Genomic DNA, 57,671 nt, shown 5'->3' on the forward strand with positions numbered 1-57,671 from the left:
GGTGGTCCCACCTGACCCCATGCCGAACTCAGAAGTGAAACGCCGTAGCGCCGATGGTAGTGTGGGGTCTCCCCATGTGAGAGTAGGGAACTGCCAGGCATCAAATTTAGCGTGCTGATATGGCTCAGTTGGTAGAGCGCACCCTTGGTAAGGGTGAGGTCCCCAGTTCGACTCTGGGTATCAGCACCACTTTATACTTAGGTTAAAGTTCGGCAAGAAGTAAAAGAATTTGTCTGGCGGCTTTAGCGCGGTGGTCCCACCTGACCCCATGCCGAACTCAGAAGTGAAACGCCGTAGCGCCGATGGTAGTGTGGGGTCTCCCCATGTGAGAGTAGGGAACTGCCAGACATCAAACAAGTAGAAAGGCCATCCGAAAGGATGGCCTTTTTGCGTTATATCTCTAGCTAAACCAATTCCCTCATTCGATGTTCTCACTGGTGCCGTTAATACCCTACGGACGTAGCGCTTTACCGTACTGAAACTGTAGTTGTGAAATGCATTCTGCTGGCTCGCAGTAGTGTTAAATGAATTAAATGTTATGCCAAATGCTGTACAGGTAAGGGATATAGCGAGGAGTAAGGTAGCGTATTGAATTTAATTAATATCTGATGTTATTTGCGATGGGGAATATACGTTTCTTATATCAGGCAAAAATAAAAGCGCGGCCATCGCCGCGCTTTTAGAAGCCTTATTTAGTGAGGGCGACAATACCGAGTGTCAGGCCAGCGATTGCCGCGGCGCCACCAGCAATCGCACCTGCTGTTTCCCAGTTATCCTGGGTAGTGCCCTTCATACAGGTATTGGTGTGAACCAGTCGCCCCTGATCGTCGTATACCGGTACACATGGGGAATCGTGCGCGCAACCAGCAAGCAGCGCAGCGAGAAGTGCAACGGAAAGGAATCTTTTCATGATGTTACCTCAATATGATCGCCTATTCGCTAAAGAGCCGATGCGGCAATTAACGAATCGATGATTATTTTACCACCGCACTAATACCATGCAGCACGTGGAATAATCTCAATTTGTGTGGATTGTAAAAATTATGAAGAAAAAAGCGCGGGCAGTAATTATTAATGGAGGAAATGTGAAGAGGGGATGTGTTTTTACATTGTTTTCAGGAAATAAAAAAGGCACCAGAGGTGCCTTTATGATTTTCATTAATCCTTGTGCTTTGTAAATCGTCTCCGGACAACCACAAAGAAAACAGGAACAAAGAATATGGCCAACAGGGTGGCTGAGAGCATCCCGCCCATCACGCCCGTCCCGACCGCATTTTGTGCACCACTACCTGCACCGCTGCTGATGACCAGAGGCATAACACCAAGGATGAATGCCAGGGAAGTCATCAGGATAGGACGCAGACGCATACGCGAGGCTTCAAGCGTGGCTTCGATAATCCCTTTGCCTTCTTTATCCATGAGATCTTTGGCGAACTCAACGATCAGTATGGCGTTCTTGGCTGATAAACCAATTGTTGTAAGCAGACCAACCTGGAAGTAAACGTCATTGTTCAGCCCTCGCATTGATGCAGCCAGAAGCGCACCGATCACCCCCAGAGGCACAACCAGCATGACCGAGAATGGAATTGACCAGCTTTCATAGAGAGCCGCCAGACACAGGAACACCACAATAAGTGAAATGGCGTACAGCGCCGGAGCCTGATTCCCGGAAAGTCGTTCCTGATAAGACATCCCCGTCCAGTCGTAGCCGATGCCGGACGGCAGTTTTGACGCAAGGTTTTCCATCAGCGCCATTGCCTCACCGGTACTTTTGCCTGGTGCAGACTCACCGAGGATCTCCATTGATGGCATCCCATTGTAACGTTCCAGACGCGGTGAACCGTACACCCAGTGAGAGCTGCTAAAGGCAGAGAAAGGCACCATTTCGCCGTTAGCGCTACGCACATACAGGCCGTTAATGTCTCCGGGTAGCATACGGAAGCGAGCATCAGCCTGGACATAAACTTTTTTCACCCGTCCGTGATCGATAAAGTCGTTCACATAGGTGCCTCCCAGGGCTGTTGAAATAGTCTGATTGACGTCAGACACGCTCACACCCAGCGCCTGTGCCTTCTCCTGATCGACGTCCAGCTTGAACTGTGGCGTATCTTCCAGTCCGTTAGGACGCACGCGGACCAGTAAGTCAGGATGTTCTCTCACCATGCCCAGCAGCTGGTTACGCGCCTGCGTTAACTGCGTATGTCCCAGGTTTGCCTGGTCTATCAGTTCAAAGTCAAAGCCTGTTGCGGTACCCAGTTCAATAATGGCAGGCAGGTTAAACGGAAATACAAGGCCGTCTTTGATCTGGCTGAACGCTTTCGTCGCGCGGCTGACAATCGCCTCAACGCCGTTTTCCTTGCCCGGACGCTCTTCCCATGGCTTCAGGCTGACGAAAGCGATACCGGAGTTCTGACCCTGTCCGCTAAAACTAAACCCGTTTACGGTAAAGACCGATTCAACGTTCGCTTTCTCTTTCGTCAGGTAATAATCCTGAACCTGATCGAGTACCTGCTGGGTACGCATCTGCGTCGCCCCTGCCGGCAACTGAACCATCGTCATAAACACACCCTGATCCTCTTCCGGCAGGAAGGAGGAAGGCAGGCGCAGGAACAGAACTGCCATGCCGCCGACGATGATGACGTAAACCAGCAGATAGCGGCCGGTCTTACGTAAAATGCCGCTCACGCTGTTGCTGTAGTGCTCCACACTCTTATCAAAGAGCGCGTTAAACCAGCCGAAGAAACCACCTTTCTTTTCATGATGTTCGCTGGAAACCGGTTTGAGCAGCGTTGCACAAAGAGCAGGCTTTAATATCAACGCCACCAGTACCGACAAGGCCATCGCGGAGACAATGGTCAGCGAGAACTGGCGATAGATAGCCCCGGTTGAACCACCAAAGAATGCCATCGGAATAAATACCGCCGAAAGCACCATGGCAATGCCCACCAGAGCGCCCTGGATTTGCTCCATTGACTTCTGCGTCGCCTCTTTTGGCGGCAGCTTGTCCTCAACCATGACGCGTTCTACGTTCTCGACTACCACGATGGCGTCATCGACGAGAAGACCTATCGCCAATACCATCCCGAACATCGTCAGGGTGTTAATGGAGAACCCGAACGCAGCCAGTACCGCAAAGGTGCCCAGTAACACCACGGGAACGGCGATAGTGGGAATAAGCGTTGCCCGCAGGTTTTGCAGGAACAGGTACATCACCAGGAACACGAGAACAATCGCTTCAAACAGCGTCTTCACCACTTCATGGATGGAGATCTTCACGAAAGGTGTGGTGTCGTACGGATACACGACTTTCAGACCCTGAGGGAAGAAGGGCTGCAACTGCGCCAGTTTACTCTTGATGGCGGCAGCGGTATCCAGCGCGTTTGCGCCAGTCGCCAGCTTGATCCCCAGCCCCGTTGCTGCTTGGCCATTGATTTTGGTGACCATGTTGTAGTTTTCGCCACCCAGCTCAATGCGTGCCACATCTTTCAGGTGGACCATTGAACCGTCCTGGTTCACCTTCAGCGTCACACGACCAAACTCCTCCGGCGATTTCAAGCGTGTTTGAGCAATAATTGAGGCGTTCAGTTGCTGCCCTGGTACGGACGGCGTTCCTCCCAACTGGCCCGCAGCAATCTGGTCGTTCTGTGTTTTCAGCTGGTTAATGATATCCAGCGGCGTGAGCTGATATTTGTTCATCGCGTTGCTGTCCAGCCAGATGCGCATTGCATACTGGGCACCGAACAGTTGCACGTCACCGACGCCGGAAGTACGGCTGATCGCATCTTTTACGTTAGAAGCGACATAGTCGGAGATATCATCCTGCGTGAGATTTTTATTGTCCGACACAAAGCCTGCAACCAGCAGGAAGCTGCTGCTGGATTTCTCCACGCCAATCCCCTGCTGCTGCACTTCTTGCGGCAGCAGCGGCATGGCGAGCTGGAGTTTGTTCTGAACCTGCACCTGCGCGATATCAGGATCCGTACCCGACTCGAACGTCAGCGTAATGGTGACGTTACCGGCGGAATCACTGGTGGACGACATGTACATCAAATTATCGATACCGTTCATGTTCTGTTCGATAACCTGAGTTACGGTGTCCTGTACCGTCTGGGCATCAGCGCCAGGGTAGGTTGCTGTCACCGCCACCGCTGGCGGCGCAATGGTCGGATATTGCGCCACCGGCAGTTTTAAAATGGCCAGCCCGCCTGCAATCATCAGAATGATGGCGAGTACCCAGGCGAAAACAGGCCGTTGAATAAAGAAATTAGCCATGTCGTTATTCCTTAACTGGCTGGAGTCGCGGCGGTATCAGGAATAGCCACGACGGTAACGCCAGGGCGAACTTTTTGCAGGCCGCTGATAATGACGCGGTCGCCGTTTTTCAGGCCTTCCGTGATCAGCCAGCGATCGCCAATCGCCTGCGGTGCAACGACAGTGCGCGATTCCACCTGGTTTTTATCGTTTACCACAAGCACAGTGGCATCCCCGCGCGGTGTACGGGTTACCCCCTGCTGGGGAACAAGAATGGCATCAGGTTGTGTACCTTCGTCAATGCGTGCACGGACAAACATACCCGGTAACAGCATATGCTGAGGGTTAGGGAAGAGGGCGCGAAGGGTGATTGAGCCGGTACTTTCATCTACCGTGACATCAGAGAACTGGAGCGTTCCTTTCAGTGGATAAGGCTGGCCATTTTCCATCAGCAACTCGACGCTGCTGGTGTCTCCCTTTTGCAGGCTCGTCTGCTGCTTCAGACGCATAAAATCGCTGCTGGATTGCGTCACATCGACATAAATGGGATCGAACTGCTGAACCGTCGCCAGTGCAGTCGACTGACCATTAGTAACCAACGCCCCTTCGGTGACGCTGGATTTACCTATACGCCCGTTGATTGGGGATGTGACTTTGGTATAAGCCAGGTTGATCCGCGCGCTTTCAACGCCAGCCTTCGCGGCAACGACGCTCGCATCCGCCTGCTGGGCGGTTGCCACCGCCTGATCGTACTCCTGCTTGCTCACATATTGCGTACCGACCAGCGGAACGTAACGTTTCACCGTCAGATGAGCGATATTGGCCGCCGCCTGTGCTTTTACCAGTTCACCTTTCGCATTGTCGTAGGCTGCCTGATACGTGGCCGGATCGATCTGATAAAGGGATTCACCCGCTTTGACGTCGCTGCCTTCGGTAAAATTACGGTGCAGAATGATACCACTTACCTGGGGACGAACCTCCGCAACACGATACGCGTCAGTTCTGCCAGGCAATTCTGTCTTTACGGCCAGTGGCGCGCTTTTAACAATATGAACACTGACCTGAGGAGCTTGCGCATGCTGCTGTGGGTTTTCTTGCCCATCGCACCCGGTAAGCAGCGCGGCACAGACAATGAAACCGGATAAGGGTAAGCATCTGAAGTGATTCGTCATTACTGTTCCTTAAACTACCCCTGAACCGATATTTGTCATGAATCGGTGAAAGGGTGTGAGGCAAAAAAAGAAATGTAGCTGCGTATAATAATGAGGGTATTTAATGTTTTTTAATTTATAAGTGCTGATGGAGCTTTTAAAAAGTAAAAATCGGAATCTGACCCAGTGCATTCGACACTCTATTTCTGTCAGGATAATCAACGAAATGCTTTTTGGTGAAAGCTATACATATGTTTTATGTATTTAATATATTCAATTTATTCACGAGGTTTATAAATTAAACGAATTGACTTTTTTTGTGCAAAACTAACAAGGATTTTGGTTAATACTTTGTCTGACACGACCACGGCAATATCCTTTGATAACGTATCAATCTTGTAAGTAACGAGTAGCAGGTAATGGCGCGCAAAAAGAAAGAAGAGGCTCAAAAGACCCGCCAGCAGCTGATTGAAGCCGCTATCAGGCTATTCGCGACGCGTGGTGTGGCCAGCACCACGCTTACCGACATTGCCGATGCAGCTCAACTCACTCGCGGGGCGGTTTACTGGCATTTCTCGAGTAAAGCGGAAATATTTAACGCAATATGGGAACAGCAATTGCCGCTGCGTGAAATCATTCGTGACAGGCTAATGCTTTCCGAAAATGACGACCCTTTGTTAATGCTTCGTGAACAATTTATTGTTGCGCTGCAATATATTGCGAGCGAACCCCGACAGTATGCGCTTTTACAAATTCTGTATCATAAGTGTGAATTTCATGACGATGTGATTTCAGAATGTGAAATACGCAAGCGGATCGGTTTAAACGATGATTATCTTCGCAAGACGCTTAAGCGATGCATTGCTCATAACATTATCTCTTCGCAAACTAATATTGAACTGGCGCTGATTGTTTTCCATGCCTTTTTTAGCGGAGTCATTAAAAACTGGTTAATGGATAACACCAGTTTTAATCTGTACAAACAAGCGCCGGCGCTGGTGGATAATATTCTGGCGACACTAAATATCACCCGAGTGGCGCCAGTGGTTTACGATACAGCCTTATGACTGCGCCCGGGGTGGCGACATCTCCCCGTGCTGGCACTGTTCCATAATAGCTTGCGCGGTAATTGGTTTGCCCAGCAGATAACCCTGTAGCGTATTGCATCCCAGTTCTGTCAGGAAGATCTGCTGCGCTGCGGTTTCGACCCCTTCCGCCACGACCTTCAGATTCAGCGTTTTTGCCAGGGCGACAATCGCCGAGACAATTGTCGCATCTTCGCTCTCTCCACTTAACTCTTTCACAAAAGCGCGATCGATTTTCAACTCGCAGGCGGGAAGCCGCTTAAGATAGAGAAGGCTTGAGTAACCTGTACCAAAATCGTCTATTGAGGCTTTTACTCCCGCATCCGTCAGCGCTGTCAGGACGCGTACGCTTTCGTCCGGATTGCTCATTGCCGTGGTTTCAGTCACCTCCAGAATCAACATGCCGGGCGGCACGCTATGGCGCGTCAGACAATCGAGAACCGTTTTAACCAGCGACGGCTGTTCGAACTGCAACGTAGAAAGATTCACCGCCATTGACCAGTCCGTGTGGCCCTGAAGATGCCATTCACGCAGCTGGCGGCAGGCCTCGTCGATTACCCAGTTTCCAATCGGAATAATCAGCCCTGTTTTCTCTGCCAGCGGTAGAAACAGGTCGGGGGAGAGTAATCCCTGTTTGGGATGCTGCCAGCGTAACAGCGCTTCGAACCCGATGACCGGCCCGGCAGGGGCGTGGAATTTAGGTTGATAAAGCAGGCGTAACTCATCACGGTCGATGGCCTGCCACAGATCATTCATCAGCTGTAGATGCGTCTGCGCCAGCGTATTCATTGACGGCTGGAAGAAGTGATAGCCGTTGCGACCCATATGTTTCGTGTGGTACATCGCAGCATCAGCGTTAAACATTAGTTCACGATCGGTTTTGCCATCGTGTGGATAAAGCGCAATGCCAATGCTCAGGGTGACCATCAGTTCGTAAGGATCGAGATGGAACGGGCTATCAATGACGCGCACCAGTGAATTTGCCAGTGAGGCAGCATCATCCGGGGTGGCGGTTTCGGCCAGCAGCACGAATTCATCCCCACCGATACGCGCCAGCGTGTACTGACCTTTCAACTGCAACAGCAAACGCTGAGTCACCGCTACCAGAAGCTTGTCACCGACATCATGACCATAGGCATCGTTGACGGTTTTAAAGCCGTCAAGATCCATAAACATCAGCGCGAAAGGGCTTCCTTCGCGATCGGCCTTGCTCATGGCCTGATCGAGGCGATCCTCAAGCAGAATACGATTGGGTAATCGCGTCAGCGTATCATGCAACGCCAGCTGTGCGAGTTCACGGTTAGCTTCTGCCAGTGATGAGGCCAGCAGCGAGGTACGAGCCTGAAGGCGGGCATCGAACATCGACACCAGCAGCGTAATCCCCAGAATAGCGAGCGCGACCACGCTAACCAATATCGCCAGCCAGCTCCCGTTAATGCCATGATGGTGGACCATCGTCGACATCGGAAATTGTGCTGCTTCCATGCCAGCGTAATGCATGCCAGCGATAGCGATGCCCATGGTGATCGCCGCCCCCAGCCGCATCAACGCCATTCGTGCGGCTTCCTGACGTAAACGGAACGTCAGCCAAAGAGCGGCCAGTGAAGCGGCAAGGGCTATGACCACAGAGATAGCCACCCACGTTTTATCCCAGACAATACCCGGTGTGACCTCCAGGGCAGCCATACCGGTGTAGTGCATGGCAACAATGCCCGTTCCCATCACGACGGCGCCAGGCAGCAGCCGGCGCAAACGTAGCTGCTCGCCGCTAACGAGCCACAGGGCAAACATTGACGAGCTAATGGCGATAACCATCGAAAGCACGGTCAGGGCCGCGTTGTAACTCATGCTCATGGAAAGATCCATCGCCAGCATACCGATGAAATGCATCGCCCCCACGCCAATCCCCATCGAAACACCGCCACCTGCCAGCCAGACGCGTGCAGCGACGCCCTGGCTTCCGGCAACGCGCGCAGCCATATTCAGTGCGGTATAGGCGGCAAGAATGGCAACAACAAAGGAGATGACTACGAGGATTTGGTTGTATTGGCTAACCAGCATGGTCTGTTCACTCGTGTGAGACGTTAAGCAAGAGCGGTTGGAAAGGGGACAGACATTATCATCGTCAGGAAATGACGAAAAGTGATTTAAGCCCCTGTTTTTATTGGGTGTTAACAGGGTTTTATACAGGATGGAAGCGGTTAGTCCAGCTCTGAGCAGTTGACCAGTTTAAGCGGGTTCACGGAATTCATATTGCGACATTTATCGGTTTCAGTGCTCATCAGTTCAATCCACTGCATCAGCAGCGCATCGAAAATGAAAACAGAGACAGCAAAAACGACCAGCCACCAGTATTTACGAATCATGTGTCATTCCGCGCAAAGAGAGCCTGTAAGTTGGTGGAAATATACACGAAAAGCGGGCGTTGAAAAGTGGGGAAAGGGAAGGTTTACAAAGCGTTGACGGTTGCTCGCCCGAACGATAAAAAAGGCGCTTCCCCATGCCGAAGAGCGCCTTTTTAAACAAGCAGTTAGCTAATCGAAATTAGTTCATGCCGTATTTTTTCAGTTTCTTACGCAGGGTACCACGGTTGATGCCCATCATCAGGGCAGCGCGGGTTTGATTACCACGGGTGTATTGCATCACCATGTCCAACAGTGGCTGTTCAACTTCAGCCAGTACCAGCTCATACAGGTCATTAACATCCTGACCGTTCAGTTGAGCAAAATAGTTCTTCAGTGCCTGTTTAACCGAGTCACGCAGGGGCTTTTGAGTCACCTGATCCTGAGAGTTAACGGTAGAAACGGTCAGTACGTCAGAATTTACGCGTTGTTCGAACATAGTTCTGTCAGCTCTTTATTTCATTACGCAAGATTTTCGAAGTATGCCTCCAACGCCTCCAGCTGTTCGCTGGCATCCTCAATGGCGTTGAATGTGCGCCGAAACTGGTCATTTGGAGCGTGCTCCTGGAGATACCAGGAGACGTGTTTACGCGCAATTCGGTACCCTTTTGCCTGGCCATAGTGGTCATGCAATTCCCGAACATGCGAACAAAGCAAGCGCTTGACCTCTGCCAGAGGCAGCGGGGCAAGCAGCTCCCCAGTGTCCAGATAATGCTGGATTTCCCGAAAGATCCAGGGTCTTCCCTGAGCGGCACGTCCTATCATCAGAGCATCAGCTCCCGTATAGTCGAGCACAGCTCTGGCTTTAAGCGGGTCAGTAATGTCGCCATTCGCGATAACCGGAATGGAAACTTTCTGCTTAACTGCCCGAATGCTGTCGTATTCAGCTTCACCGTTGAACAAACAGGCGCGAGTGCGTCCATGAATGGTCAGGGCCTGAATGCCACAGTCTTCGGCCAGTTGGGCAATCTCTACGCAGTTACGGTGTTCCGGCGACCAACCCGTGCGAATCTTCAACGTAACAGGAACGTCCACTGCGCTGACAACCGCCGTCAGGATTGACTTCACCTGGTCGGGGTATTGCAGAAGGGCTGAACCTGCAAGCTTGCGATTCACCTTTTTGGCCGGGCAACCCATATTGATATCAATAATCTGGGCGCCACTTTCCACGTTAATACGCGCGGCATCTGCCATTTCTTCAGGCACGCTTCCGGCAATTTGCACGGTGCGGATACCTGGTTCATCCACGTGCACCATCCGAAGGCGGGACTTGTCGCTTTCCCAAACCTGCGGGTTAGACGACATCATCTCGGAAACGGTTAATCCTGCTCCCATCTCGTAGCACAGCGTCCTGAACGGCCGGTCGGTAATACCTGCCATTGGGGCTGCGATCAGGCGATTTCTGAGCTGGTGGTGTCCGATGCGCATGAGTTAAGAAATGACCATACTGTGACTGCAAGGCGGCGTATATTACGCATTTTTTGCACGAGATGAAAGGCCAAACTTTGAACAATCCTCTGTTGTAGATCAAGGAATCGCCAGTCATTCTTTTGGGATAAGATTATTCGCTATTTAAATCATTGTGTTATGAATAAATGAACATTTTGTGGGCGCTTACAATTTCCCGTAACTTCTCATCATTTCTGAATAAATGGATCAATTGTTCGGGATAATCTGCTGCTATAAGCAGCAGATTATGGCGCTTCTTTGCGATCTGCGTCGCATTTCAGCACAGGATATCAACGTAAAAAATCGACTTATTCAACAACCAGACGGCCATGAAGCGGCTGAACCGGGCGGCTGTTTTCGTGGTGCAGAGTGTGAGTAAATTTTTGCAGCTGTTCAGCAGAGACGGTCAGCGGATGCTTGAGGACCAGCCACGTTACCCCTTCTGAACACGGTGGGGTGGTCAGAGAGCCGCTAAAACGCCAGTAAGTTTTATCCGCGGGCAGTAATTTATTCATATCAAGGGTTGGCTTAATCGTGACGTTCTGGTCAACCTGTCCCGGCATCACGCCCCAGAGTTTATCCAGTTCAGTGTTTGCAGCGCCCTGATCGAACATAACGGCAACGACCGTCAGTTCGCCGTCAGCGTTTTTATGGACCAGATGCATTTCCATTGCGTATTTTTTACCGTGCACCGTGTTTTCGGATGGTGCATGGAAATGGAACTGCTGTAACGTCCAGCGCTGTTTATCAAGCGTGATGCTGTCGCGTGTATCGGCATTTTCACTCGCCTGGATAGTATGGCCGTTATTTGTCAGAATGACCGGGCCGTCGATATAGTGCGTTTCCAGCGGAGAGATGTGGGCTTTGACCGTGTTATCTATGTTGACCGGCGACTGATACATTCCGCTTTTACACGTCTTGTACGCCTCGTCCAGTTCGCCCTAGTGTTCCGGTGCGCCTTCTCCTTGATAGCTCCAGTGTGATGCGTAAGCCGTAGCCGAAATCATGCTCAGCGCCAGCAGCGCTGCCTTGCCTGAAATGTGTTTCATCATATTCTTCCTGTGAATTTTATTATCCAAATCAATAATTAACATTGTGATTTGTGGGGTTATTTTATCGAAGAAAGGAAGAAGGCGGGAGAAAAAACCGAAGGGAAAAGGCGTGGTCAGACGACCACGCCAAACGTTTATTTTTTACGACCGGTGATGCGACACCACTCTTCTTTCTCGACCACCGGGTCGAGCGCAAAGAGATCGGCGTAGGCTTCACAGACGCTGTCTGCCTGGCTGGCAAGGATACCGGACAGGCCCAGCAGACCGCCTTCAACCGGCAGCACGCTGATTAACGGCGCCAGCTCGCGTAATGGGCCAGCCAGGATATTCGCGACCACCACATCGGCTTTCATCGCCTCTGGCTGTGCATCGGGCAGATACAGTTCAAGGCGATCGGAAACGCCATTACGCTCGGCGTTATCACGGCTGGCCTGAATCGCCTGCGGATCGATGTCGATCCCGATGGCTTTTGCTGCGCCCAGTTTCAGTGCTGCGATAGCAAGGATCCCGGATCCGCAACCGAAGTCGATCACGGTTTTGCCTTCCAGATCCAGGCCATCCAGCCATTGCAGGCACAGGGAGGTTGTCGGGTGGGTACCGGTGCCGAACGCCAGACCCGGATCCAGCATCACGTTGACGGCGTTTTCATCGGGCACTTCACGCCAGCTTGGGCAGATCCACAGACGCTGACCAAACTGCATCGGATGGAAGTTGTCCATCCACTCGCGTTCCCAGTCTTTGTCTTCCAGCTGTTCAATTTTATGCGCGAAACCCGCGCCCAGCAGCGGATGGTTTTCCAGAATCGCCACGACCTCTTTCATATCGGTTTCTGCATCGAACAGGCCGATAACGTCCGTATCACCCCACAGGCGCGTTTCGCCTGGCAGCGGCTCAAAGACCGGCGTGTCATGCGTGTCCTGGAAGGTGATAGAGACCGAACCGGCCTCCATCAGCGCATCACTCAGCTCTTCGGCGTTCGCGCCGGTTGTATTCAGTTTTAGTTGGATCCACGGCATGGCAAAACTCTTTATTTATCAGTAGAAATCATAGCGGGCTGTGGGACGGGCTGACCGAAACGGTTCCCCACCACAAACGCCAGTAAACTTAGCAGTAACGAAGGCACAATCGGATGGAAGCCCAGGTACTGAATCTTAAACGTTGCGAGAACGGCGTACAGCACGCCGCCAACAATCATCGCGCTCAGCGCACCTGCAGCATTTGCGCGTTCCCAGTAGAGCCCTAACACCAGCGGCCACAGGAATACCGCCTCAAGCCCACCAAATGCCAGCAGGTTCAGCCAGATGATCATCTCCGGCGGGCGCCATGCGGCTAACAGCAGCAACGCGCCTAGCACCAGCGTAATCACCGCTGACATATGCTTCAGGCGACGTTCATTTTCAACCTGTTCAGGGCGCAGGTTCAGATAGAGATCTTTAATGATCGTAGCGGAACTTTGCAGTAACTGAGCGTTGATGGTCGACATAATGGCGGCCATTGGCGCGGCGAGGAAAATCCCGGCGGCAAAGGGGGGCAGTACTTTGACCATCAGCGTCGGGATAACCAGATCCGGCACGGTAAGATCGGGGATTACCGCGCGCCCTAATGCCCCCGCCAGATGCATACCAAACATCAGGACAGCGACCACAATCGTCCCGATGATGATGCCCTTGTGAACGGCTTTGCTGTCTTTATAGGAGATACAGCGCACGGCGGTATGCGGCAGACCAATTACTCCGAAGCAGACTAACACCCAGAATGAGGTCATAAAGGTCGGAGAGAGGATATCATCTGCGCCCTGCGGCGAGACCAGTTTCGGGTCAATCGCTTCCAGGGTTTCCACCGCGTGAGTGAGTCCACCCGCCGCATGGACAATCCCCACCAGCAGAACGATCGTACCGATGAGCATCACCATTCCCTGCAGCGTATCGTTCAGCACGCTGGCGCGGAATCCGCCAAACGCAGTATAGAGCGCGATGCTTACCCCGAAGATGATGAGGCCTGTCTCGTAAGGGATGCCGGCCGCCGTTTCCAGCAGACGCGCACCGCCGATAAACTGTACGGTCATCGCACCGATAAACGCCACCAGCAGGCTCAAGCTCGCCAGCCACACCAGCAAGCGGCTCTGGTAACGGGCAAAGAGCATATCGTTGAGCGTCACGGCATTGTAACGGCGCGCCAGAATGGCAAATTTTTTACCCAGTATGCCCAACGAGAGCCAGACGGCAGGCAGCTGGATCATCGCCAGCAAAACCCAGCCTAACCCGTATTTGTAGGCCGCACCGGGGCCGCCAATAAACGAGCTGGCGCTGATATAGGTCGCGGTCAGCGTCATTGCCAGCACAACGCCGCCCATCGAACGGCTGCCGAGAAAATACTCGTTCAGAAAGGCACCGGTCGTTCTTTTGCGCATGGCGTAAATGGACAATCCAAATACGACCAGCAGGTAAGCGACAAGCGGCAGAATGACTTCAAGCTGCATCATCGTCCTCCAGCGGAATATCCCGGTAGATAAATTTCACCATTGCCCAGCACAGCAGGATAAACACCAGCGGAACCAGCAGGCAGGCCAATTCGAACCAGTGCGGCAGGCCGGTGATGCCAATAGCAGAGTCTGGTAAGTAAGCGGTTACTAACCATGCAGCAAGATAGAGAAGGGTCAGCCACAGCGCCCAGCGCGCTTCTTTATGGGCCTGAACAAAACGTTTGTCCATTTTTTGTCCCTTGTGGATGAAGAAAGCGGGGATTGTACATGATGGGGCTTAGCGATCCCCAGAAATAAAAAAGGCCGGATAATCCGGCCTTTTAGCAACACTGATCTCTTACTTCTCGTTCAGACCGAGTTTTTTCTCCAGGTAGTGGATGTTAGTCCCACCATTCTGGAAGTGCTCGTCGCTCATAATGCGCATCTGGAGATCAACGTTGGTTTTGATTCCGTCGATGATCAGTTCCTGCAGGGCGTTCTTCATGCGGGCAATCGCCACGTCACGGTTTTCGCCGTAGCAGATGAGCTTACCGATCATTGAGTCATAGTACGGCGGTACGGTGTAACCGGCGTAGATATGAGACTCCCAGCGCACGCCAAAGCCACCCGGCGCGTGGAAACGCGTGATTTTACCCGGGCTTGGCAGGAAGGTGTTCGGGTCTTCGGCGTTGATACGGCATTCTACCGCATGGCCTTTCACCACAACTTCTTCCTGCTTGATGGACAGCGGCTGACCGGCTGCGATACGCAGCTGCTCTTTAATCAGGTCAACGCCGGTGATCATTTCGGTAACCGGGTGTTCAACCTGAATACGGGTGTTCATCTCAATGAAGTAGAACTCGCCGTTTTCGAACAGGAACTCAAAGGTACCCGCCCCGCGATAGCCGATATCGACACACGCTTTGGCGCAACGCTCACCGATGTAGCGACGCAGTTCCGGCGTAATGCCCGGCGCTGGCGCTTCTTCGACGACTTTCTGGTGACGACGCTGCATGGAGCAGTCACGTTCTGCCAGATAGATCGCGTTACCCTGACCGTCAGCCAGCACCTGAATTTCGATGTGGCGTGGGTTTTCCAGGTATTTTTCCATGTACACCATGTCATTGCTGAAAGCCGCTTTCGCTTCCGCTTTGGTCATGGAGATGGACTGCGCCAGTTCAGCATCGCTGCGTACAACGCGCATACCGCGACCGCCGCCGCCGCCGGACGCTTTGATGATCACCGGATAGCCAATGCGTTTAGCATGGGCGCGGTTAGCATCCATATCGTCGGTCAGCGGGCCGTCAGAGCCCGGTACGGTTGGCACGCCAGCTTTTTTCATCGCGGTGATGGCAGACACTTTGTCACCCATCAGGCGAATGGTGTCAGCTTTCGGGCCAATGAAGATAAAGCCAGAGCGTTCAACCTGCTCAGCAAAGTTGGCGTTCTCAGAGAGGAAACCATAACCCGGGTGAATCGCGACCGCGCCAGTGATTTCGGCGGCGCTGATGATCGCCGGGATGTTCAGATAGCTTTTTACGGACGGAGCCGGACCGATACAGACCGTCTCATCCGCCAGCAATACGTGTTTTAAATCGCGATCCGCGCTTGAATGCACGGCCACGGTCTTGATGCCCAGTTCTTTACAGGCACGAAGAATACGCAGTGCAATCTCGCCACGGTTGGCGATAACAATTTTATCCAGCATGTTCGCCTCGTTACTCGATGACGACCAGCGGCTCGTCAAATTCTACCGGCTGACCACTTTCGACCAGGATCGCTTTCACAGTACCTGATTTGTCTGCTTCGATCTGGTTCATCATTTTCATGGCTTCAACGATGCACAGGGTATCGCCTACGTTGACTTTCTGACCCACTTCGATGAACGCCTTCGCGTCCGGGCTCGGGGTGCGGTAGAAAGTACCAACCATTGGGGAACGTACGATGTGACCACTGATTTCTGTTGCAGCCGCAGGTGCCGCTTCTGCTGCCGCTGGCGCAACGGCTGCGGAGAGCGCAGGCTGCTGCACTGGCGCAGCATAAGCTTGCTGCATTACCGGGAAGCTAGCGGCTGGGGCTGCACGGCTGATGCGTACAGACTCTTCGCCTTCAGAAATTTCCAGTTCGGAGATGCCTGATTCTTCAACCAGCTCGATCAGTTTTTTAATCTTACGAATATCCATGAGTGGGTTCCGTACTCTTGTTTAGTGTGATTGTGACAAGCGTTTTACCGCTGTCTGTAAAGCGTATGAATAGCCGTCTGCACCCAGCCCACAAATCACGCCAGCGGCGATATCTGACAGGTAGGAGTGGTGGCGGAACGGCTCTCGGGCGTGCACGTTACTCAGGTGAATCTCGATAAACGGGATACTCACCGCGAGCAGTGCGTCGCGTATAGCAACACTGGTGTGCGTAAACGCGGCCGGATTGATCAGGATATAGTCCACAGTGTCTTTAGCCTGATGAATACGGTCGATGATTGCGTACTCCGCGTTAGACTGAAAATGGTCCAAATCCACATTCAGCGACGCTGCTTCCGTACTCAGACGGTTAACAATTTCGCTCAATGTTAGCGTGCCGTACTTCTCTGGCTCACGGGTGCCGAGCATGTTCAGGTTCGGTCCGTTTAAAACTAAAATTTGGAATTTATCAGCCATTATGCCGCTATCTCCTGCGATTTTCGGGTAAAAAACAACATATACCCTCAAAGCGCAATTGTCACCCTTTCAGAGGCCTAAAACCCCTGTAGGGAAAACCGAAGTCGCACATTATAACGATTTCGTAGCATTTGGCAGCTAAATACTGGTCTTATCAGGGAAGATTATCAACCGCTATCCGAAAAAGATTCGCGGTTGATAAATAATCTGCGGGAAAACGCACAGTTTCGTGAACTATCGCAACCACTGGCGGAACTTCTTGTAACGCCACGCTAAAAGGGCCAGGGCCAGCAGGGCGTAGATGACCGGCTGAGGGGATAAAATCTTCACCGACCACAGGTAATGAATAGGGGCGAGGATCGCGACCAGATAGACGAAGTTGTGCAGCAGTTGCCAGCGTCGACCCAGTTTTCGCTGCGCATACTGCGTGGAGGTCAGCGTCAGCGCCAGTAAAACCAGCCAGCTTACGATACCCAGCGTCAGATAGGGACGCGTCACCAGTTCGCTGCCAAGGAGTGCCAGGTTGTTAATGCCCAGTTCCAGCAGGGCGTAGCTGGTGAGATGCAGCGTTGCCCAGGCGAAACACCATAGCCCTAAAAGCCGACGGGTGCGTATCAATAATGGCTGTTTAGCGTAGCGCGCCAGCGGTGAGACGAGCAAGGTCGCCAGCAAAAATTTCAGAGCCATCCGACCCGTAAAATGCTGAATATCTTTCGCCGGATCGGCACTGAACTGTCCCTGGCTGGCTGCCCAGAAGAGCCAGATAAAGGGGAGCAATCCTGCTAAATGCAGGAGTACCTTCAGCCAGGTTATCTGCTTTGCCGTTAAACGCACTTAGAAGTTCTCCCGTAAATTCAGCCCACGGTAGAGGGATGCCACCTCATCCGCATAGCCGTTAAACAGCAGCGTTGGCTGGCGTTTAACATCCAGCGCGCCGCCGGAGCCGATAAAACGTTCCGTCGCCTGCGACCAGCGCGGATGGTCAACGTGCGGGTTAACATTGGCAAAAAAACCATACTCGTCAGGCGCTGCCAGGTTCCAGGTGGTGGGGGGGCGTTCACGGGTGAGCTTAATGCTGACGATCGATTTGATGCCCTTGAAACCGTATTTCCACGGTACGGTCAGGCGAATGGGCGCCCCGTTTTGCGGCGGCAGCGCTTTGCCATAAACCCCGACGGTGAGCAGCGTAAGCGGATGCATGGCTTCGTCGAGACGTAAACCTTCAACGTAGGGATACTCCAGCCCGCCGCCGATAAACCGATCCTTCTGGCCTGGCATCTCGTCCGGAGCATAGCGCGTCTGGAAAGAAACATACTTCGCGTTGCTGGTGGGCTCAACCAGCGCCAGCAGTTTATGCAAAGGGAAACCTACCCACGGCACCACCATCGACCAGGCTTCCACACAGCGCATACGGTAAATGCGTTCTTCAAGGGGGAAGCGGGTGGTGAGGTCATGATGATCCAGCGTCAGCGGTTTTGCCACCTCGCCATCTATCTTCAGCGTCCAGGGATCGGTTTTCATGCTCCCGGCGTTGGCGGCAGGATCGGCCTTATCAAGACCAAACTCATAGAAGTTGTTATAGCCGGTGACTTTATCTTCCGGCGTCAGCGTCAGTTTATTCTGCCACTGTGCCGGTTTGGTGAAGTCAAGCGGTGCGCCGGAGGGGGCTTTCGGGCGATCGTTGCCCTTAAACCAGTCGAGCAGATCGGCATGGGCCGCAGGGGTGAGCGTCAGGGCAGTGGCGCTGATGCCAAGCATTTTCAGGATCTGGCGGCGCTGTAGCATAAAGACAGATTCAGACGTTACGTCGGCTTCCGTCAGTTTTCGGGTTTTCATGGCATCCTCCGTCAGGCGTTTTTCTAAGCATGGCGGAGGAGGAGGGTTAGCGCGAATATGTCACGAAAATTTGAAGATTAGGCGATTTTAACCAGCGCACGACCGTGGAACTGGTTGTCCATGATTTTATTGGCGAACTCTGGCGCCTGGCTCAGGGTGATCTCAGTGGCGCTCTGCTCATAGAATGAGGCTGGCAGATCCTGCACCAGACGTTCCCAGGCCGCAGCCCGCCGCTCGGCTGGGCTCATGACCGAATCGACACCCTGAAGACGCACGTTACGCAGAATAAATGGCATCACCGTCGTCGGCAGGGCAAAACCACCCGCCAGACCACAGGCCGCCACGCAGCCGCCGTAATTCATTTGCGCCAGCACCTTCGCCAGCACTTTGTCGCCGACGGTATCTACTGCGCCAGCCCAGACCTGTTTTTCCAGCGGGCGGGTCTCGGCGAATTCGTCGCGGCTCAGAATACGGCTTGCGCCCAGCTGACGTAGATAATCATGCGTACTTTCGCGGCCAGAGACGGCGGCGACCTGATACCCCAGCTTGTGCAGCAGCGTGACGGCCGTGCTGCCCACGCCGCCGCTGGCGCCGGTGACGACAATTTCGCCCGAGTCAGGACAAATCCCGGCCTCTTCCAGCGCCATCACGCACAGCATGGCGGTGAAGCCTGCCGTGCCGATGATCATCGCCTTACGACCGTCCAGGCCTTTCGGCATCGGGACCAGCCAGTCACCTTTGACGCGCGCCTGTGCTGCCAGTCCGCCCCAGTGGTTTTCACCTACGCCCCAGCCGGTGAGCAGCACCTGCTGTCCGGCGTGAAAACGCGGATCTTCACTGGTATGCACGCGGCCTGCAAAGTCGATTCCTGGCACCATCGGGAAATTTCGGATGATTTTACCTTTTCCCGTAATCGCCAGTGCATCCTTATAGTTCAGGCTGGACCAGTCGATATCTACGGTCACGTCGCCCTCCGGCAGGCGGTTCTCCTCAATGGCTTGCACCGAGGCAACGGTTTTGCCGTCCTGCTGTTCTAAGATCAAAGCCTGCATACAGGGTCCTCACTAGGTTTGATGATGGGAAAATATGTCCTGATGACTATACTCGCTCAATGAAACGCAGTGCCGATTTAACGCAATAAATTGCCAGATACACCAGGTTTGATAGTATGTCGCATTTAAAATGCAAGTTAGTGCTCACTTGCCCCCCCTTCAACCCACGGAGTAATCTCAAGGATGCGATTAACGACGAAGTTCTCAGCTTTTATTACCTTGCTGACGGGGCTGACCATATTTGTCACGCTAATCGGCTGCTCGCTGAGCTTTTACAATGCCATCCAGGATAAGCTGGTTAACCGGGTTGAATCGGTTGCATCGGTTATCGACACTCGCCTGATAACGTCCTCCTTCCCGGCGCTTTCGCGTGAGCTGGATGAGTTAATGGTGCCTGTGGATATAGTGCAGATCGACATTAAACAGGGGAAGCAGACCGTTTTCAGCCATACCCGCCAGGGCAGCTATCGTCCTGCCGGCACGGTAGATCAGTATCGGGACGTCACGGTTAATTCACTTAAACATCCGGGTATGACAATTCATCTGATGTACCAGGATCCGATGAGCAACTATTTACGCTCGCTTATGACCACCGCGCCCTTAACCATCGCCGTTGCCTTTATCGTACTGCTGATTTTCCTCGCCGTTCGCTGGCAGCGTCGTCAACTTTCCGGCCAGGAACTGCTGGAAACACGCTCCGTGCGGATACTGAATGGCGAGCGGGGTCCGCAGGTGCGGGGATCGGTTTATGAATGGCCATCACGCACCAGTAGCGCCCTGGACGTGCTGCTCTCCGAAATCCAGTTTGCCAGCGATCAGCGTAGCCGTATGGACACGTTGATTCGCTCTTACGCCGCGCAGGATAACAAAACGGGCCTCAACAACCGTCTCTTCTTTGATAATCAGCTGGCTACGCTTCTTGATGACCCCGAAAAGGTGGGTACGCATGGCGTGGTAATGATGATTCGCCTGCCCGACTTTGATCTGCTCCGTGATACCTGGGGTCAGCGCGTGGCGGAAGAGAACCTCTTTACGCTGATTAATCTGCTGTCCACCTTTATCATGCGCTACCCCGGCGCGTTACTGGCACGCTACCACCGCAGCGACTTTGCCGTCTTGCTGCCGCATCGCACCTTAAAGGAATCCGAGAGTATCGCCAGTCAGCTGCTGAAAGCCGTCGATGCGCTGCCCCAGAGCAAAATGCTCGACAGAGACGACATGGTGCATATAGGCATCTGTGCCTGGCGCGGCGGTCAGTCGACGGAGCAGGTGATGGAACATGCGGAAGCGGCAACGCGTAACGCCGTATTGCAGGGGGCGAACGGCTGGGCGGTCTATGATGATACGCTGCCGGAGAAAGGGCGCGGCAACGTGCGCTGGCGAACCCTGATTGAACAGATGCTGAGCCGGGGCGGACCGCGCATCTATCAAAAACCGGCGGTCATGAAGAGTGGTCATGTCCATCATCGTGAGCTGATGTGCCGTATTTTTGATGGCACCGAAGAGGTTATCTCCGCGGAATATCTGCCCATGGTGTTGCAATTCGGATTGTCCGAAGAGTATGACCGTCAGCAAATCACCCGCCTCATTCCGTTTTTATCGTACTGGCCTGAAGAAAATCTGGCTTTACAGGTGACCGTCGAATCGCTGATCCGTCCGCGCTTCCAGCGCTGGTTACGTGACACGTTAATGCAATGCGAAAAATCGCAACGCAAACGCATTATTTTTGAACTTGCAGAGGCAGATGTAGGTCAACACATCAGCCGGTTGCGCCCGGTGGTGCGTTTAATCAATGCGCTTGGGGCTCGCGTGGCGGTAACCCAGGCGGGTCTGACGCTGGTGAGCACCAGCTGGATCAAAGAGCTGGATGTTGAATTATTGAAGCTGCATCCGGGTCTGGTAAGGAATATTGAAAAACGCACGGAAAACCAGCTGCTGGTACAAAGCCTGGTGGAAGCGTGCAAAGTAACGCAAACGCAAGTATTTGCCACAGGCGTACGTTCACGAAGTGAATGGCAGATGTTGACAGAGCGCGGCGTGACGGGCGGTCAGGGGGATTTTTTTGCCGTCTCTCAGCCGCTTGACACCAATGTGAAAAAATATTTGCAAAGATACTCTGTTTGACCTGCCGTTTACTTTGTTTTCACGTAGAATATCGCGCCTGTAGCTTTGAGTAAGACGAGCATAAAAGCCAGTGAACGACCTTTAATGGGTTACAAGTGAAAGTGAGGGACGCTGCTGTTTACTCAGCCCTGAGGGATTCAGGGGATGAATTTGTAACAAAGGAAACGTGCTGCACTAATTTTCACCGTAGCAGACGATTTTTGCGCCTTGTCGCTGCTGCGTGTGGTTGGTAAAGTAAGCGGATTTTGTTTTCCGCCCCAGCTTTCAGGATTATCCCTTAGTATGTTGAAAAAATTTCGTGGCATGTTTTCCAATGACCTGTCCATTGACCTGGGTACCGCGAATACCCTTATTTATGTAAAAGGACAAGGCATCGTATTGAATGAGCCTTCCGTTGTGGCCATTCGTCAGGATCGTGCCGGCTCGCCAAAAAGCGTGGCCGCAGTAGGTCATGATGCGAAGCAGATGCTGGGCCGTACGCCGGGCAACATCGCCGCGATCCGCCCAATGAAAGACGGCGTTATTGCTGACTTCTTCGTGACCGAAAAAATGCTTCAGCACTTCATCAAGCAGGTTCACAGCAACAGCTTCATGCGCCCAAGCCCGCGCGTGCTGGTGTGTGTGCCGGTTGGCGCGACCCAGGTTGAACGCCGTGCAATCCGTGAATCTGCTCAGGGTGCCGGTGCGCGTGAAGTCTTCCTGATTGAAGAACCGATGGCTGCGGCAATTGGTGCGGGTCTGCCGGTTTCTGAAGCAACCGGTTCTATGGTGGTGGATATCGGTGGCGGTACCACTGAAGTGGCCGTTATCTCCCTGAACGGCGTGGTGTACTCCTCTTCCGTGCGTATCGGCGGCGACCGTTTCGACGAAGCTATCATCAATTACGTTCGCCGTAACTACGGCTCTCTGATCGGTGAAGCGACCGCAGAGCGCATCAAGCACGAAATCGGTTCTGCCTACCCGGGTGATGAAGTGCGCGAGATCGAAGTTCGCGGTCGTAACCTGGCGGAAGGCGTGCCACGCGGATTCACCCTGAACTCCAACGAAATCCTGGAAGCGTTGCAGGAGCCACTGACCGGTATCGTGAGCGCGGTGATGGTTGCGCTGGAACAGTGCCCGCCAGAGCTAGCCTCCGATATCTCCGAGCGCGGTATGGTTCTGACCGGTGGTGGTGCGCTGCTGCGTAACCTCGACCGCCTGTTAATGGAAGAGACAGGTATTCCTGTCGTAGTTGCAGAAGATCCACTGACTTGCGTCGCCCGTGGTGGTGGCAAGGCGTTGGAAATGATCGACATGCACGGCGGCGACTTGTTTAGCGAAGAGTAGTCGGGTGTGAGAGGGTAGCAATTTGCTACCCTTTCTCTCTGACGCGAGAATACGCATAGCCTATGAAGCCAATTTTTAGCCGTGGCCCGTCGCTACAGTTTCGCCTGATCCTGGCGGTTCTGGTTGCGCTCGGGGTCATTATTGCCGATAGCCGCCTCGGTACGTTCAGCCAGATCCGAACGTACATGGATACCGCCGTCAGTCCTTTCTACTTTATTTCAAATGGTCCCCGTGAACTGCTCGACTCCGTGTCGCAAACGCTCTCATCGCGTGACCAGCTCGAACTCGAAAACCGTGCGTTACGCCAGGAACTGCTGCTGAAAAACAGCGAGCTGCTGATGCTGGGGCAATATAAGCAGGAAAACGCACGCCTGCGTGAACTGCTTGGCTCGCCGCTGCGCCAGGATGAACAGAAAATGGTCACCCAGGTGATCTCCACCGTAAACGATCCGTACAGCGATCAGGTGGTGATTGATAAAGGCAGCGTGAACGGCGTATACGAAGGTCAGCCTGTCATCAGCGATAAAGGCGTCGTGGGCCAGGTTGTGGCGGTTGCCAAACTGACCAGCCGCGTGCTGCTGATTTGCGATGCCACCCATGCACTGCCGATTCAGGTGCTGCGTAACGATATTCGCGTGATTGCCGCCGGTAACGGCTGCACGGACGATCTGCAACTGGAACATCTGCCCGCCAACACGGATATCCGCGTGGGCGACGTGCTAGTGACGTCCGGTCTGGGCGGTCGTTTCCCTGAGGGCTACCCGGTTGCGGTTGTCTCTTCCGTGAAGCTCGACACTCAGCGTGCCTACACCGTGATTCAGGCGCGTCCAACGGCCGGCTTGCAGCGTTTGCGCTACCTGCTGCTGCTGTGGGGCGCCGATCGTAACGGAGCTAACCCGATGACCCCGGAAGATGTGCATCGCGTGGCGAATGAACGCCTGATGCAGATGATGCCGCAGGTACTGCCTGCGCCGGATGCGATGGGACCACCTGCACCCGTACCGGCTCCGGCGACGGGGTTAACGCAGCCGCTGCCGGATGCGCCGCCACCGCCGCAAGTCTCGGGTGGAGGGCAGTAGTGGCCAGTTATCGTAGCCAGGGGCGCTGGGTAATCTGGCTCTCATTCCTCGTTGCACTGTTGCTGCAAATTATGCCCTGGCCGGACGACATTCTTGTTTTCCGGCCAAACTGGGTATTGCTCATTTTGCTCTACTGGATCCTTGCCCTGCCGCACCGCGTAAATGTCGGCACAGGTTTTGTGATGGGTGCCATACTGGATCTTATCAGTGGCTCTACGCTTGGCGTCCGCGCCTTATCCATGAGCATTATTGCGTATCTCGTCGCACTCAAATTCCAGCTCTTTCGTAACCTTGCGCTCTGGCAACAGGCGCTGGTGGTGATGTTGTTGTCGCTCGCTGCGGATATCGTTGTTTTCTGGGCAGAGTTTTTAGTGATCAACGTCTCTTTCCGACCGGAAGTGTTCTGGAGTAGTGTAGTAAACGGTGTGCTCTGGCCGTGGCTGTTCCTGCTGATGCGTAAAATTCGCCAGCAGTTTGCCGTGCAATAAAAGGTTTCTATGACGTCTTTGTATCTTGCCTCCGGTTCTCCGCGTCGCCAGGAACTGCTCGCGCAGTTGGGTGTCTCCTTCGAACGCATCGTTACCGGTATTGAAGAAAAACGCGCTGAGGGTGAAAGCGCTCAGCAGTATGTCTCTCGTCTGGCGCGTGAAAAAGCGCAGGCGGGCGTGGCATGCGTGCCGCGTGACTTACCGGTGCTGGGTGCGGATACCATTGTCATTCTCAATGGTGAGGTGCTTGAGAAACCCCGCGACGCAGACCATGCGGCGCGGATGCTGCGTAACATGTCCGGACAAACCCATCAGGTGATGACGGCGGTAGCGCTGGCAGACAGCCAGTACGTTCTGGATTGCCTTGTGGTAACGGAAGTGACGTTCAGAGTCCTCACCAACGAGGAGATCGCCGGCTATATCGCCAGCGGTGAACCTATGGATAAAGCAGGTGCATACGGTATTCAAGGGTTGGGTGGCTGTTTTGTCAGGAAGATAAATGGCAGCTATCACGCCGTAGTCGGCTTACCGCTGGTGGAAACGTATGAGTTGCTGAGCAATTTTAACTCACTGCGTGAGGGAAGGGATAATTATGACGGCTGAATTGTTGGTAAACGTAACGCCATCGGAAACCCGTGTGGCCTACATTGATGGTGGCATTCTTCAGGAAATTCATATTGAGCGTGAAGCGCGACGCGGAATCGTAGGCAATATCTACAAAGGTCGTGTCAGTCGTGTCCTGCCGGGTATGCAGGCGGCTTTTGTAGATATTGGGCTCGATAAGGCGGCGTTTTTACATGCCTCCGATATCATGCCGCACACCGAATGTGTGGCAGGCGAAGAGCAAAAGCAGTTTGCCGTGCGCGACATCTCTGAGCTGGTGCGTCAGGGCCAGGATCTGATGGTGCAGGTGGTAAAAGATCCGCTGGGCACTAAAGGCGCGCGTCTGACCACCGACATCACCCTGCCTTCACGCTACCTGGTGTTTATGCCGGGGGCGTCGCACGTCGGCGTGTCACAGCGTATTGAGAGCGAAAGCGAGCGTGAGCGCCTGAAAAAGGTGGTCAGCGCCTACTGCGACGAGCAGGGCGGGTTTATTATCCGTACCGCGGCGGAAGGGATCAGCGAAGAAGATCTCGCCTCGGATGCGGCCTACCTGAAGCGCGTCTGGACCAAAGTGATGGAGCGTAAAAAACGCAACCAGACCCGCTACCGGCTGTACGGTGAGCTGGCGCTCGCTCAGCGCGTATTACGTGATTTCGCCGACGCCCAGCTTGACCGCATCCGCGTGGACTCCCGTCTGACGTACGAAGCCTTACTGGAGTTCACCGCCGAGTACATCCCGGAAATGCCGGGTCTGCTGGAGCATTACACCGGACGCCAGCCGATATTTGACCTCTATGACGTTGAAAACGAAATCCAGCGTGCGCTGGAGCGTAAGGTTGAGCTGAAATCGGGTGGCTATCTGATCATCGATCAAACCGAAGCGATGACCACCGTCGATATCAACACCGGCGCGTTTGTCGGCCATCGCAACCTCGATGACACCATCTTCAACACCAACATCGAAGCGACGCAGGCCATCGCGCGTCAGCTTCGCCTGCGTAATCTGGGCGGCATTATCATCATCGACTTTATCGATATGAACAATGAAGATCACCGCCGTCGCGTGCTGCACTCTCTGGAGCAGGCGCTGAGTAAGGACCGCGTGAAAACCAGCATCAATGGCTTCTCGCAGCTCGGTCTTGTGGAAATGACCCGGAAACGGACCCGCGAAAGCGTGGAACATGTCCTGTGTAATGAGTGTCCAACCTGCCATGGACGCGGAACGGTAAAGACGGTGGAGACGGTCTGCTACGAGATCATGCGTGAAATTGTCCGTGTCCATCATGCCTACGACTCAGACCGTTTTCTGGTCTATGCTTCCCCTGCGGTGGCGGAGGCCCTGAAAGGGGAAGAGTCGCACGCGCTGGCGGAAGTGGAAATCTTTGTCGGCAAACAGGTAAAAGTGCAAATTGAGCCGCTCTATAACCAGGAGCAGTTTGACGTCGTCATGATGTAAACGCAGTTCGCTGCGAGATTTAAGGCTGACAAGGAGAGACGCGTGAGGCGATTGCCGGGGATTTTACTGCTTACAGGGGCAACGCTGGTCGTGATTGTCGCGTTGCTCGTGAGCGGGCTGCGTCTCGCCTTGCCGCATCTGGACAGCTGGCGTCCGCAGATCCTGGCAAAAATCGAATCCGCCACCGGCCTGCCGGTGGACGTGAGTCATATCGAGGCAAGCTGGCAGAACTTTGGCCCGACGCTAGATGCGCGGGATATCAGCGCCAGCCTGAAAGATGGCGGCCACCTCAAAATCAAACGCGTCACCCTGGCGCTGGATGTCTGGCAAAGCCTGCTGCATCTGCGCTGGCAGTTTCGCGATCTCACCTTCTGGCAACTTCAGCTGATGACTAACACGCCGCTGCAAAGCGGCGACAGCGATCGAGGGCTGGAAACCAGCCGTATCAGCGATCTGTTCCTGCGGCAGTTCGATCATTTCGATCTGCGCGACAGCGAAGTGAGCTTTATTACTCTTTCCGGTCAGCGCGCTGAGCTGGCGATCCCTCAGCTGACCTGGTTAAACGGGAAAGATCGCCACCGCGCCGAGGGGCAGGTGAATCTCTCCAGCCTGAACGGGCAGCACGGGGTTATGCAGGTGCGGATGGATCTGCGTGACGACAATGGCCTGCTGAACAACGGCAGGGTCTGGCTACAGGCGGACGACGTGGACGTGAAGCCGTGGCTCGGTGAGTTGCTACAGCAGAACATGCAGCTGGAGACCGCGCGCTTCAGCCTGGAAGGCTGGATGACGCTGACGAACGGGGCGTTCGCCAGCGGCGATATCTGGCTTAAGCAGGGGGGCGCGAGCTGGAAAGGGGAAAACCATCAGCATCAACTTTCCGTCGATAACCTCACCGCACACGTGACGCAGGATAAAGGCGGCTGGCAGTTCGCCATTCCGGATACGCGCATCTCCATGGATAACAAACCCTGGCCGCGCGGCGCGCTGACGCTGGCGTGGATGCCGGAACAGGACGTCGGCGGGATAAACGGTAAACGCAGCGACGAGCTGCGTATCCGCGCCAGTAACCTGGATCTGACGGCGATCGAAGGGCTGCGTTCAATGGCCGCAAAACTTTCACCGGAGCTGGGCGAAATCTGGCTGGCGACGCAGCCGAGCGGGCAGATAAACCGACTGGCGCTGGATATTCCGCTCCAGGCTACGGAAAAGACGCGTTTTCAGGCGGCATGGAAAAATCTCGCATGGAAACAGTGGAAATTGCTGCCGGGTGCCGAGCACTTCAGCGGTAAACTGGAAGGAAGCGTGGAAAACGGCAGGCTGACGGCAGAAATGCAGGACGCGAAAATGCCGTACGAAACGGTCTTCCGTGCGCCACTGGAGATCGAAAAGGGAAATGCCACTCTCAACTGGCTGAAGAATGACAAAGGTTTTCAGCTCGATGGCCGCGATATTGATGTAAAAGCCAAAGCGGTACATGCCCGCGGTAATTTCCGTTATCTACAGCCTGAAGGCGATGAGCCGTGGCTGGGTATTCTGGCGGGCATCAGCACAGATGACGGTTCGCAGGCGTGGCGCTACTTCCCGGAAAACCTGATGGGGAAAGCGCTGGTGGACTATCTCAGCGGCGCTATTCAGGGCGGCCAGGCGGATAACGCCACGCTGGTCTACGGCGGCAACCCGCACCTGTTCCCGTATAAGCACAACGAAGGCCAGTTCCAGGTTCTGGTGCCGCTACGCAACGCCACCTATGCCTTCCAGCCAGACTGGCCGGCGCTGAAGAATCTGGATATTGAACTCAACTTCCTGAATGACGGCTTGTGGATGAAGACGGACAGCGTCGCGCTGGGCGGCGTAACGGCAAGCAACCTGACGGCAAACATCCCGGATTATTCCAAAGAGAAGCTGCTGATTGATGCGGATATTAAGGGGCCGGGTAAAGCGGTTGGCCCGTACTTTGAAGATACGCCGCTGAATGACTCCCTGGCAGCCACCCTTCAGCAGTTGCAGTTAGATGGCGATGTGAATGCTCGCTTACATCTGGATATCCCGCTGGACGGTGAATTGACCACCGCCAAAGGCGACGTTCGCCTTAATAACAACAGCCTCTATATCAAGCCGCTGGACAGCACCCTGAAAAACCTCAGCGGTCAGTTCAGCTTTGTTAACGGCACGCTGAAAAGTGAGCCGCTTAAAGCGACCTGGTTCAATCAACCCGTTAATATCGATTTCTCCACCACCGAGGGCGATAAAGCCTACCAGGTGGCGGTCAATATGGACGCGAACTGGCAGCCGTCACGCATGGATGTTCTGCCGAAGCCGATTGAGAATGCGGTGGACGGTGCGGTGTCATGGAATGGCAAGGTCGCCATCGACCTGCCTTATCATGCCGGTGCGCGCTATAACGTCGACATTACGGGCGATCTAAAAAACCTCAGCAGCCAGCTTCCCGCGCCGCTGAATAAAAAAAGCGGTGAAGCATTGCCCGTCAACGTTAAGGTTGCGGGCAACCTTAACAGCTTCGATTTAACCGGAAACGCGGGCGGAACAAACCACTTCAACAGCCGCTGGCTGCTTAACCGCAAGCTGACGCTGGACAGGGCGATCTGGACGACGGACAGCCGTACCACGCCGCCGCTGCCGGAGCAGGCGGGCGTTGAACTGAATCTCCCGTCGATGGATGGCGCAGAGTGGCTGGCACTGTTCCAGAAAGGTGTCGGGCAAAACGTCGACCAAACGGCGCAGTTCCCGCAGTCCATTACTTTGCGCACGCCTGCGCTGACGCTGGGCGGACAGCAGTGGAACAACCTGAGTATTGTCTCCCGGCCGACGGTAAACGGCTCAAAGGTCGAGGCGCAGGGGCGTGAGATCAACGGTTCGTTGATCATGCGCGATCACGCGCCATGGCAGGCGGCTATCCGTTATCTCTATTACAATCCGACCTTTACGGCGTCTAAAGCAGAGTCGACAAGCACTTCTCCTGTCAGTGGCAGTGGGACGTCGCGCGTGGATTTCAGCGGCTGGCCCGATCTCCAGCTGCGCTGCGCGGAGTGCTGGCTGTGGGGACAGAAATATGGCCGTATCGACGGTGATTTTGCCATTCAGGGAAATACGCTGAGCCTCTCTGGTGGGCTGGTGGATACCGGCTTTGGCCGCATGACTGCCGCGGGCGAATGGGTGAACAAACCGGGTGAACAACGCACCTCGCTGAAAGGCGATATTAAAGGCAATAAGCTGGACGCCGCGGCTAACTTCTTCGGCATTAGCACGCCGCTTCGCGGATCGTCCTTCGATGTGAATTACGATCTGCACTGGCGCGCTGCGCCGTGGACACCCGATGAAGCTTCGCTTAACGGCATCCTGAAAACCAACTTCGGTAAGGGTGAGATTGCCGACGTGAGCACGGGGCGCGCCGGGCAGATCCTGCGCCTGCTGAGTTTTGATGCGCTGCTGCGCAAGCTGCGCTTCGATTTCAGCGACACCTTCAGCGAAGGTTTCTACTACGATTCCATTCGCAGTACGGCGTGGATCAAAGACGGCGTTCTGCATACGGACGATACGCTGGTGGATGGCCTGGAAGCGGATATCGCCATGAAAGGCTCGGTCAACCTCGTGCGTCGCGAACTGGATATGGAAGCCGTTGTGGCGCCGGAAATTTCCGCAAGCGTGGGCGTTGCGGCGGCTTTTGTGGTGAACCCGATTGTCGGTGCGGCGGTGTTTGCCGCCAGTAAAGTGCTGGGGCCGCTCTGGAGCAAGGTCTCTATTCTGCGCTATCGCATTACCGGTCCGGTCGATAAACCGCAGATTAACGAGGTGCTGCGCCAGCCGCGCAAAGAAGCACCGCAATGATTTGACGTGGGCAGGTAATTGCCTCACTCTCAATAAATACGATCTTTATACCGCCACGGGCGGCAACGAACGAGTAGCAATAGATGAGTCTGAACCTGGTAAGTGAACATTTGCTCGCAGCGAACGGCCTGAGCCATCAGGACCTGTTCTCCATTCTTGGTCAACTGACCGAACGCCGCCTCGACTACGGCGATCTCTATTTCCAGTCGAGCTATCACGAATCCTGGGTTTTAGAAGACAGCATCATTAAAGATGGCTCTTACAACATCGACCAGGGCGTCGGCGTGCGCGCCGTCAGCGGGGAGAAAACCGGTTTTGCTTATGCCGATCAGATTAGCCTCGCCGCACTTGAGCAGAGCGCGCAGGCCGCGCGCACCATTGTGCGTGATACCGGAGATGGTCGCGTGAAAACGCTGGGTGAAGTGCAGCACGCTGCGCTCTATACCAGCATCGACCCGCTGCAAAGCATGAGCCGCGAAGAGAAGCTCGACATCCTGCGTCGCGTGGACAAAGTGGCTCGCGCGGCGGATAAACGCGTGCAGGAAGTCTCTGCCAGCCTGACCGGTGTTTATGAACTGATCCTGGTGGCGGCGACGGACGGTACCCTGGCGGCGGATGTTCGCCCGCTGGTGCGTCTCTCTATCAGCGTGCAGGTTGAAGACGACGGCAAGCGCGAGCGCGGCTCAAGCGGTGGCGGCGGTCGTTTTGGCTACGACTGGTTCCTCGGCGACGTTGACGGCGAAGCGCGCGCTGATGCGTGGGCAAAAGAAGCCGTGCGCATGGCGCTGGTCAACCTGTCTGCCGTGGCGGCTCCTGCCGGTACGCTGCCGGTGGTTCTGGGCGCAGGCTGGCCTGGCGTGCTGCTGCACGAAGCGGTCGGTCACGGCCTTGAGGGTGATTTCAACCGTCGCGGGACGTCCGTATTCAGCGGTCAGATGGGGCAGCTTGTCTCCTCCGAACTGTGTACCGTGGTGGATGATGGCACCATGCTCGACCGTCGCGGCTCGATTTCTATCGACGATGAAGGCACGCCGGGCCAGTACAACGTGCTGATCGAAAACGGCGTACTGAAAGGCTACATGCAGGACAAGCTTAACGCGCGCCTGATGGGCGTAGCGCCAACGGGTAACGGCCGTCGTGAATCCTACGCGCACCTGCCGATGCCGCGCATGACCAACACCTACATGTTGCCGGGCAAATCCACGCCGCAGGAGATTATCGAATCCGTTGATTACGGGATCTTCGCGCCAAACTTTGGCGGCGGTCAGGTGGATATCACCTCCGGCAAATTTGTCTTCTCTACCTCAGAGGCGTATCTGATTGAGAAGGGCAAAGTGACCAAAGCGGTGAAAGGCGCAACCCTGATTGGCTCTGGCATTGAGGCCATGCAGCAGATTTCCATGGTCGGTAACGATCTGAAGCTGGATAACGGCGTGGGCGTTTGCGGCAAAGAGGGCCAGAGCCTGCCTGTGGGCGTCGGTCAGCCTACGCTGAAAGTAGATAATCTGACGGTGGGCGGCACGGCGTAAATTTTCCCCCGCACCCTAACCCTCTCCCCAACGGGGAGAGGGGAAAAGCCTACTCTTTCCTTCTGCCCCGCATGCCCTGAAACAGCTCCGCCACTTCCACAAAATAGTCCGTCAGATAGTTAATACAGACCTGCACCTTCAGCGGCAGCTTGTCCTTTTCCGTATAGAGCGCGTACACCGGACGCGGATCGGACTGGTAGCGCGGGAAGAGGATCTCCAGCACGCCGCTGTTGATCTCGTTGATCACCCACATCAGCGGTACGTAGGCGATCCCGGCCCCGGCCACCAGCCAGCGTGAGATGGTCATCGGATCGTTGGTGACGAAGCGGCCTTCAGGCAGCAGTTTAGTGGAAAGCCCTTCCGGCGCGATCAGTTCAAATTCGTTATCTGGCCGAACGCTGTATTCCAGCCACGAGTGGTTGCTCAGATCGGCAGGTTTCTCCGGCACGCCATACTGTGCCAGGTAGCTTTTCGAAGCGCAGACCACCATCGGCATGCTGCCCAGTCGACGCGAGAACAGGCTAGAGTCCTGCAACGCGCCAACGCGGATCACCACGTCTAACCCATCGGCAATCAGGTCCGGTGCCGGAATGCCCGTAACCAGATTAACGGTTAAACCGGGATACTCTTTCAGCATTTCCGCCGTCATGGCAGCGAGAACATTTTGTGCCATAGTTGAAGAACACCCGATACGCAGCGTGCCGATAGGCGTGTTGTTAAAGGCATAGAGTTGCTCGTGAACGTCCTGCACTTCATGCAGCATTCGACGGCAGCCCTGATAGTAAATTTTACCCGCTTCCGTCAGCCCGATGCTGCGGGTGCTGCGGTTGAGCAGCTTCACCTGAAGCTCATCTTCCAGTTTTGACACTGTCTGACTAATGGATGAGACGCTCATTTGTAGCTGACGTGCTGCGGCGGTAAAAGAGCCTTGCTCAACCACTTTCGCAAAGACGGACATGCGTTTTAGACGTTCCATTATTCACTCTGGCTTAAAAGTGATTTAGATCACATATGATAGATAACAGCATAACAGTTACGTTAATATATTATTAATTACATAACGGCTGCGCCACTCTCGCCCGGCAATTCTTGCTCTCCTGCGGCGGCGCGAGCATAAAAATCCAGTAACCTGCACTCTCTTTAATCAAGGTCAACATGAGTCTGTTTCCCGTTATCGTGGTGTTCGGTTTGTCGTTCCCACCGATATTTTTCGAGCTTCTTTTATCACTGGCGATCTTCTGGCTGGTGCGCAAGGTGCTGGTCCCTACCGGGATTTATGATTTCGTCTGGCATCCTGCATTGTTCAATACCGCGCTGTATTGCTGCCTGTTCTATTTAATATCGCGCATGTTTGTCTGAGGTTGATGTGAAAACGCTAACAAGAAAAATCTCCCGCACTGCCATCACTATGGCGCTGGTCATCCTGGCGTTCATCGCTATTTTTCGCGCCTGGGTTTATTACACCGAATCCCCGTGGACGCGCGATGCGCGTTTCAGCGCGGAGGTGGTCGCGATAGCGCCCGATGTCGCCGGTCTCATTACGGCAGTCAACGTCCACGATAACCAACTGGTGAAAAAAGATCAGGTGCTGTTCACCATCGACCAGCCGCGCTATCAAAAAGCGCTGGAAGAAGCGGAAGCCGACGTGGCGTATTACAACGCGCTGGCCTCTGAAAAACGCCGTGAAGCAGGACGCCGTAACAAGCTGGGCATCCAGGCCATGTCCCGGGAAGAGATTGACCAGTCCAATAACGTGCTGCAAACCGTGCTGCATCAGCTGGCAAAAGCGCAGGCGACGCGCGATCTGGCGAAGCTCGATCTGGAACGTACCGTTATCCGCGCCCCGTCCGATGGCTGGGTGACCAACCTCAATGTCTATGCGGGCGAGTTTATCACGCGCGGCTCTACGGCCGTGGCGCTGGTGAAACAGAACTCTTTCTACGTCCTCGCCTATATGGAAGAGACCAAGCTGGAAGGCGTGCGTCCGGGCTATCGCGCCGAAATCACGCCGCTCGGCAGCAACCGGGTCCTGAAGGGAACCGTGGACAGCGTGGCCGCGGGGGTGACCAACTCCAGCAGTACCAATGATTCAAAAGGGATGGCGACCGTCGATTCTAACCTCGAGTGGGTTCGTCTGGCGCAGCGCGTACCGGTACGCATTCGTCTGGATGAGCAGCAGAGCAACCTCTGGCCCGCAGGCACCACGGCGACGGTGGTGATCACGGGTGAAAAAGACCGTGATGCCAGCCAGGATTCGATCTTCCGTCAAATCGCCCATCGCCTGCGCGAGTTTGGTTGATCGCTATGGGCATTTTTTCCATCGCCAGCCAGCACATCCGCTTCGCCGTGAAGCTGGCATGCGCCATTGTGCTGGCGCTGTTTGTTGGCTTCCATTTCCAGCTTGAAACGCCGCGCTGGGCCGTTCTGACCGCCGCGATCGTCGCTGCCGGTCCTGCCTTCGCGGCGGGTGGCGAACCTTACTCCGGGGCAATTCGCTATCGCGGGATGCTGCGTATTATCGGCACCTTTATCGGCTGTATCGCCGCCCTGACCATTATCATCCTGATGATCCGCACGCCGCTGCTGATGCTGATTGTATGCTGTATCTGGGCGGGTTTTTGCACCTGGGTCTCTTCGCTGGTGAAGGTGGAGAACTCGTACGCCTGGGGTCTGGCGGGATATACCGCGCTGATTATTATCATCACCATTCAGAGTGAACCGCTGCTTGCTCCGCAGTTCGCCGTGGAACGGTGCAGCGAGATTGTCATTGGTATCGTCTGCGCGATTGTCGCAGACCTGCTCTTCTCTCCGCGATCCATCAAGCAGGAAGTCGATCGTGAGCTGGACGCGCTGATTGTTGCTCAGTACCAGCTCATGCAGCTGTGCATTAAGCACGGCGACAGCGAAGAGGTCGACAAGGCCTGGAGTGCGCTGGTGCGCCGCACGCAGGCGCTGGAAGGGATGCGCAGTAACCTCAATATGGAGTCTTCCCGCTGGGAGCGGGCCAACCGTCGTCTGAAAGCGATCAATACCGTCTCGTTAACGCTGATCACCCAGGCGTGTGAAACCTACCTGATTCAGAACACCCGCCCCGAAGTGGTAACGGATACTTTCCGCGAACTGTTTGATGAGCCTGTGGAGACGGTGCAGGACGTGCATCGACAGCTTAAACGCATGCGTCGTGTGATTGCGTGGACAGGAGAACGGGATACGCCAGTCACCATTTATACCTGGGTAGGCGCCGCAACGCGCTACCTGCTCCTGAAACGCGGCGTGATTAGCAACACCAAAATCAGTGCGGCGGAAGAAGAGGTGTTACAGGGCGAAGTGGTGATCAAACCGGAATCCGCCGAGCGCCATCATGCGATGGTTAACTTCTGGCGTACCACCCTGGCCTGTATACTCGGCACGCTGTTCTGGCTGTGGACCGGCTGGACGTCTGGCAGCGGCGCGATGGTGATGATTGCCGTCGTCACCGCGCTGGCGATGCGTCTGCCCAACCCGCGCATGGTCGCGATCGATTTTCTGTACGGCACCATTGCGGCGTTACCCATTGGCGCGCTCTACTTCCTGGTGATTATTCCCTCGACGCAGCAAAGCATGCTTTTGCTCTGCATCAGCCTGGCGGTGATGGCGTTCTTTATCGGGATTGAGGTACAAAAACGCCGTCTGGGATCGTTAGGCGCACTGGCGAGTACGATTAACATCATCGTGCTGGATAACCCGATGACCTTCCATTTCAGTCAGTTCCTGGATAGCGCACTAGGTCAGCTGGTGGGCTGTTTCCTGGCAATGATGGTGATCCTGCTGGTGCGGGATAACTCTCAGGCGCGGACAGGGCGCGTGCTACTGAATCAGTTTGTATCGGCCGCCGTATCGTCCTTGACCACCAACACCGCGCGGCGCAAGGAGAACCACCTGCCGGCGCTCTATCAGCAGCTGTTCCTGTTGCTGAATAAATTCCCGGGCGATGTCGCCCGCTTCCGCCTGGCGTTAACCATGATTATCGCGCACCAGCGTCTGCGGAACGCGCCAGTGCCGATCAACGACGATTTGTCCGCCTTCCACCGCCAGCTACGGCGCACGGCGGACCATGTGATATCGGCATCCAGTGATGACAAACGTCGCCGCTACTTTAAGCAACTGCTGGAGGAGCTGGATATCTACCAGGAGAAACTGCGGATCTGGGAAGCGCCGCCGCAGGTTACCGAGCCGGTAGAGCGGCTGGTGTTTATGCTGCACCGCTACCAGAATGCGCTGACAGACAGCTAACGAAGAGAAAACCGACGCCAAAAGCGTCGGTTTTTTTGTGGCTATACTTATTCTTGCAGGTTCAAACATTCAGGAAGGGAGGACACATGACAACCCAGGCTCTTCAGGACAGTATTCTTTTTCAGACCGGGTATCTGGTCAACGGTATCTGGAAAACACTCGACACCACGTTTGATGTGCTAAACCCGGCCACGGGCGAGGTCATTGCGAAAGTGGCGAAAGCAGGAAAAGCCGAAACCGAAGAGGCCATTGTGGCCGCGACGAAGGCCTTTCCCGCATGGCGCGCAAAAACGGCAAAAGAGCGTTCCGCGATCCTCTATCGCTGGTATGAACTGATTATCGAGAACAAAAGCTGGCTCGGGCGGCTGATGACTACCGAGCAGGGCAAGCCGCTGAAAGAGGCTGAAGGTGAGGTGGACTACGCTGCCAGCTTCATTCAGTGGTTTGCCGAGCAGGCCAAGCGCGCCAACGGTGAAATCATTCCTCCGGTTAAACCTGGCTCCCGTATTCTGGCCACTCGTGAACCTGTCGGGGTGGTTGCTGCTATCACGCCATGGAATTTCCCGATGGCTATGCTCACCCGTAAGCTCGGCCCGGCGCTGGCAGCAGGATGTACCGGCGTGATCAAACCTGCAAACAACACGCCGCTGAGCGCCTTTGCGCTGCTGACGCTGGCGAAGCAGGCCGGTGTGCCGGATGGTGTGCTGAATGCGGTCGCGGGGAGCACCTCAGAAATTAGCGACGCCATTATGGCCAGCCATGACGTGCGCAAAATCTCGTTTACGGGTTCAACCGCCGTCGGGAAAACGCTGGTTCGCAATTCCGCAGAGACCATGAAAAAGGTATCGATGGAGCTGGGCGGTAATGCGCCGTATATCGTTTTCGAGGACGCGGATATTGATGCCGCCGTCAAAGGCGCGATCGCCAATAAGTTCCGTAACGCCGGGCAGGTCTGCGTCAGCGTAAACCGTTTCTATATTCAGGAGACGGTCTATGACAAGTTCGTCAATCAACTTGCCGATGCGGTGAAGGCGCTGAAGGTGGGTAACGGTCTGGACGAGGGCGTCGTTGTCGGCCCGCTGATTGAGCCTTCGGCTGTCGAGAAAGTGCGTGAGCACGTCGAAGATGCGGTAGCGAAGGGCGCCACGGTGCTGGCTGGGGGTAAACCGCACGAACTTGGCGGCAACTTCTGGATGCCAACCGTACTCGGTGACTGCCATGAAGGCATGAAGCTGGCAGAAGAGGAGACCTTTGGTCCCGTTGCCGCCTGCTTCCGCTTCACGTCGGAAGACGAAGTGGTTATGCGCGCTAACAATACGCCTTACGGGCTGGCGGCCTACTTTTATACCCAGAATCTTTCGCGCGTGTTCCGCGTCTCACAGGCCATTGAGAGCGGCATGATCGGAATTAATGAATGTGCGGTCTCGACCGAACTGGGTCCGTTTGGGGGCGTAAAAGAGTCCGGGCTGGGCCGCGAGGGGTCCGTGCTGGGGCTGGAGGAGTTTCTGGAAGTTAAAACCCTGCATATCGGGGGATTATAATAGACAGGGCGGCATTTGCCGCCCGCCTGTACCGGGTGGCTGGCAATGAAAATTTATACCTTTGATTTTGACGAAATTGAGAGTCAGGAAGACTTCTATCGCGAGTTTATTCGGGCGTTCGACCTGGAGCGGGGCAGCGTAAGCAATCTTGATATGCTGTGGGATGTGGTTACCGGCGACAGGCTGCCGTTACCGCTGGAAATCGAATTTACCCATCTGCCTGAAAAACTGCGCAGACGCTTTGGCGCATTGATTTTATTGTTTGATGAAGCGGAGGAGGAGCTGGAAGGGCAACTGCGTTTCAACGTGCGCCAGTGATAAAAAAGCCCCTGACCGGGAGGTCAGGGGCAAGTCGTATGATGAGATACGACGAGGGTTTATTTGTACAGTTCTGCGGTAGCGTGCCAGTGGTCGCCACTGCGCGCTTCGATGATGCGATAAGATGACGCACCCTGTTCTTCCGCTTTTTTGTTCAGCATTTCGTGCATGTCCATCGGAGACGTACCGATGGCACCAACAGAAACAGTCCCGATAGCCTGACGGGATTGTGCCTGTTCGACATTAATGGTGTCGGCTGCAAACGCACCGAATGACAGGACTGACAGTACGCTCAGGGTAGCTACAGTGGTTTTAATTTTCATGATTATTTACCTCGTCAATTATTTTACTGGGGTCTTTGTTCTGTGACCCTCATCACAAAATCAAGTATACACTAATCACGCTAAAAATTAATACCAGGCTAATGGTTTCCCATGTTATTACGTGTTAAAAAAATCATTTTTTATAACGCGAATGCATAAAAAAGGGCGCCACAATGCAATGTTTATGGTTTTTTCTTGTCTAAATCAAAGGGATAGATCAATTTGATTTTTTGTGCGATTTTGCGGCAGATCATTCACTGAATGAATGTTAACAGGCGGTAAAAAGCACTATTTGCAAAAACAGCAGGCAGAGAAAAGCAGGGTAAAACGCGGAAGCAGCAGAATGATCCCCGCAGTCAGGCGCTACGGGGCAGACAATTACAGCTCCTGTTCGAACAGGACCAGAATCGCTTCGTAGAGGTCTTTCACCGAGAAACCATTTGCCGGGGTGGTAAAAATGGTGTCATCACCGGCGATGGTTCCGAGTATCCCCTCTGCTTTACCCAGCGAGTCCAGCAGGCGGGCAATCAGCTGGGCTGCGCCCGGGCTGGTGTGGATCACGACCACGGCATCGTTATAGTCGATGTCCAGAACCAGGTTTTTCAGCGGGCTGGAGGTCGTTGGCACGCCAAGTTCAGCAGGCAGGCAATAAACCATTTCCATTTTGGCGTTGCGCGTACGCACCGCTCCAAACTTGGTTAACATGCGAGAGACCTTCGACTGGTTGATGTTGTCGAAGCCTTGTTCCTGCAACGCCTGAACAATTTCTCCCTGAGAACTGAATTTCTCTTCTTTGAGTAGCGCTTTAAACGCCTTCACTAATTCTTCTTGCTTAGACGAGCTTCGCATAAGTCACCCGGAATATGACGATAGAAACAACATTATTATGCATGTGGATGAATTTTTATGCAAATTATCTACCTGACGCCAGGCTGAAATAATGTTATGAAAGGGAGAGATTTTATCAGATTTCGTTATCGGAAAACATGCCTGGGTCACGCCGCGCAAATAACCTTAAAAGTAAATTAAATGTTATCAAAATGATGTTGTTTTGGTGGCGTGGCAGGGTGTATTGTAACCCCCTCTTAATTCGTTGTTGCCTACAGCCCGATAGTATTCATGTGAAGGTGAAAGACGTGCGACCTCAAATTCTTTAGCGATGAAAATTGTAATTAATGACGTGCTGAATTATGGTCGCCGCAACGGAGTTACAGATACTTAAGTTAACCATAATAAGGAGTTTAGGATGAAAGTCGCAGTCCTCGGCGCTGCTGGTGGTATCGGCCAGGCGCTTGCCCTACTACTGAAAACCCAACTGCCTTCAGGCTCAGAACTCTCCCTGTACGATATTGCTCCGGTAACCCCAGGTGTGGCGGTTGACCTGAGCCACATCCCGACAGCTGTGAAAATCAAAGGCTTCTCCGGTGAAGATGCGCGTCCTGCGTTGCAGGGTGCCGACGTGGTGCTGATCTCCGCGGGTGTTGCACGTAAACCGGGTATGGATCGTTCAGACCTGTTCAACGTCAACGCGGGCATCGTGAAAAACCTGGTTCAGCAGATCGCTGAAACCTGCCCGAAAGCGTGCATCGGTATCATCACCAACCCGGTGAACACCACCGTTGCCATCGCAGCAGAAGTACTGAAGAAAGCAGGCGTTTACGACAAGAACAAACTGTTCGGCGTAACTACGCTGGATATCATCCGCTCCAACACCTTCGTGGCTGAGCTGAAAGGCAAGCAGCCAACGGAAGTGGAAGTGCCGGTTATCGGCGGTCACTCTGGCGTGACCATCCTGCCTCTGCTGTCGCAGATCCCGGGCGTGAGCTTCACCGAGCAGGAAGTGGCTGACCTGACTAAACGCATTCAGAACGCAGGCACCGAAGTGGTGGAAGCGAAGGCGGGTGGCGGTTCTGCAACCCTGTCTATGGGTCAGGCGGCGGCACGTTTCGGCCTGTCTCTGGTTCGCGCGTTGCAGGGCGAAAAAGGCGTTGTTGAATGCGCCTATGTTGAAGGCGACGGTGAACACGCGCGCTTCTTCTCTCAGCCGCTGCTGCTGGGTAAAAACGGTGTTGAAGAGCGTAAGTCTATCGGCACGCTGAGCGCGTTTGAGCAAAACGCGATGGAAGGCATGCTGGATACGCTGAAGAAAGACATCACGCTGGGCGAAGAGTTCGTTAACAAGTGATCTTGTCCCGGTAAAAAAAACGGAGCGCTAAGCTCCGTTTTTTTATGCCCGTCAGTTAGTGGCCGGGTATTCCTGGATGGTGACCTGGATCGTCAGCTTCTTGTCATTACGCATGACTTCAACAGGGATGATGGAGCCCGGGCGAATCTCAGCCACCTGGTCCATGGTTTCCAGCGCAGAGACCGCTGGCGTACCGTTGACGGAAAGGATAACGTCGTTCACCTGGATACCTGCATTGGCCGCCGGGCCGCCAGGCGCCACTTCGTTGACCACAATCCCCTGGATCTGATCGATACCACCGCCCTGCGTATGCATCGGTGCGATTTCACGCCCACCAATACCGATGTAGCCACGGATCACGCGGCCATCGCGGATCAGCTTGTCCATGATCTTGGTCGCCAGCTGGAATGGAATGGCAAAGCCAATCCCTTCCGGTGTTTCGCCGTCGTTGCTCTTGTCGAAGGAGAGGGTGTTAATGCCCATCAGTTCGCCCAGAGAGTTCACCAGCGCACCGCCGGAGTTACCGTGGTTGATAGAGGCATCGGTTTGCAGGAAGTTCTGCCGCCCTGACGGGTTCAGGCCGATTCGACCGGTCGCGCTGATGATCCCCTGAGTGATGGTTTGGCCCAGGTTGTACGGGTTACCGATCGCCAGTACCACATCGCCGATATGCGGCGTTCGTTTGCGATTAATCGGGATAGTCGGCAGACCGCCGGTGGCGTTGATCTTCAGCACCGCCAGATCGGTCAGGCTGTCCGACCCCACCAGCAGGGCTTCAAACACGCGGCCATCCTGCAAGGCGACGATAATCTGGTCGGCATCGTTAATGACGTGTTTATTGGTGATGATGTAGCCCCGGTCATCCATGATCACACCGGAACCGAGCGTGCGGATCTCCAGCTGGTTATGAGCAGAACTGTTAAGCCCGCGGTTATAGACGTTAACCACGGCGGGGGCGGCACGGCGTACCGCCTGATTGTACGTCGCAGGCGTTTCATCCGTGCTGTCGAACTGAGGAGCCGACAGTTTGTTGAACTGGCGTAAAGATGGCATAGCCACCAGCAGCAGACCGGCAACGATCAAACCAATGACAATTGAACGAAAGAGCTTTAAAAGCATGATGCGTGTGTCGTTAAAAAAGGAACGGTTTGCAGCATAACATGAGTTATCCGGACATCACACGCAGCGGCGATGCCCGGAGTCGCAAATGGTTAACGCAGTAAAATGTAGAGGGTATCGTTGCCACGGATAATTTGCAGGGCAATGACCGCCGGTTTACTCTCCAGCACCTTACGCATTTCGGCAATAGACTGCACGCGAGTACGGTTCACGCCCACGATCACGTCGTCCTGATGCAAACCTGCCTGCGCGGCCGGGCTGCTCTTCTCAACGGTAGTGACAGAAATGCCTTTCGTGCCGTTTTTAAGCTGACCATCGCTCAGCGTAGCGCCCTGTAGAGCCGGGGAGATCTGTTCTGCGCTGGCGGAAGAGGAGGTGCTCTTGTCCAGCGTCACTTCCACGGTCAGCGGTTTGCCCTCGCGGATCAGGCCCAGCTTCACTTTAGCGCCAGGCTCCGTGGTGGCAATACGCGAACGTAATTCAGCGAAGCTGCTCAGCGGTTTATCGTTCAGGCTGACAATAACGTCACCGGATTTCACGCCCGCTTTCGCAGAGCCTGAGTTGGGCAACACTTCGCTGACAAACGCCCCGCGCTGGACGTTGAGCTTAAAAGCTTTGGCGATATCGGCGCTCATCTCCATGCCTTTGATGCCCAGCAGACCGCGCTTAACCTCGCCAAACTGAATCAGCTGTTGAGACAGAGTTTTCGCCATGTTGCTCGGAATGGCAAAACCAATCCCGATGCTGCCGCCGCCTGGCGCGAGGATAGCGGTGTTGATGCCGATCAGCTCACCGTTCAGATTAAGCAGCGCACCGCCGGAGTTGCCCCGGTTGATGGAGGCATCGGTCTGGATGAAATTTTCCAGCCCTTCGAGATTCAGGCCGCTGCGCCCCAGAGCGGAGACAATTCCGGAGGTGGCGGTCTGGCCTAAGCCGAACGGGTTACCGACCGCGACAGCAAAATCACCGACGCGCAGCTTATCGGAATCAGCAATGGCGATCTGGGTCAGGTTGCTGGGGTTTTGTACCTGTAGCAGGGCGATATCACTCTGATCGTCACCGCCGATCAGTTTGGCGTCAAACTCCCGGCCATCGTTCAGCTGAACGCTGATTTTATCGGCCTGGCTGATCACGTGGTTATTGGTCAGGATATAGCCCTTAGCCGCGTCGATAATCACCCCTGAGCCCAGACCTTCAAACGGCTGAGCCTGCTGATCCGGCGCGTCTTCGCCAAAATATTTCTTCAGCTCTTCGGGAATACGCTGGCTTTGGCGTGCCGTCCCTTCCACCTGAACGCTGACTACCGCAGGCAGGACTTTTTCAAGCATCGGCGCAAGGCTGGGAATGGCTTCTTGTCCAGGCACCTGCGAAGGCAGTGCCGCACTGACGGGGAAGGACGCCGAGAGAGATAACCCGACACTTAACGCTAAGGCGCTCAACAGCTGGTTTTTTTTCTTCATCGATGCTGACTCTCGTATCCTGGAATGAAAAAGAACGGCCCCAAAAACATCTTGATGTTATTGAATTTTCAACCGCTGAACAATGAGGTGTTTGACTAAATAATAGCTGGGGACGGGAAGAAAGGACGGGCGCATAAGGTGCGCCCGTAAAATTTATTCAGGTTGTGCGATTAATCGCGTTTTACGCCACCGCGCAGCAGGCCGGACGCGCCGTCTGAATAGTCGCGTGGCATCTGAACCGGTGCCTGATCGTTACCGGCTTCAGAATCAGCCAGACGATTGCGGAAGGGGTTGGTCTCCGCGGTCATTTCCGGCAGCAGGCTGCTGGAGCTTTTCGCCATGTGCTGGTAGAGCTGGCGATAATCTGTCGCCATGTTGTCCAGCAGCTCAGCGCTACGGGCAAAGTGGCTGACCAGCTCTTCGCGATATTCTTCCAGTTCGGCTTTGTTCTTTTCCAGTTCGTATTGCAGTGACTGCTGCTGACGCAATTTGCGGTTACCGAAACGCATGGCCACAGCACCAATGATGATGCCGACGACTAAACCGATTAGCGCATATTCCCAGGTCATGAACTTCTCCCGTTGTCTTGTTGTTCCGTAGGGTGTTGGCTCGGCTCCTGCCTGTGCCTGATTATGCCACTATAACCGCTATTTCCGCAGAAGTGGAATCCTGACGTATCATCGCGTAGTGTAGAACGGCCTTTTTTTCATCAGCCACGCGCGCTGGTGAGGTTTAACTAAAGGAATAACAACAACATCATGCAAAACCTGTCCCCTTCATCGCGTTACCAACTGGCCCTGAGCGAGGGCACACACCAGCCGGATGATGTCCAGCGTGAAGCGGTTAACCGCCTGGACACGATTTATCAGGAAATTCTGGCGAAACCCGCCGATGCGGTGCAGAGCAGTGGGCTGAAGGCGGCATTCGGCCGTTTACTGGGCAAAAAAGAGCCCACGGTAAACGCACCGGTTCGTGGATTATATATGTGGGGTGGCGTTGGGCGGGGTAAGACCTGGCTGATGGACATGTTCTACCAGAGCCTGCCCGGCACGCGTAAGCAGCGTCTGCACTTTCACCGTTTTATGCTGCGGGTCCATGAAGAGCTGACGGCGCTCCAGGGCGAAACCGACCCGCTGGAGATTGTGGCCGATCGCTTCAAGGCGGAAACGGACGTGCTCTGCTTCGACGAGTTCTTTGTTTCCGATATTACGGATGCCATGCTGCTGGGGGGCCTCATGAAAGCGCTGTTTGCGCGTGGGATCACCCTGGTGGCGACCTCAAATATCCCGCCGGATGAGCTTTATCGCAATGGTCTTCAGCGGGCGCGTTTCCTGCCAGCCATAGATGCCATTAAACAGCACTGCGACATCATGAATGTCGATGCCGGCGTCGATTATCGTCTGCGCACATTAACGCAGGCGCACCTGTGGCTTTCACCGCTGAACGCCGACACAGCCAGCGAGATGGATAAACTGTGGCTGGCGCTGGCAGGGGCACCGCGGGATAACGCGCCAGCGCTGGAGATTAATCATCGCCCGTTGTCGACGCTTGGCGTAGAGAACCAGACGCTGGCCGTCTCGTTTGCAACGCTCTGCGTGGACGCCCGCAGCCAGCATGACTACATTGCGCTTTCACGTCTGTTCCATACCGTTATGTTGTGGGATGTGCCCGTTATGACCCCACTCATGGAGAGCGAAGCGCGCCGCTTCATCGCGCTGGTAGAAGAGTTTTACGAGCGCCACGTTAAGCTGGTGGTCAGCGCCGAGGTGCCTTTATATGAGATCTATCAGGGCGAGCGCCTGAAGTTTGAGTTCCAGCGCTGCCTGTCGCGCCTGCAAGAGATGCAGAGCGAAGAGTACCTCAAGCGTGAGCATATGCCGTAAGAAATGCTCCCCTCTCCCCGTGGGAGAGGGGTTGGGGGGAGGGCACCAGACCTTAACAAATGCTCCCCTCTCCCTGTGGGAGAGGGGCTGGGGGTGAGGGCACCAGACCGCACAGTACGCAACCCCGAAAAACCCATTCCAAATCACATTTAAGGGTCGATCTTTGACCTCAACTTCTCTATAATCTTGCGACCCCACGTTACGAGAAGGTTTTTTTCCCGAAACTTTCTATGTGTCGGCATGTGCTATTCGAAGGGGTAGGTTTGCCGGACTTTGTCGTGTGAACCTCAACTGACTAAACGTTTGGGTGTTCACCAACGTGTAACTTATTATTTGGGTAAGCTTTTAATGAAAACTTTTACAGCTAAACCAGAAACCGTACAGCGCGACTGGTATGTTGTTGACGCGACCGGTAAAACTCTGGGCCGTCTGGCTACTGAACTGGCTCGTCGCCTGCGCGGTAAGCATAAAGCGGAATACACTCCGCACGTTGATACCGGTGATTACATCATCGTTCTGAACGCTGACAAAGTTGCTGTTACCGGCAACAAGCGTACTGACAAAATGTACTACCACCACACCGGCCACATCGGTGGTATCAAAGAAGCGACCTTTGAAGAGATGATTGCCCGCCGTCCTGAGCGTGTGATTGAAATCGCGGTTAAAGGCATGCTGCCAAAAGGCCCGCTGGGTCGTGCTATGTTCCGTAAACTGAAAGTTTACGCAGGCAACGAGCACAACCACGCGGCACAGCAACCGCAAGTTCTTGACATCTAATCGGGATTATAGGCAATGGCTGAAAATCAATACTACGGCACTGGTCGCCGCAAAAGTTCCGCAGCTCGCGTTTTCATCAAACCGGGCAGTGGTAAAATCGTAATCAACCAGCGTTCTCTGGAACAATACTTCGGTCGCGAAACTGCCCGCATGGTAGTTCGCCAGCCGCTGGAACTGGTTGATATGGTAGAAAAACTGGATCTGTACATCACCGTTAAAGGTGGTGGTATCTCCGGTCAGGCAGGTGCGATCCGTCACGGTATCACCCGCGCTCTGATGGAGTACGACGAATCCCTGCGTTCTGAACTGCGTAAAGCTGGCTTCGTTACTCGTGACGCGCGTCAGGTTGAACGTAAGAAAGTGGGTCTGCGTAAAGCACGTCGTCGTCCACAGTTCTCCAAACGTTAATCCATTCTGCTTACGCAGAACGATTGGCGAAAAACCCGCTTCGGCGGGTTTTTTTATGGATAATACGCAGGTTATCCACAGTAACATTTCATATATCTTCTCTTTTTCCACATTTCCGGAATCCCCTCACCACAAAGCCATCAAAATCTGGTAAACTATCATCCAATTTTCTGCCCAAATATCGGTGAATACTCGATTTTTGTTCGATTCTTGAACAATGTGTCTTCTCTGGGATGGGCGATACATCATCTGGCTGGCCCCGTTGGGCTGGTAGCAGTAAAAATTCTGAATATACCTGGAGGTTTTCATGGCTGTCGCTGCCAACAAACGTTCGGTAATGACGCTGTTTTCTGGTCCTACTGACATTTATAGCCATCAGGTTCGTATCGTGCTGGCCGAGAAGGGTGTCAGTTTTGAGATCGAGCATGTGGAAAAGGATAACCCGCCTCAGGATCTGATCGATCTCAACCCGAGCCAAAGCGTACCGACGCTGGTGGATCGCGAGCTGACCCTGTGGGAATCCCGTATCATTATGGAATACCTGGATGAGCGTTTCCCGCATCCGCCGCTGATGCCTGTTTATCCTGTTGCGCGTGGTGAAAGCCGCCTGTACATGCAGCGTATCGAGAAAGACTGGTACTCGCTGATGAACGTTATTGTCAACGGTTCCTCTTCTGAAGCGGATGCTGCACGTAAACAGCTGCGTGAAGAGCTGCTGGCGATTGCGCCGGTATTTGGTCAAAAGCCTTTCTTCCTGAGCGACGAGTTCAGCCTGGTAGATTGCTACCTGGCTCCGCTGCTGTGGCGTCTGCCAACCCTGGGCGTAGAGTTCAGCGGTCCTGGCGCGAAAGAGCTGAAAGGCTACATGACTCGCGTCTTTGAACGCGACTCTTTCCTGGCATCCTTAACTGAACCGGAACGTGAAATGCGTCTCGGCCGAGGCTAATGACTGTGGAAATGTCACAACTTTCACCACGCCGTCCGTATCTGCTGCGCGCCTTCTATGAATGGCTGCTGGATAACCAGCTCACGCCGCACCTGGTTGTGGATGTGACGTTGCCGGGCGTGCTGGTTCCAATGGAATACGCGCGCGACGGACAGATTGTACTGAATATTGCGCCACGCGCAGTGGGTAACCTGGAGCTGGCGAACGACGAAGTGCGCTTTAATGCGCGCTTCGGCGGCGTGCCGCGTCAGGTTTCCGTGCCGCTGGCAGCTGTGCTGGCTATCTACGCCCGTGAAAACGGTGCGGGCACCATGTTTGAGCCGGAAGCGGCTTATGATGAAGAGGTTGCCAGCCTGAATGATGATGAGGCATCCGATGAACGCGAAAGCGACACGGTAATGTCTGTCATCGATGGCGATAAACCCGATCATAATGACGACACCGATCCGGATGACGAGCCACCACCACGCGGTGGTCGTCCCGCACTGCGCGTTGTGAAATAAACAAACAGGCCCGACGGGCCTGTTTTGCTTTCCGTCCCTTTTCGCCCCCTCTAATTTCCTGTGTTATGATGAACTGTTTTCCTTCAATGGCACCGGACTGCAATGAAACCGACTGATCTTAAAGCTGAAAACTCTGATGAAACCATTGGCCGCAGCCTGCGCCGTCGGCCGCTGGCGCGCAAAAAACTGTCTGATATGGTGGAAGAAGAGCTGGAGCAGATGATCCGTCGGAAGGAATTTGCCCAGGGAGAGCAGTTACCCTCCGAGCGCGAACTGATGGAGTTCTTCAACGTGGGTCGCCCCTCGGTGCGCGAAGCGCTGGCGGCGCTAAAGCGTAAAGGGCTGGTGCAGATTAACAACGGTGAACGTGCCCGCGTAACCATGCCGTCTGCCGATACCATCATCAGTGAATTGTCGGGAATGGCGAAAGACTTTCTGACCCAGCCCAGCGGTATTGCCCATTTCGAGCAGCTTCGCCTGTTCTTTGAATCCAGCCTTGTTCGTTATGCCGCAGAATATGCCACTGACGATCAGATTGCGCAGCTCACAAAAGCCCTGGAGATCAACAGCCAGTCCCTGGATGACAACACGCTATTTATTCGTTCCGATGTCGATTTTCACCGCGTGCTGGCGGAGATCCCCGGCAATCCGATCTTCAATGCGATCCACGTTGCGCTGCTTGACTGGTTAATTGCGGCGCGTCCTAAAGTGCCGGACGCAGAGCTTTATCAGCATAATGAAGTCAGCTATCGCCAGCATATCGCAATTGTGGATGCGATCCGCCGCCGCGATCCCGATGAAGCGGATCGGGCGTTGCAAACTCACCTTAACAGCGTCTCCGCCACCTGGCACGCTTTCGGCCAGCATTCAAAAGCCAAAAAATAACGATCCTTTAGTGAAGCAGATCGCAATATAAGCGTTCTGTATTCCACTGCTGCTTAATTGATCTGGTATAACAGGTATAAAGGTATGTCGTTATAAAAAACACACTATCGATTGAGGTAACTATGGCAACGCAATTACGCGGCGTAATGGCCGCACTCCTGACCCCGTTTAACTCTGAGCAGATGCTGGATAAAGAAAGCCTGCGCCGTCTGGTGCAGTTCAATATTGAACAAGGTATCGATGGGCTGTACGTCGGCGGTTCAACGGGAGAGGCCTTTGTACAGAGCCTTTCGGAACGAGAGCAGGTGATGGAGATTGTGGCGGAAGAGGCGAAAGGGAAAATCACGCTCATCGCCCATGTTGGCTGCGTCAGCACGGCGGAAAGCCAGCAGTTAGCCATGGCCGCCGCCCGCGTCGGTTTTGACGCTGTATCCGCCGTCACACCGTTTTACTATCCCTTTAGCTTTGAAGAACATTGTGACCACTACCGTGCAATTATTGACTCCGCTGACGGTTTACCGATGGTGGTTTACAACATCCCGGCGCTGAGCGGCGTTAAGTTAACGCTGGATCAGATCAACACGCTGGTGACGCTGCCTGGCGTCGGCGCGCTGAAGCAAACCTCCGGCGATCTCTTCCAGATGGAGCAGATCCGTCGCGCGCACCCGGATCTGGTGCTCTACAACGGTTATGACGAGATCTTCGCCTCCGGCCTGCTGGCCGGCGCGGACGGGGGGATCGGCAGCACCTACAACATTATGGGCTGGCGTTACCAGGCGATCGCTAAAGCGGTTCGTGAAGGGGATAACGCCACCGCACAGCGCCTGCAAAGCGAATGCAACAAGGTGATCGATCTGCTTATTAAAGCCGGGGTGTTCCGTGGTCTGAAAACGGTTCTGCACTATATGGACGTGGTATCCGTGCCGCTGTGCCGTAAGCCGTTTGCCCCTGTGGATGAAAAATTCGTGCCTGAGCTGAAAGCGCTGGCGGAGCAGCTAATGGCGGAAAAACGCTAACGCATAGCCGGGGGCGCTTCGCCTTATCCGGCCTACAAAAACATGCTACGTAGGCCGGATAAGGCGCAGCCGCCATCCGGCAAAACGACAGAGAAATCGTCGGGAGAGTGAAATGAGTAAGTCTACCCAAAGCATCCCGTGGTACCGCCATCTTACCCGTCCTCAGTGGCGCGCCTTCTCCGCCGCCTGGCTGGGATATCTGCTTGATGGCTTCGATTTTGTATTGATAGCCTTAGTCCTGACAGAAATAAAAAGCGAGTTTGCCCTGACAACAGTGGAAGCGGCGAGCCTGATTTCGGCGGCCTTTATATCGCGCTGGTTCGGCGGCCTGCTGCTGGGCGCCATGGGCGACCGCTATGGCCGCAAGCTGGCGATGATCACCAGCATCGTGCTCTTTTCCTGCGGTACGCTGGCCTGCGGTTTTGCGCCGGGTTACGTCACCCTGTTTATCGCCCGCATGGTGATAGGCATGGGGATGGCGGGGGAATATGGCTCCAGCGCAACCTATGTGATTGAAAGCTGGCCAAAGCACCTGCGCAACAAGGCGAGTGGTTTTCTGATTTCCGGTTTCTCCGTCGGCGCCGTGGTTGCGGCCCAGGTCTACAGCCTTGTCGTGCCCGTCTGGGGCTGGCGGGCGCTGTTCTTTATCGGCATTCTGCCCATCGTCTTTGCCCTGTGGCTGCGGAAAAATATTCCGGAAGCTGAGGACTGGAAAGCGAAGCACGAAGGCAAAGCCCCGGTGCGCACCATGGTTGATATTCTGTATCGCGGCAAATACCGCGTCATCAATATGGCGATGACGCTGTTTGCCGGTACGGCGCTGTGGTTCTGTTTTGCAGGCGAACTCAACAACGCGGGGCTGGTCGTTATTCTCGGCCTGCTGTGCGCCATCGTCTTTATCAGCTTTATGGTGCAAAGCAGCGGCAAACGCTGGCCGACGGGCGTCACGTTGATGGTTGTCGTGCTCTTCGCCTTTCTCTACTCCTGGCCGATTCAGGCGCTATTACCCACTTATCTGAAAACCGACCTGGCCTATGATCCGTCAACGGTGGCGAAGGTGCTGTTCTTTAGCGGCTTCGGCGCGGCGGTAGGCTGCTGCGTGGGTGGTTTTCTCGGTGACTGGCTTGGCACCCGCAAGGCCTATGTCTGTAGCCTGTTGGCCTCACAGCTCCTGATTGTTCCCGTCTTTGCGATTGGCGGCGCCAATGTCTGGGTGTTGGGCTTGTTACTCTTTTTCCAGCAGATGCTGGGGCAGGGGATCTCCGGGATCTTACCCAAACTCATCGGCGGCTATTTCGATACCGACCAGCGTGCGGCGGGTCTGGGTTTTACCTACAACGTTGGCGCGTTGGGCGGCGCGATTGCCCCGGTGATTGGCGCGCTGCTGTCGCAGGATATGGCGCTGGGCACGGCCCTGGGGTCGCTCTCCTTTGGCCTGACGTTTGTGGTGATCTTGCTTATTGGTCTGGATATGCCCTCCCGCGTTCAGCGCTGGATCAGGCCAGAAGCCCTGCGTACGCATGATGCTATTGACGGTAAACCGCTGAGTGGCGCACTCCCTTTTGGTGCCAGTAAAAGCGGTCTGATCAAACACAAAGGATAAGCTGATGTCATTGCTAAACCAGAAGACAGCAGCGCGAGGCGGTGAAATGACAACCCTGGCTATTGATATTGGCGGCACCAAACTCGCGGCTGCGTGCGTGGAGGGGCAGACCATTACTGCCCGTCGCGAGTGTCAGACGCCTGCCAGCCAGACGCCGGAGGCGTTGCAGGCTGCGCTACAAACGCTGATTGCACCCTTTACGGCGCAGGCAACGCGGGTCGCGGTGGCATCAACCGGGATCATTCACAACGGTATTTTGACCTCCATTAATCCGTCTAATCTGGGCGGGCTGGCGGAATTTCCACTGGTGGAATTTCTCTCGGGAATAACCGATCTGCCGGTGATGGCGATCAACGACGCGCAGGCCGCCGCCTGGGCTGAGTTCTGCGCCTTGCCGGATGATGACGATATGGTCTTTCTGACCGTCTCAACCGGTGTCGGTGGTGGCGTGGTCCTCAATCGAACACTGCAAACGGGCAGCGGCGGTCTGGCTGGACATCTGGGTCACACGCTGGCCGATCCCGCCGGTCCGCGTTGTGGCTGCGGGCGAAGAGGGTGCGTTGAGGCTATCGCCTCGGGGCGCGGCATCGCTGCTCAGGCAGAAGGCGTATTGTCCGGGCTGGATTCGAAAGCGATATTCAGCCTTGCAGCGCAAGGTAATCCAAAGGCACAGGCGCTGATTGCGCGTTCAGCGCAGACGCTGGCGCGTCTTATTGCCGATGTCAAAGCCGTGACTGATTGCCAGATTGTAGTTATTGGAGGCAGCGTGGGGCTGGCAGAGGGGTATCTGGGGCTCGTGGAGGCGTATCTGTCGCGGGAGCCCGCCGTCTATCAGGCCGCACTTCGGCCTGCACACTATCGCCACGATGCCGGGCTGTTAGGTGCGGCGTTGTTAGCACATGGAGACGCGTTATGATGCTGGGAGAGTTGCAGTCGCTGGCGACATCTGGCCTGACCGGGGTTCTGATCAATGCCCTCACGCTGGCCGTGGCGGCACGGCCAGAAGAGAAACGCCCTGGTCATTATGAACTCCAGGGCACGGATATCTTTATGAACGTGATGCAGTTTGCCACGCAAGAGCCGAAGCAGAAAAAGGCGGAACTGCACACACAGTATATTGATATTCAGCTTCTGCTCGCTGGAGAAGAAAGCATCTTTTTTGGGGTTATGGGGTCCGCGCGGGCGTGTGAAGAAATGCATAGCGCAGAAGATTATCAGCTTTGCCGCCACATCAATGATGAACAATCCATTGTATTAAAGCCTGGTATGTTCGTGGTCTTTATGCCGGGTGAGCCGCATAAGCCGGGATGTCTTGTTGAATCGGAGGGGGAAATTAAAAAAGCCGTGGTAAAAGTCCGGGCCAGCCTGTTAACCGCATAAAAAAGCCGGATGGGATGTCCATCCGGCTTGTCTCTTACACTTCCAGGAAGTTCATGATCCCGTCAGCCGCTTTACGGCCTTCGGCAATCGCCGTGACCACCAGGTCAGAGCCGCGAACGATGTCGCCACCGGCGAAGATTTTCGGGTTGCTGGTCTGGAACGCGTTATCGCTGCCTTCTGGCGCAATTATGCGACCCTGAGAGTCCAGCTCTACGCTGTGCTTCGCCAGCCACTCCATGCTGTGAGGACGGAAACCAAACGCCATCACCACGGCGTCAGCCGGGATCACGTGTTCAGAACCGGCCACGATCTCCGCGCGACGACGGCCTTTCGCATCTGGCGCACCCATCTCCGTGCGCGCCATCTTCACGCCGCTCACTTTACCGTTGGCATTCACTTCAATACCCAGAGGCTGGATGTTGAACTGGAACTCGACGCCCTCTTCACGCGCGTTTTTCACTTCGCGTTTAGAACCCGGCATGTTCTCTTCGTCACGACGGTAGGCACAGATGACATGCGCCGCATTCTGACGAATGGAGGTACGCACGCAGTCCATCGCGGTATCACCGCCGCCCAGCACCACCACGCGTTTGCCTTCCATACTGACGAACGGCTCATCGGCGATCTCGCCGTAGCCCATTAGCTGTTTGGTATTCGCAATCAGGAACGGCAGCGCGTCGTACACGCCTGGCGCATCTTCGTTCTCCAGACCACCGCGCATGGACTGATAGGTTCCCACGCCCAGGAACACGGCGTCGTAATCCTTCAGCAGGTCGTCGAGCTGAACGTCGCGGCCCACTTCGGTGTTGAGTTTGAACTCAATGCCCATGCCGGTGAAGATTTCGCGGCGGCGGGTCATGACCTCTTTCTCCAGCTTGAAGGCCGGGATACCGAAGGTCAGCAGGCCGCCAATCTCTGGGTGGCGATCGAAGACCACCGCCTTCACGCCGTTACGGGTCAGCACGTCCGCACAGGCCAGGCCTGCCGGGCCCGCACCGATAATCGCCACGCGCTTGTCGGTTTGACGCACACCGGTCATATCCGGACGCCAGCCCATCTCGAACGCTTTATCGTTGATATAGCGTTCGATGTTGCCGATGGTCACTGCGCCAAACTCGTCATTCAGCGTACAGGAGCCTTCACACAGACGATCCTGAGGGCACACGCGGCCGCACACTTCCGGCAGGGTGTTGGTCTGATGAGACAGCTCGGCGGCTTCAAAAATACGCCCTTCGTTGGCCAGCTTCAGCCAGTTCGGGATGTAGTTATGGACCGGACACTTCCATTCGCAGTAAGGGTTACCGCAGGACAGGCAGCGGTCTGCCTGTGCTTTGGCCTGGCCTTCTGAAAACGGCTCATAGATTTCAACAAATTCAATTTTACGGATCTTCAGCGGTTTCTTTGGCGGATCAACACGCTGAAGATCGATAAACTGGTAAACGTTCTGGCTCATCTGAATTCCTTACTGCGCCTGCACGCGCAGCTCTGCTGCGCTACGACTACGGTGACCCAACAGGGCTTTAACATCGCTGGACTTCGGCTTCACCAGCGCGAATTTCGCAGAGAACGCCGGCCAGTTGGCCAGGATCTCTTCGCCGCGCGAAGAACCGGTATGCTGCACGTGTTCGGTAATTAAGCCGCGCAGGTGTTCTTCGTGGATGGCCAGAGTATCAACGTCCAGCACTTCCACCAGCTCAGGGTTCACGCGTTTGCGGAACTCACCGTCTTCATCCAGGACGTAGGCAAAACCGCCCGTCATGCCCGCGCCAAAGTTCACGCCGGTTTTACCCAGGACGCACACAATTCCGCCCGTCATGTATTCACAGCCGTTATCGCCGATGCCTTCCACCACGGTGATGGCGCCGGAGTTACGCACCGCAAAACGCTCGCCCGCACGGCCCGCGGCAAACAGACGACCGCCGGTTGCACCGTACAGACAGGTATTGCCGATGATGCTTGCTTCATGGCTGCGGAAGGCTGAACCAACCGGAGGACGCACCGCCAGCAGACCGCCCGCCATGCCCTTTCCGACGTAGTCGTTGGCATCACCGGTCAGGTATAACTCAACGCCACCCGCGTTCCACACGCCGAAGCTCTGACCCGCGGTACCGCTGAAATGCGCGGTAATCGGATCCGACGCCAGACCCTGATCTCCGTGCGTTTGCGCGATGTAACCGGAGAGAGACGCACCCACGGAACGGTCGGTGTTGCGGATATCAAACCAGAACGTTTTGCTCTGCTTCTCGTCCACATACGGCTTCGCCTGTTGCAGCAGCTGTGCGTTCAGCACGCCGTTGTCGAACGGCGGGTTGTTCTCGGTACAGTAAACCGCTTTGCCAGGATGCGGCTGAGCGGTTTCCAGCAGCTTGGACAGCTCCAGCTTCTGCTGCTTGGCCGTGAAGCCCTCAAGCTCTTTCAGCAGGTCGGTACGGCCAATCAGATCCACCAGACGCTTCACGCCCAGCTGCGCCATCAGCTCGCGGGTTTCACGGGCGATGAAGTCAAAGTAATTGGTCACTTTGAACGGCAGGCCGTGATAGTGGTTCTTACGCAGCTTTTCGTCCTGGGTAGCAACGCCCGTTGCACAGTTGTTCAGGTGGCAAATACGCAGGTATTTACAGCCGAGCGCAACCATTGGGCCGGTACCAAAGCCGAAGCTTTCCGCTCCCAGAATCGCCGCTTTGATGATGTCGAGGCCGGTTTTCAGCCCACCGTCCACCTGCAAACGGATCTTGTGACGCAGGCCGTTAGCGACCAGCGCCTGCTGGGTTTCCACCAGGCCGAGCTCCCACGGACAGCCCGCATATTTCACGGAGGAGAGCGGGCTTGCGCCGGTGCCGCCGTCGTAACCGGCGATGGTGATCAGATCCGCATAGGCTTTCGCCACGCCGGTGGCAATGGTGCCAACGCCCGGTTCGGAAACCAGCTTCACGGAGATCATCGCTTTCGGGTTGACCTGTTTCAGGTCGAAAATCAGCTGCGCCAGATCCTCGATAGAGTAAATATCGTGGTGCGGCGGCGGGGAGATCAGCGTCACGCCTGGCACCGAGTAGCGAAGCTTAGCGATGTACGGGGTGACTTTATCACCCGGCAGTTGACCGCCTTCACCCGGTTTTGCCCCCTGAGCGACCTTAATCTGGATCACGTCGGCGTTAACCAGGTACGCAGGCGTTACGCCAAAGCGACCGGACGCCACCTGCTTGATACGGGACACTTTGTTGGTGCCGTAGCGGGCCGGATCTTCACCGCCTTCGCCGGAGTTGGAGTTGCCGCCGATGCTGTTCATGGCTTCCGCCAGCGCTTCGTGGGCTTCCGGGCTCAGCGCGCCGATGGACATCGCCGCGGTATCGAAGCGTTTGAACAGCTCAGACGCGGGTTCAACCTCGTCAATGCTGACCGCTTCCTCACCCGGATTGAGGGCAATGAGATCGCGCAGCGTCGCCGCGGGACGGTTGTTCACCAGCTCAGCATACTGCTGATAATCGCTGTACTCGCCGCTCTGCACCGCCTGTTGCAGCGTGCGCACTACGTCCGGGTTATAAGCGTGATACTCACCCCCGTGGACATATTTCAGCAGGCCGCCCTGTTCCAGCGGCTTACGTGCCAGCCAGGCGCGTTTCGACAGGTTAACCAGATCCTGCTGGAAGTCAGCAAAACCAGCGCCACCGATACGGCTGACCACGCCCTGGAAGCAGAGGTTGGCGACCTCGTTATGCAGGCCGACCGCTTCAAACAGCTTCGAGCAGCGGTAAGAGGCGATGGTCGAGATGCCCATTTTGGACATGATCTTGTACAGACCTTTGTTGATGCCGTTACGGTAGTTCAGCATCACAGCACGGTAGTCTTTGTCGATCGCGCGGGTATCTACCAGGCGTGCCAGCGTTTCGTAGGCCAGGTACGGATAAATCGCCGTGGCGCCAAAGCCTAACAGCACCGCAAAGTGGTGCGGGTCGCGCGCGCTCGCGGTTTCAACGATGATGTTGGCATCGCAGCGCAGGCTCTTGTCCACCAGACGCGTCTGGATAGCCCCCACCGCCATGGGGGCAGGCACCGGCAGACGGTTTTTCGCGATGTTGCGGTCAGACAGCACCAGCAGAACGGTGCCGTTACGTACCATCTGCTCGGCTTTGTCGCACAGCGCGTTCACCGTCTCTTCGAGGCTCGTTTCGGTCACGTCGAAGGTGATATCGAGCGTGTCGGCGCGATAGTGCTCCTCGGTCATGGTGGTGAGCTGTTTGAAATCGGAGTACAACAGGATCGGTGATTTAAAGGTCAGACGGTGCGCCTGGCCTTCGGCTTCACAGAATACGTTCATCTCACGGCCGATGCTGGTGGCCAGCGACATGACGTGGGCTTCGCGCAGCGGGTCTATTGGCGGGTTAGTGACCTGCGCAAACTGCTGACGGAAATAGTCGTAAATAATGCGTGGCTGGCTGGAAAGCACGGCAAACGGGGTATCGTCACCCATTGAGCCGACCGCTTCCTGGCCGTTTTCGCCGAGCACGCGAATAACCGAGTCCAGTTCTTCCGCGCTGTAGTTAAACTGCTTCTGGAAGCTCGCGAGGGTGTCATCGTCCAGCTCGCGGCTGCCCACTTCTTCGTCCGACAGATCTTCAAACGGCACCAGACGACGCACGTTTTTCTCCATCCACTCTTTGTACGGATGGCGGCTCTTCAGATCGTTGTCGGTTTCGGCGGAATGCAGAATACGCCCACCGCGGGTGTCGATCACCATCAGCTCGCCCGGACCGACGCGGCCTTTTTCGACCACTTCGTCAGGCTGGTAATCCCAGATCCCGACTTCAGAGGCGCAGGTGATGAGCTTGTCTTTAGTAATAACGTAGCGCGCCGGACGCAGACCGTTACGGTCCAGGTTACAGGCGGCAAAACGACCGTCGGACATCACGATGCCCGCCGGGCCGTCCCACGGCTCCATGTGCATGGAGTTAAAGTCGAAGAACGCGCGCAGCTCAGGGTCCATATCCGGGTTGTTCTGCCAGGCCGGTGGCACGAGCAGACGCATGGCGCGCACGATATCCATCCCGCCCGCCAGCAGCAGCTCCAGCATGTTATCCATGGAGCTGGAGTCCGAGCCGGTTTCGTTGACGAACGGTGCGGCATCGTGCAGGTCCGGGATCAGCGGGGTCTGGAACTTATAGGTACGGGCGCGGGCCCACTGGCGGTTGCCGGTAATGGTGT

49 protein-coding genes, 1 tRNA gene, 2 rRNA genes and 1 pseudogene (1 of these 53 running past the window's edge) are annotated in these 57,671 nt (G+C 55.0%); 28 read left to right on the forward strand and 25 right to left on the reverse strand.

The genetic code is table 11. The annotated features are described in order from the left end of the window. The 3 genes from rrf (ACOTX1_RS15225) to rrf (ACOTX1_RS15235) all read left to right on the forward strand — a co-directional run. Nucleotides 1-99 (forward strand): 5S ribosomal RNA (rrf, locus tag ACOTX1_RS15225); the annotation flags it as partial. 14 nt (nucleotides 100-113) lie between these two features. Continuing rightward, nucleotides 114-189, forward strand: a tRNA-Thr gene (locus tag ACOTX1_RS15230). Between the two features lie 43 nt (nucleotides 190-232). Beyond that, nucleotides 233-348 (forward strand): 5S ribosomal RNA (rrf, locus tag ACOTX1_RS15235). Between the two features lie 340 nt (nucleotides 349-688). Here rrf (ACOTX1_RS15235) and ACOTX1_RS15240 read toward each other — a convergent pair. The 3 genes from ACOTX1_RS15240 to ACOTX1_RS15250 form a co-directional block, all read right to left on the reverse strand. Then, nucleotides 689-910, reverse strand: coding sequence for a lipoprotein (locus ACOTX1_RS15240; RefSeq protein WP_003860364.1), 222 nt, complete (start codon nucleotides 908-910; stop codon nucleotides 689-691). A gap of 248 nt (nucleotides 911-1,158) precedes the next feature. After that, nucleotides 1,159-4,272 (reverse strand): efflux RND transporter permease subunit, encoded by a 3,114-nt coding sequence (locus tag ACOTX1_RS15245; RefSeq protein WP_263522395.1) that lies wholly within the window; start codon nucleotides 4,270-4,272, stop codon nucleotides 1,159-1,161. Between the two features lie 11 nt (nucleotides 4,273-4,283). Next, nucleotides 4,284-5,423 (reverse strand): efflux RND transporter periplasmic adaptor subunit, encoded by a 1,140-nt coding sequence (locus ACOTX1_RS15250; RefSeq protein ID WP_023314925.1) that lies wholly within the window; start codon nucleotides 5,421-5,423, stop codon nucleotides 4,284-4,286. A gap of 398 nt (nucleotides 5,424-5,821) precedes the next feature. On the opposite strand from ACOTX1_RS15250, the gene envR reads away from it, so the two are divergent. Further along, nucleotides 5,822-6,469, forward strand: coding sequence for an acrEF/envCD operon transcriptional regulator (gene envR, locus ACOTX1_RS15255; RefSeq protein ID WP_023314924.1), 648 nt, complete (start codon nucleotides 5,822-5,824; stop codon nucleotides 6,467-6,469). Here envR and ACOTX1_RS15260 read toward each other — a convergent pair. The 14 genes and pseudogenes from ACOTX1_RS15260 to ACOTX1_RS15325 all read right to left on the reverse strand — a co-directional run bounded on the left by ACOTX1_RS15260 (nucleotide 6,464) and on the right by ACOTX1_RS15325 (nucleotide 19,396). Then, a complete protein-coding gene (locus ACOTX1_RS15260; RefSeq protein WP_059288279.1) occupies nucleotides 6,464-8,548 on the reverse strand; it encodes a putative bifunctional diguanylate cyclase/phosphodiesterase in 2,085 nt (694 codons plus the stop codon). The two genes, envR and ACOTX1_RS15260, sit on opposite strands and share 6 nt — an antisense overlap. 140 nt (nucleotides 8,549-8,688) lie before the next feature. Beyond that, a complete protein-coding gene (locus tag ACOTX1_RS15265; protein WP_003860373.1) occupies nucleotides 8,689-8,853 on the reverse strand; it encodes a DUF2556 family protein in 165 nt (54 codons plus the stop codon). A gap of 178 nt (nucleotides 8,854-9,031) precedes the next feature. Continuing rightward, nucleotides 9,032-9,328 (reverse strand): DNA-binding transcriptional regulator Fis, encoded by a 297-nt coding sequence (fis, locus tag ACOTX1_RS15270; RefSeq protein WP_000462905.1) that lies wholly within the window; start codon nucleotides 9,326-9,328, stop codon nucleotides 9,032-9,034. 23 nt (nucleotides 9,329-9,351) lie between these two features. Further along, on the reverse strand, nucleotides 9,352-10,317 hold the full coding sequence (gene dusB / locus ACOTX1_RS15275) for a tRNA dihydrouridine synthase DusB (RefSeq protein ID WP_022651936.1): 966 nt from the start codon (nucleotides 10,315-10,317) through the stop codon (nucleotides 9,352-9,354). A 329-nt stretch (nucleotides 10,318-10,646) separates the two neighbouring features. Further along, nucleotides 10,647-11,387: pseudogene (locus ACOTX1_RS15280) on the reverse strand (carbonic anhydrase). Between the two features lie 137 nt (nucleotides 11,388-11,524). Continuing rightward, nucleotides 11,525-12,406: a 50S ribosomal protein L11 methyltransferase gene (gene prmA, locus ACOTX1_RS15285; protein ID WP_017382703.1), complete on the reverse strand. Its 882-nt coding sequence runs from the start codon at nucleotides 12,404-12,406 to the stop codon at nucleotides 11,525-11,527. An 11-nt stretch (nucleotides 12,407-12,417) separates the two neighbouring features. Beyond that, nucleotides 12,418-13,869, reverse strand: coding sequence for a sodium/pantothenate symporter (panF, locus tag ACOTX1_RS15290; protein WP_008502858.1), 1,452 nt, complete (start codon nucleotides 13,867-13,869; stop codon nucleotides 12,418-12,420). Beyond that, nucleotides 13,859-14,101, reverse strand: a complete 243-nt coding sequence (locus tag ACOTX1_RS15295; RefSeq protein ID WP_021242290.1) for a YhdT family protein — start codon at nucleotides 14,099-14,101, stop codon at nucleotides 13,859-13,861. The genes panF and ACOTX1_RS15295 overlap by 11 nt, the downstream gene beginning before the upstream one ends. Before the next feature lie 108 nt (nucleotides 14,102-14,209). Beyond that, on the reverse strand, nucleotides 14,210-15,559 hold the full coding sequence (gene accC, locus ACOTX1_RS15300; RefSeq protein ID WP_003860388.1) for an acetyl-CoA carboxylase biotin carboxylase subunit: 1,350 nt from the start codon (nucleotides 15,557-15,559) through the stop codon (nucleotides 14,210-14,212). A 10-nt stretch (nucleotides 15,560-15,569) separates the two neighbouring features. Continuing rightward, nucleotides 15,570-16,034, reverse strand: coding sequence for an acetyl-CoA carboxylase biotin carboxyl carrier protein (gene accB, locus ACOTX1_RS15305; protein ID WP_003860389.1), 465 nt, complete (start codon nucleotides 16,032-16,034; stop codon nucleotides 15,570-15,572). A 21-nt stretch (nucleotides 16,035-16,055) separates the two neighbouring features. After that, nucleotides 16,056-16,508: a type II 3-dehydroquinate dehydratase gene (gene aroQ / locus ACOTX1_RS15310; RefSeq protein ID WP_003860391.1), complete on the reverse strand. Its 453-nt coding sequence runs from the start codon at nucleotides 16,506-16,508 to the stop codon at nucleotides 16,056-16,058. A 234-nt stretch (nucleotides 16,509-16,742) separates the two neighbouring features. Further along, nucleotides 16,743-17,342: a protein-methionine-sulfoxide reductase heme-binding subunit MsrQ gene (gene msrQ / locus ACOTX1_RS15315; RefSeq protein WP_003860393.1), complete on the reverse strand. Its 600-nt coding sequence runs from the start codon at nucleotides 17,340-17,342 to the stop codon at nucleotides 16,743-16,745. Next, nucleotides 17,343-18,344 carry a protein-methionine-sulfoxide reductase catalytic subunit MsrP gene (gene msrP, locus ACOTX1_RS15320; protein ID WP_003860395.1) on the reverse strand — a complete coding sequence of 334 codons (1,002 nt, stop codon included), beginning with the start codon at nucleotides 18,342-18,344 and terminating at the stop codon, nucleotides 17,343-17,345. A gap of 77 nt (nucleotides 18,345-18,421) precedes the next feature. Beyond that, a complete protein-coding gene (locus ACOTX1_RS15325) occupies nucleotides 18,422-19,396 on the reverse strand; it encodes an MDR family oxidoreductase (protein WP_023314920.1) in 975 nt (324 codons plus the stop codon). Between the two features lie 183 nt (nucleotides 19,397-19,579). On the opposite strand from ACOTX1_RS15325, the gene csrD reads away from it, so the two are divergent. The 8 genes from csrD to tldD all read left to right on the forward strand — a co-directional run bounded on the left by csrD (nucleotide 19,580) and on the right by tldD (nucleotide 31,853). Then, nucleotides 19,580-21,520, forward strand: coding sequence for an RNase E specificity factor CsrD (csrD, locus tag ACOTX1_RS15330; RefSeq protein ID WP_023314919.1), 1,941 nt, complete (start codon nucleotides 19,580-19,582; stop codon nucleotides 21,518-21,520). A 282-nt stretch (nucleotides 21,521-21,802) separates the two neighbouring features. Then, nucleotides 21,803-22,846: a rod shape-determining protein MreB gene (mreB, locus tag ACOTX1_RS15335; RefSeq protein ID WP_000913396.1), complete on the forward strand. Its 1,044-nt coding sequence runs from the start codon at nucleotides 21,803-21,805 to the stop codon at nucleotides 22,844-22,846. 62 nt (nucleotides 22,847-22,908) lie between these two features. Beyond that, nucleotides 22,909-23,925 (forward strand): rod shape-determining protein MreC, encoded by a 1,017-nt coding sequence (gene mreC / locus ACOTX1_RS15340; protein WP_003860400.1) that lies wholly within the window; start codon nucleotides 22,909-22,911, stop codon nucleotides 23,923-23,925. Beyond that, the gene (mreD, locus tag ACOTX1_RS15345; RefSeq protein ID WP_003860402.1) at nucleotides 23,925-24,413 is read left to right on the forward strand and encodes a rod shape-determining protein MreD; all 489 of its coding nucleotides are present in this window, start codon (nucleotides 23,925-23,927) and stop codon (nucleotides 24,411-24,413) included. Before mreC ends, mreD begins: the two co-directional genes overlap by 1 nt. A 9-nt stretch (nucleotides 24,414-24,422) precedes the next feature. After that, nucleotides 24,423-25,016 carry a Maf family protein gene (locus ACOTX1_RS15350; RefSeq protein ID WP_023314918.1) on the forward strand — a complete coding sequence of 198 codons (594 nt, stop codon included), beginning with the start codon at nucleotides 24,423-24,425 and terminating at the stop codon, nucleotides 25,014-25,016. Further along, nucleotides 25,006-26,475 carry a ribonuclease G gene (gene rng, locus ACOTX1_RS15355; protein ID WP_003860405.1) on the forward strand — a complete coding sequence of 490 codons (1,470 nt, stop codon included), beginning with the start codon at nucleotides 25,006-25,008 and terminating at the stop codon, nucleotides 26,473-26,475. The genes ACOTX1_RS15350 and rng overlap by 11 nt, the downstream gene beginning before the upstream one ends. A gap of 42 nt (nucleotides 26,476-26,517) precedes the next feature. Beyond that, nucleotides 26,518-30,324 (forward strand): AsmA2 domain-containing protein YhdP, encoded by a 3,807-nt coding sequence (gene yhdP, locus ACOTX1_RS15360; protein ID WP_023314917.1) that lies wholly within the window; start codon nucleotides 26,518-26,520, stop codon nucleotides 30,322-30,324. Nucleotides 30,325-30,407: 83 nt separating this feature from the next. Further along, nucleotides 30,408-31,853, forward strand: coding sequence for a metalloprotease TldD (tldD, locus tag ACOTX1_RS15365; protein ID WP_003860414.1), 1,446 nt, complete (start codon nucleotides 30,408-30,410; stop codon nucleotides 31,851-31,853). A 49-nt stretch (nucleotides 31,854-31,902) separates the two neighbouring features. On the opposite strand, the gene aaeR is transcribed toward tldD, so the two are convergent. Beyond that, nucleotides 31,903-32,829, reverse strand: a complete 927-nt coding sequence (gene aaeR / locus ACOTX1_RS15370; protein WP_003860415.1) for an HTH-type transcriptional activator AaeR — start codon at nucleotides 32,827-32,829, stop codon at nucleotides 31,903-31,905. 179 nt (nucleotides 32,830-33,008) lie between these two features. Here aaeR and aaeX point away from each other — a divergent pair, with 179 nt between their 5' ends. The 5 genes from aaeX to ACOTX1_RS15395 all read left to right on the forward strand — a co-directional run bounded on the left by aaeX (nucleotide 33,009) and on the right by ACOTX1_RS15395 (nucleotide 37,984). Then, nucleotides 33,009-33,212 (forward strand): p-hydroxybenzoic acid efflux pump operon protein AaeX, encoded by a 204-nt coding sequence (gene aaeX / locus ACOTX1_RS15375; protein WP_003860416.1) that lies wholly within the window; start codon nucleotides 33,009-33,011, stop codon nucleotides 33,210-33,212. Between the two features lie 7 nt (nucleotides 33,213-33,219). Further along, entirely contained in the window at nucleotides 33,220-34,152 is a 933-nt protein-coding gene (aaeA, locus tag ACOTX1_RS15380) for a p-hydroxybenzoic acid efflux pump subunit AaeA (RefSeq protein ID WP_003860417.1), read from the forward strand. A 5-nt stretch (nucleotides 34,153-34,157) separates the two neighbouring features. Beyond that, nucleotides 34,158-36,125: a p-hydroxybenzoic acid efflux pump subunit AaeB gene (aaeB, locus tag ACOTX1_RS15385; RefSeq protein WP_003860418.1), complete on the forward strand. Its 1,968-nt coding sequence runs from the start codon at nucleotides 34,158-34,160 to the stop codon at nucleotides 36,123-36,125. Between the two features lie 86 nt (nucleotides 36,126-36,211). After that, nucleotides 36,212-37,666 (forward strand): NAD-dependent succinate-semialdehyde dehydrogenase, encoded by a 1,455-nt coding sequence (locus tag ACOTX1_RS15390; protein ID WP_003860422.1) that lies wholly within the window; start codon nucleotides 36,212-36,214, stop codon nucleotides 37,664-37,666. Between the two features lie 45 nt (nucleotides 37,667-37,711). After that, complete coding sequence (locus ACOTX1_RS15395; RefSeq protein WP_003860424.1) at nucleotides 37,712-37,984, forward strand: barstar family protein; 273 nt, start codon at nucleotides 37,712-37,714, stop codon at nucleotides 37,982-37,984. Between the two features lie 59 nt (nucleotides 37,985-38,043). Here the strand turns inward: ACOTX1_RS15395 and yhcN are convergent, their stop codons facing one another. Beyond that, nucleotides 38,044-38,307 carry a peroxide/acid stress response protein YhcN gene (gene yhcN / locus ACOTX1_RS15400; protein ID WP_126497776.1) on the reverse strand — a complete coding sequence of 88 codons (264 nt, stop codon included), beginning with the start codon at nucleotides 38,305-38,307 and terminating at the stop codon, nucleotides 38,044-38,046. A 378-nt stretch (nucleotides 38,308-38,685) separates the two neighbouring features. Beyond that, complete coding sequence (gene argR / locus ACOTX1_RS15405) at nucleotides 38,686-39,156, reverse strand: transcriptional regulator ArgR (RefSeq protein WP_003860428.1); 471 nt, start codon at nucleotides 39,154-39,156, stop codon at nucleotides 38,686-38,688. A 397-nt stretch (nucleotides 39,157-39,553) separates the two neighbouring features. Here argR and mdh point away from each other — a divergent pair, with 397 nt between their 5' ends. Further along, a complete protein-coding gene (gene mdh, locus ACOTX1_RS15410) occupies nucleotides 39,554-40,492 on the forward strand; it encodes a malate dehydrogenase (protein WP_003860429.1) in 939 nt (312 codons plus the stop codon). Between the two features lie 51 nt (nucleotides 40,493-40,543). On the opposite strand, the gene degS is transcribed toward mdh, so the two are convergent. The 3 genes from degS to zapG form a co-directional block, all read right to left on the reverse strand. Beyond that, nucleotides 40,544-41,611, reverse strand: coding sequence for an outer membrane-stress sensor serine endopeptidase DegS (gene degS, locus ACOTX1_RS15415; protein WP_003860430.1), 1,068 nt, complete (start codon nucleotides 41,609-41,611; stop codon nucleotides 40,544-40,546). 92 nt (nucleotides 41,612-41,703) lie between these two features. Continuing rightward, on the reverse strand, nucleotides 41,704-43,071 hold the full coding sequence (degQ, locus tag ACOTX1_RS15420) for a serine endoprotease DegQ (RefSeq protein WP_003860431.1): 1,368 nt from the start codon (nucleotides 43,069-43,071) through the stop codon (nucleotides 41,704-41,706). 170 nt (nucleotides 43,072-43,241) lie between these two features. After that, on the reverse strand, nucleotides 43,242-43,640 hold the full coding sequence (gene zapG / locus ACOTX1_RS15425) for a Z-ring associated protein ZapG (protein WP_003860432.1): 399 nt from the start codon (nucleotides 43,638-43,640) through the stop codon (nucleotides 43,242-43,244). A 189-nt stretch (nucleotides 43,641-43,829) separates the two neighbouring features. Here zapG and zapE point away from each other — a divergent pair, with 189 nt between their 5' ends. The 10 genes from zapE (at nucleotide 43,830) to nanQ (ending at nucleotide 52,472) form a co-directional block, all read left to right on the forward strand. Next, entirely contained in the window at nucleotides 43,830-44,954 is a 1,125-nt protein-coding gene (zapE, locus tag ACOTX1_RS15430) for a cell division protein ZapE (protein ID WP_263522394.1), read from the forward strand. 348 nt (nucleotides 44,955-45,302) lie between these two features. Then, on the forward strand, nucleotides 45,303-45,731 hold the full coding sequence (rplM, locus tag ACOTX1_RS15435; RefSeq protein WP_003860434.1) for a 50S ribosomal protein L13: 429 nt from the start codon (nucleotides 45,303-45,305) through the stop codon (nucleotides 45,729-45,731). A 15-nt stretch (nucleotides 45,732-45,746) separates the two neighbouring features. Further along, nucleotides 45,747-46,139, forward strand: a complete 393-nt coding sequence (gene rpsI, locus ACOTX1_RS15440) for a 30S ribosomal protein S9 (protein ID WP_003860436.1) — start codon at nucleotides 45,747-45,749, stop codon at nucleotides 46,137-46,139. A 307-nt stretch (nucleotides 46,140-46,446) separates the two neighbouring features. Continuing rightward, nucleotides 46,447-47,085 carry a stringent starvation protein SspA gene (sspA, locus tag ACOTX1_RS15445; RefSeq protein ID WP_003860438.1) on the forward strand — a complete coding sequence of 213 codons (639 nt, stop codon included), beginning with the start codon at nucleotides 46,447-46,449 and terminating at the stop codon, nucleotides 47,083-47,085. A 5-nt stretch (nucleotides 47,086-47,090) separates the two neighbouring features. Then, nucleotides 47,091-47,588, forward strand: coding sequence for a ClpXP protease specificity-enhancing factor (gene sspB / locus ACOTX1_RS15450; RefSeq protein ID WP_026080566.1), 498 nt, complete (start codon nucleotides 47,091-47,093; stop codon nucleotides 47,586-47,588). A gap of 102 nt (nucleotides 47,589-47,690) precedes the next feature. Then, nucleotides 47,691-48,473, forward strand: coding sequence for a transcriptional regulator NanR (gene nanR / locus ACOTX1_RS15455; protein ID WP_022651924.1), 783 nt, complete (start codon nucleotides 47,691-47,693; stop codon nucleotides 48,471-48,473). Between the two features lie 122 nt (nucleotides 48,474-48,595). Then, a complete protein-coding gene (gene nanA / locus ACOTX1_RS15460; protein WP_022651923.1) occupies nucleotides 48,596-49,489 on the forward strand; it encodes an N-acetylneuraminate lyase in 894 nt (297 codons plus the stop codon). Between the two features lie 112 nt (nucleotides 49,490-49,601). Continuing rightward, the gene (locus ACOTX1_RS15465; RefSeq protein ID WP_022651922.1) at nucleotides 49,602-51,092 is read left to right on the forward strand and encodes an MFS transporter; all 1,491 of its coding nucleotides are present in this window, start codon (nucleotides 49,602-49,604) and stop codon (nucleotides 51,090-51,092) included. A 46-nt stretch (nucleotides 51,093-51,138) separates the two neighbouring features. Beyond that, a complete protein-coding gene (gene nanK, locus ACOTX1_RS15470; RefSeq protein ID WP_023314915.1) occupies nucleotides 51,139-52,008 on the forward strand; it encodes an N-acetylmannosamine kinase in 870 nt (289 codons plus the stop codon). Beyond that, nucleotides 52,005-52,472: an N-acetylneuraminate anomerase gene (gene nanQ, locus ACOTX1_RS15475; protein ID WP_023314914.1), complete on the forward strand. Its 468-nt coding sequence runs from the start codon at nucleotides 52,005-52,007 to the stop codon at nucleotides 52,470-52,472. Before nanK ends, nanQ begins: the two co-directional genes overlap by 4 nt. Before the next feature lie 34 nt (nucleotides 52,473-52,506). Here the strand turns inward: nanQ and gltD are convergent, their stop codons facing one another. Beyond that, on the reverse strand, nucleotides 52,507-53,925 hold the full coding sequence (gltD, locus tag ACOTX1_RS15480) for a glutamate synthase subunit GltD (RefSeq protein WP_023314913.1): 1,419 nt from the start codon (nucleotides 53,923-53,925) through the stop codon (nucleotides 52,507-52,509). A gap of 9 nt (nucleotides 53,926-53,934) precedes the next feature. Then, on the reverse strand, nucleotides 53,935-57,671 hold the 3' portion of the coding sequence (gltB, locus tag ACOTX1_RS15485) for a glutamate synthase large subunit (protein WP_003860454.1). It continues 724 nt past the right edge of the window; only the last 3,737 of its 4,461 coding nucleotides appear in the window; the start codon falls outside the window, past its right edge; its stop codon occupies nucleotides 53,935-53,937.

The sequence above is a fragment of the Enterobacter cloacae complex sp. IR5401 genome (genome assembly GCF_049238425.1).
Lineage (GTDB): Bacteria > Pseudomonadota > Gammaproteobacteria > Enterobacterales > Enterobacteriaceae > Enterobacter > Enterobacter hormaechei_C.

Bases quoted from the DNA above. Each gene is read 5' to 3' on its own strand.
- aroQ (WP_003860391.1), bottom strand. From the start codon at position 16,508: ATGGCTGATAAATTCCAAATTTTAGTTTTAAACGGACCGAACCTGAAC.
- rplM (WP_003860434.1), top strand. From the start codon at position 45,303: ATGAAAACTTTTACAGCTAAACCAGAAACCGTACAGCGCGACTGGTAT.
- nanA (WP_022651923.1), top strand. From the start codon at position 48,596: ATGGCAACGCAATTACGCGGCGTAATGGCCGCACTCCTGACCCCGTTT.
- degS (WP_003860430.1), bottom strand. From the start codon at position 41,611: ATGCTTTTAAAGCTCTTTCGTTCAATTGTCATTGGTTTGATCGTTGCC.
- ACOTX1_RS15265 (WP_003860373.1), bottom strand. From the start codon at position 8,853: ATGATTCGTAAATACTGGTGGCTGGTCGTTTTTGCTGTCTCTGTTTTC.
- ACOTX1_RS15295 (WP_021242290.1), bottom strand. From the start codon at position 14,101: ATGGACAAACGTTTTGTTCAGGCCCATAAAGAAGCGCGCTGGGCGCTG.
- degQ (WP_003860431.1), bottom strand. From the start codon at position 43,071: ATGAAGAAAAAAAACCAGCTGTTGAGCGCCTTAGCGTTAAGTGTCGGG.
- ACOTX1_RS15390 (WP_003860422.1), top strand. From the start codon at position 36,212: ATGACAACCCAGGCTCTTCAGGACAGTATTCTTTTTCAGACCGGGTAT.
- ACOTX1_RS15325 (WP_023314920.1), bottom strand. From the start codon at position 19,396: ATGCAGGCTTTGATCTTAGAACAGCAGGACGGCAAAACCGTTGCCTCG.
- mreB (WP_000913396.1), top strand. From the start codon at position 21,803: ATGTTGAAAAAATTTCGTGGCATGTTTTCCAATGACCTGTCCATTGAC.
- zapG (WP_003860432.1), bottom strand. From the start codon at position 43,640: ATGACCTGGGAATATGCGCTAATCGGTTTAGTCGTCGGCATCATCATT.
- fis (WP_000462905.1), bottom strand. From the start codon at position 9,328: ATGTTCGAACAACGCGTAAATTCTGACGTACTGACCGTTTCTACCGTT.
- aaeX (WP_003860416.1), top strand. From the start codon at position 33,009: ATGAGTCTGTTTCCCGTTATCGTGGTGTTCGGTTTGTCGTTCCCACCG.
- ACOTX1_RS15260 (WP_059288279.1), bottom strand. From the start codon at position 8,548: ATGCTGGTTAGCCAATACAACCAAATCCTCGTAGTCATCTCCTTTGTT.
- rpsI (WP_003860436.1), top strand. From the start codon at position 45,747: ATGGCTGAAAATCAATACTACGGCACTGGTCGCCGCAAAAGTTCCGCA.
- envR (WP_023314924.1), top strand. From the start codon at position 5,822: ATGGCGCGCAAAAAGAAAGAAGAGGCTCAAAAGACCCGCCAGCAGCTG.
- csrD (WP_023314919.1), top strand. From the start codon at position 19,580: ATGCGATTAACGACGAAGTTCTCAGCTTTTATTACCTTGCTGACGGGG.
- ACOTX1_RS15465 (WP_022651922.1), top strand. From the start codon at position 49,602: ATGAGTAAGTCTACCCAAAGCATCCCGTGGTACCGCCATCTTACCCGT.
- nanR (WP_022651924.1), top strand. From the start codon at position 47,691: ATGAAACCGACTGATCTTAAAGCTGAAAACTCTGATGAAACCATTGGC.
- mdh (WP_003860429.1), top strand. From the start codon at position 39,554: ATGAAAGTCGCAGTCCTCGGCGCTGCTGGTGGTATCGGCCAGGCGCTT.
- accC (WP_003860388.1), bottom strand. From the start codon at position 15,559: ATGCTGGATAAAATTGTTATCGCCAACCGTGGCGAGATTGCACTGCGT.
- aaeB (WP_003860418.1), top strand. From the start codon at position 34,158: ATGGGCATTTTTTCCATCGCCAGCCAGCACATCCGCTTCGCCGTGAAG.
- zapE (WP_263522394.1), top strand. From the start codon at position 43,830: ATGCAAAACCTGTCCCCTTCATCGCGTTACCAACTGGCCCTGAGCGAG.
- prmA (WP_017382703.1), bottom strand. From the start codon at position 12,406: ATGCCGTGGATCCAACTAAAACTGAATACAACCGGCGCGAACGCCGAA.
- panF (WP_008502858.1), bottom strand. From the start codon at position 13,869: ATGCAGCTTGAAGTCATTCTGCCGCTTGTCGCTTACCTGCTGGTCGTA.
- nanQ (WP_023314914.1), top strand. From the start codon at position 52,005: ATGATGCTGGGAGAGTTGCAGTCGCTGGCGACATCTGGCCTGACCGGG.
- yhcN (WP_126497776.1), bottom strand. From the start codon at position 38,307: ATGAAAATTAAAACCACTGTAGCTACCCTGAGCGTACTGTCAGTCCTG.
- aaeR (WP_003860415.1), bottom strand. From the start codon at position 32,829: ATGGAACGTCTAAAACGCATGTCCGTCTTTGCGAAAGTGGTTGAGCAA.
- accB (WP_003860389.1), bottom strand. From the start codon at position 16,034: ATGGATATTCGTAAGATTAAAAAACTGATCGAGCTGGTTGAAGAATCA.
- ACOTX1_RS15250 (WP_023314925.1), bottom strand. From the start codon at position 5,423: ATGACGAATCACTTCAGATGCTTACCCTTATCCGGTTTCATTGTCTGT.
- ACOTX1_RS15395 (WP_003860424.1), top strand. From the start codon at position 37,712: ATGAAAATTTATACCTTTGATTTTGACGAAATTGAGAGTCAGGAAGAC.
- rng (WP_003860405.1), top strand. From the start codon at position 25,006: ATGACGGCTGAATTGTTGGTAAACGTAACGCCATCGGAAACCCGTGTG.
- argR (WP_003860428.1), bottom strand. From the start codon at position 39,156: ATGCGAAGCTCGTCTAAGCAAGAAGAATTAGTGAAGGCGTTTAAAGCG.
- gltD (WP_023314913.1), bottom strand. From the start codon at position 53,925: ATGAGCCAGAACGTTTACCAGTTTATCGATCTTCAGCGTGTTGATCCG.
- nanK (WP_023314915.1), top strand. From the start codon at position 51,139: ATGACAACCCTGGCTATTGATATTGGCGGCACCAAACTCGCGGCTGCG.
- tldD (WP_003860414.1), top strand. From the start codon at position 30,408: ATGAGTCTGAACCTGGTAAGTGAACATTTGCTCGCAGCGAACGGCCTG.
- dusB (WP_022651936.1), bottom strand. From the start codon at position 10,317: ATGCGCATCGGACACCACCAGCTCAGAAATCGCCTGATCGCAGCCCCA.
- sspA (WP_003860438.1), top strand. From the start codon at position 46,447: ATGGCTGTCGCTGCCAACAAACGTTCGGTAATGACGCTGTTTTCTGGT.
- mreC (WP_003860400.1), top strand. From the start codon at position 22,909: ATGAAGCCAATTTTTAGCCGTGGCCCGTCGCTACAGTTTCGCCTGATC.
- ACOTX1_RS15240 (WP_003860364.1), bottom strand. From the start codon at position 910: ATGAAAAGATTCCTTTCCGTTGCACTTCTCGCTGCGCTGCTTGCTGGT.
- ACOTX1_RS15350 (WP_023314918.1), top strand. From the start codon at position 24,423: ATGACGTCTTTGTATCTTGCCTCCGGTTCTCCGCGTCGCCAGGAACTG.
- msrP (WP_003860395.1), bottom strand. From the start codon at position 18,344: ATGAAAACCCGAAAACTGACGGAAGCCGACGTAACGTCTGAATCTGTC.
- ACOTX1_RS15245 (WP_263522395.1), bottom strand. From the start codon at position 4,272: ATGGCTAATTTCTTTATTCAACGGCCTGTTTTCGCCTGGGTACTCGCC.